Genomic DNA, 55,024 nt, shown 5'->3' on the forward strand with positions numbered 1-55,024 from the left:
TCCGATGTTTACGCGGCTTTCACCGGAGGGATACGATGTAATTTGGACCGGGCAACATGATTGCCATGGGACGCAAGCTAACTGAGACTCCTGCGCGGGAAACTTTCAGGCGAAACTCCATTGCATTAACTACAACTAGACAAGTATCGCTGTTGCTGTTCAACCTTGCGTTATGTCTGACCGGTTGATTCTCCTGAGTGATGATGGCGCGCAGCTCGATGCTAACGTTGAGATGCATGAGCGAGGACTCATCCTGCACAGTCGCAGCGGCACGAGCCGCAACCGCGACTACCGCGCGGCACTCGAAATGCTTCTATCCCGTTTGGACCACGCTCAGATCGCCTACCGAATCTACCTCGACAGCAGGCCGGTTCAGGGGGTCAGTCTTTCCGAGCGCGAGCTTTCTTTTGATCGTGTGTCGCCGGTCGAAGCGAGGTTTCGCGAACTTGTGCGGGCGATGAATAAGGACAGCCCCAGCAATGGCGCTCTGCGGCGGCTTTTGATTGAAACCCCTGGTACGGGACTTGCGCGGCTCCGCGAAGTCGTCGAAGGCAAAAGCAACATAGTCCGCCTTTCCGCCAGCGAACTGCGGAAGGTGAAACCATCCCATATACATAAGGCGGTCCGAAAGCTTCTTGACGGCGGTGATGCCCCTAACTTTGCTCCATCGCGGGATTATGATGCTTTAACCGATACGGGCATTCCCCTAGCGCCCAAAAAGGTCTTCGGTCTGGCCCTTGAGGAAGCGCTTGGAATAGAGGCTTATCCTGCCCACTTTAGCGCGGGATGGGGTCAAATCTGCTTCGAGCTGCTCGAAGAAGCTGGCCTCTGGATCACGCCGAAAAAGGGGGGCGTTGCCCGTCCCAAGCCTGACCCCAAGAAGTTAGAATTGGAGCTGGCTGATTTTGCGCCGACCGAAGAGGAGCGCAGTTGGATAGAGGGTAACCCGAGAATCGTCTCCCACCTAAAGCGTGAAAGAGCCTCCGGTCTAGCAAAAGAAAAGCGGGAAGCTTTCATTGCAGAACATAAGCGGCTTTTCTGTGAGGATTGTAAGCTCGACCCTGTTGAGCGATATGGCCCTGAAGCGGGGGCCGCGTGCATTGAGGTTCACCACCACGGAACTCACGTGGCGAACATGCAGCCTGGACACAAAACCAGCATGGAAGACCTCAAGTGCTTGTGCGCAAATTGCCACCGCGTCCTGCACCGCAAGCTTACTCTTGGCCTCTCGATCTTGTTTTGATCACTTTATGATTTTAGAAAGTATCGGCTTAGGCGGGCGTCGCTTGTGTCATTGCCATTGTTCCACTTCAATTTGGCAATAACCATAAACAAACGAATCATCCCAGCCAGCGTTACAATAGAACTTGCACCCCATTTCGCTCCTCTTACGCTGAGGATTGTTCCACGCGCCCATAAAGCGAACGGAGCCGGTGTTGCGAACTTCAGTTTGCTTAGCTCGCCCAGTTCCCGAGATAGCTTTCTTCCCTGCCGGCAATGGCTTGGGATACCATACATCATGACGCTCATACCGATCGCAGTTCGCTGAACCGTAAATCCGACAGTACTCTTTGCCGCCGGAAATATGGCAGCGTGGATTGCGAATTGTGACGCCGGAAGGTTGAATCAAATCCGCTGCGAGCAGCATATTCATCGGTATAAAAAATATTGCAGCCAAAACTACTCTATTCATGACCCCAACTCCATGAATTAGAAGAAGCTAAATAATGGGCGCGTGGTTGTTTTTAGTCAACGGTATTCTTGCTCAGCGTGCATAGTCACAGGTCGCACAAATAGCGTCCGGCGCGATGCGCGAGCCACCGACTCCAATTAACCTTTGCGCAAGAATTCAGACGGCAGTCTTACGGCCTCGACACACTGGCGCGCTTGTTCAAGCAGCGGCCCCCCGGAGTAGACGCCGAAGGTCATTCCTTGACGCTTGTGCCCGACCACGACGGCGATAGTGCTTTCAGGCTGTCCTGCCTGCTCGGCCTTGGTGATGAACCAGCGGCGGAAGCTATGGAAATTTACAAGACCCCTGCGCTTGCCTTCGCGCCTGTCCTCGACGCCGACACTGCGGCGGTAATCAGTGAACTCATTGGAAGTCTTGAAGGACCGCTCACGGAGCGACGTGGATTTCTTCACGCCAGGCCATTCGGGGAAGATATCATCGTTAGGCAGCTTCCCCTTTTTCCTTCGCTCGATGATCTCGACCAGGTCGGGGTGGATGGGGCAGAGGCGTGGCCCAGGCTCTTTCTTTTGGGGCTTAAATATGAACACCCCATCATCTCGGCAGCCCTTCACCTTGAGGCACACAATGGCGTCCAAGCGGGCACCGGAAAGGGCAGCAATCCTCATAAGGTCGTCCATCTCGGGCTTGGTGGGTCCGCTGAGCAAAACCCTGACTTCGTCGTCAGTAAACGGACGCTCCTTCTGGTCGGTCGTCTGCTGAGGCTCACGCAAGCGGCGTCCCTTCCAGACATTGGAATCGACCTCATGCCGGTTCTCTAACCATGTCCAATAGACCGAAAGGCGGCTAACGTATTTGTTGAGGGTGACAGGGGTGAGGTTGGCAGTGAGGTCCGGAAGCTCATCGCAAAACCGCACGGCCTCCTTCTTGGTCATCGATTGAAGATAAGGCGGCACACCGGCCTTTTCGCACCAATCCTTCAAGAGTTTTATGGCTCGCTTATCGTCTGCCAACGTGCGAGCCTTGACGTGTGACATCCCTAGAAACTTTTGGTGATGAAGATCGATTGGTGTCTTGTCCCCGCGCGCTAACTGAGAAAAATCCGTAGCGAGGCGCAAGCGATCGGGGTCGAAAACTTCACTGCCGTCCTCGTCAACGGCGATCGGTCGACCTGCAAGGGACTCCGCCTGCCAATCGATCTCCTCATCTATCTCGTCTCGCTGCGTCGGATCGAAAGCACGCTTACGCTGGTCGGCAAATCGAACGGCCTGCTGCATTGCCCGCTCACGGCTTACTGATCGGGCGGCCTCCAACGAGAGTGATGGGTTTTCCGCATGTGCGATAGTGGCTTTGAGGTCGGCTATGACATCCCATTTGAGCCGGTTCGCTTCTTTGAGGCTGTCCGTCCCGAGTGATTTCTTCAGTTTGGTGCCAAGTTCCGCACGCAGCTTTTTCGGCACGTTCACTACAACGCGCCATTGGTTGCCGTGAAGTTCCAAAAACATGCGATCAGATGAGAGGGCCAAGAATGCCTCCGAGTACCCAAGAAAGTACCCATATCTAGTACCACAGGCATCTGAATTTCAATAAGGATTTGACATAGAATAGAAATTTCTTAGGCGGGGTTGTCTCCCGCTTAGCTCCACCACGCTTCGCCCTTATGGGCTTCGCGCGGCGCAGCCGCGGGAAACCATTAGGCCGAAACATTGATGTGGTATGTTTATATTCTCCGCAGCGTTGATTTTCCCGATCAGGAATATACCGGGTCTACCGCAGATCTGAAACAGCGCTTTGCCGCTCATAATGCCGGAAAATCTACCCACACTGCCAAATTCGCACCGTGGAATTTGCTCTGGTACTGCGCCTTTCCCGACAAATACAAAGCCCTTGAATTCGAAACCTATCTGAAATCGCATTCCGGCAGGGCGTTTGCCAGCAAGAGGTTGGTCCAGTCGAATCTCGATCCAAATCGCCGCGTCAAGCGAAAGACCGATTCCGAATAAGCGCCAGTACGTGCGAAAGCCGAATAGCTGGAGCAGGTGAGATGCTTGGCGTATTCACAAAGAAAAAGCTTTAGGCGCCCTAGTGAACTCCGGTAGGCTCGCTCCCTCGAGCCGCATCCACACCACCACCATCACTCTTTCAGCGCTTCACCACCCCGCACCGACACCCCGGCGGCCTCCATCCCCGCAAAGAACCGCTCCTGGTCCTCCACCCGCGCCAGCCGCTTGATCACTTCGCGTCTGACGTTCGGGATCAATGCGGGTGCCTTGCTGTTGATCCAATCGAGCTGCTCCTCAGCCTCCTGCGTTTTCCCGCGGGCGCCGAGGATGGAGAGCAGGACCAGGCGATGCATCGGGTTGTAATTGAGGTCGGACATGCGCGACCATAGTTCCGCGGCCTGCGTATCGCCGCGCATGAAGGCGCAGAGCGCCATTCCGACCTCGTAATAGCCGCGAGGGCCGGCATTCTTGCCGACGGCCTCCGAAATCAGCGTGCAGCCTTTATCCCACTCCCCCGACATCGACAGGCGCAGGCCGTATTCGCCTGCCACCTCGGTATCGTTCGGATTGCTGGCATAGGCGGCAGCGCCGGCGACGAGCGCGCCGGCCGGGTCATCGCCGAAAAAGTCGGCGAGCATCAGCGCCTGGAGCGCGCGCGCATTCTTCGGGTCGAGCCGCACGGCGCGTTCGGCGAGTTCCTTTGCAACGCCGAGTGTTGCGGACGTCGATTTCATCTGAAGCTGGTACGAAAAGCGGAACTCGTCGAGATGGATCAGCGAAAGGAGGGCGACGATATTCGAATCGGCCGGCGTTTTTTCCACGGCCTGCTGCAGGCAGGATTTCGCCACCGCCTGAGCCTGCACGGTCATTTCGCTGCGGTAGCTGTAGTAGGACAGAATGCACGAGAAAGCATCGGCCTTGCCGGCAATCGTGGCGGTATCGCTCTGGAATATCACGCCGAACGGGCGCGCGACCGCCGTCGCGATATCGCCGGCGAGGCTTGCTTGCGTTTTCGGCGTGCCCTGCACCGTCATGTCGGCATCATAATTGCTGGCCCAGATCACCGCCGCATCCGACCGCCGCACGAGCCTTGCCGTCGAGTGCAGCTTGCTGCCCTCGAGCCTCACGCTTCCCTGGAGAGCGTAGAGCGCTTCCGGCGAAGCTTCGCCGTTCTTATTCCGCGGCATGGCGGTCACGACGACAATGTCGTCGAAGCGGACCAGCTTTTCGATGATTTCATCGGTCATGACGCGGGAGATGTCGGATGCAAGCTTTCCCTCGGAGCCGCTTTCGAAGCGCTCGACGATGATGGTGGGGCGATGATCGGCTGCCGATGCCGTCTCGCGTTCCGGGCCCGGCGATCTCATCTGCTGAAATACGGTGGCCGCCGCGGCGATGATAATCACCGCGCCCGCTGCCAGCAGCCGATATCGCGGCCGCGGCAAGCGCTGGTTCATTGTGTCCCGGCCGACTGTATCCTCGACCACATCGGCCTGTTCGGCGTCATTCCCTGGCAATCCCGGCCCTGGCAATCCCGACCGATCGGACTGATCGAGCGGCAGCATGTCCATGGGCTCGGCGCCCCTGACCGCTTCGAAGACCGGCGCGTAGCCGCCCTTGGGAATTGTGATGACGATCCGGTCGGCGCTGCCGTCTGTCAGGTAGTAATGTTCGAGTTCCCGTCGCAGCCGGCCTGCTTCGATACGGACGCACGGATCCTGCTGGGCATCGAAGTTCGCATCCCTACCGAAAACGGCCTGTGCGATGGTGAAGGCTTTCAGGTAGTCGCGCCGGCCTGCAAGCGTTTCCGTGACGACGAATTCGAGAAACTTTCTTGCCCGTTCGGGAAGACGAAACTCCCGGCTCGAAAGAATGCGCTCGAGTTGCCGCTGCACCTCTTCCTGCGAAGGGCCCCGCCTATCAACGCCTGCATTCTGCATCGGCTTCCCCCCGGATTCCGATTGCGGACAACTCGTAGCATGCTGCCCCAACAATAGTCCCGACCCGGCATCACGGCAATGCCGCCCAGCGGAGTAGCCTGCTTGATGCCGAACGAATTCAATGAATAACCAATGACCGGCATAAGACACAATTTGCCGAATGCCACCGTAGGATACCGTATTCTACCGGTGAGGACATGTATTTTACTGCCTTCGTCTCTTAGCTCGCTCTATCATTACCTTGTATTATGGAGGAAGCTGCGATGACGTCACCCGAGACCTCTACTCCCCATGCCATGACCAGCGCGGAGGAGCTGCGCAAACGTGCTCTGGAGCTTCAACTCCTGGAGATGGAGCGCAGCGAAAAGATCAAGGCGCGCGAAGCGAAGAAACATGCGGATTTCGTCGAGGACTTTTTCCGCAAGCAGATCGGTGAAACGGAACGCACCGTCATCAAGCGGCTGGTCATGAAGGCGGCCGCGGACGGCAAATATGAGGCGCTGATCTACAGCTTTCCATCGAGTTTCTGCACGGATAGCGGCCGGGCCATCAATAACGGTCTGCCCGGATGGCAGAAGACGCTGCAGGGAAAGGCAAAGGAACTTCTTGAACTCTTCGAGGAGGTTGCCAAACCGCAGGGTTATGGGCTGAAGGCTATGATCATCAACTTCCCGGAAGGCATGCCGGGGGACGTCGGCTTCTTCCTCACCTGGGAGCCGCCTGTCGATTGACCGGCAGAAGCGGGAACGAAGGAATATCACCGTGAAAGCGACCGAGATCGAGCGCAAGTTCCTCGTGCGCAACGATAGCTGGCGCGATTGCGCCGGCATGTCACACGTGTTGCAGCAAGCTTACCTGTCACATGATGAAAACTCCGTACGTGTCCGTTTGATCGACGGCCGTTCCGCCTGCCTGACGATCAAATTCCGCACGGCGGGGCTAGCCAAAGACGAATATGAATACGAGATTCCCGTCGAGGAGGCGCGAGACCTGCTTCTTCATGCGGCCGGTCATATCATTGAAAAGACTCGCTACCGCGTCCTCCATGACGGAAGAACCTGGGATGTCGACGTCTTTGCCGGAGCCTATGAGGGATTGACCCTCGCAGAGATCGAAATGGCAAGCGAAGATGATCGGCCCGACCTGCCCCAATGGCTCGGACGTGAGGTCACGGGCAACAAACGCTACTCCAATCGCGCCATGGCCGCTGCCCTGTGCGAGCCGCATCAGGCGCGAATGGCCGGAGCAATGCCAGGAAAAGTCTGAACGGCTTTCCATCTGGAACGGTCCGGCGCTTTCGCAAGATCCCGAACCGTTCGAATAACCTATTCGTTCACGATGGTCCAATTGGCGTCCGGGTTGAAGTCCTTGATCGCGGCGGCGCGCTGTTCCGTCTGCGGTCCGAGATCGCGCTGGTAGATCACGCTCATGCCGTTGACCATAAAAGTCTGCACGCCGGTGACCCGATATGTGACCGGCCAGGCGATGAGCGCAAAGCCGCCGGTCATGTAGCCGTTGACGATATAGCTTTGCTTGCCGCCCAGCACATTGTCGCCCTGGGCGGTCAGGATGCGATAGCGATATCCGAAATAACCCTCGCCGCGCTTGGCGGCGCCGAAGGCGGCCGTTTCGACCAGGCCGCTTGCCGGGCTTTCTTCGGGATAGACATTGGGATCCCAGTAGAGGCCGTCCAGCTTGCCCGGGCTGCTGATCAATCTTTTTGCGAACTCGTAAATGCCGTCGCCATCGCGGTCGGCGGAGGCATAGTCATACTGCGCCGCCACATATTCATGCATGGTGTCGATCGTCGCCAGCTCGTTTTCGCCGATGCGGCGATTGACGATCTCCTCGAGGCCGCGTTGCGTATCGAAGGACCATTTGCCGTCCTTGTTCTCCGTCAGCGGAAACGGCAGCGGCCAGAGCCGATCGCCGATCAGCACGATCTTCGCCCCTTCGGCGTCCTTCAAGCTCATCCGCCGCCCGGCGCCCTCCCGGATCAGGCCATAAGCGATCATGGCTTCGTTGCTGGCGCGCAGCCTGTCTGCATTCAGGCCAAGTACATCGGCGAGATCCCCGATATTATCGGAGCCGAGCACCGATTTCAGTCGATCGAGCGCCGCATCCGGGCTGTCGAACTGCGGTGAAGGCGTTGCCGCCTTGTATTCGGCGAGATCCGTCTGTCGTCCTTGTGAGAGCGCCGGCGTTGCTTGCGCCGCGCAAAGCGCTGTGGCGAGCATGAGCGGGATTACGATCGATTGAGGTCTCATGACGTAACTCCATGGGTCGTAATGGGTGTCATCGCCGTCCCCTGCCGCCACCGCCGCCGCGGCCGCCGCCGCCGCGCGACGGCATCGGGCGCGAGTGATGAACGGGACGCGCCGACTGGCGGTGAGCGCCCATGCTTTGCGCCCCCCGTTTCGAGGCGACGACCTGCTGGCGGCCGGATTGGACATTGCCGAGTGCGCTCGGCTGGCGTCCGCGATTGTCGGGCCTGGCGGCCATCTGCGGTTTGTTGGCCCGGTTGACCGATTTCTGCGTGGGTTTGGACGGGCGATTGGCGGATTTTTGCGGACGGTTTTCCGGGCGGGACACGTTCTGGCGATTGGCGGCCGTAGGCTTCGCCTGCGGTTTGGCCTTCAGCCCCTGCACCGTTCCTTTTCTGATATCCTCCGCGCGCGCCGCGGTACCGCGATTGCCCGGTCTCTGTGCCGCCTTCATGTCCGAGGCCTTGTTGCGCAGCTGGTTGCGATTGTCGGCCTGAAGCCCCGACTTGATCGTCGACCGGTCCAGCTTGGCAAGCTGATCCTTGCCGATGCTGAGCTTGCTGCGGTCGACATTGGCCCAGTCGACATCATTCCATTTCATTTTTCCGTTGAAGTTGCGGTCGTTCAGGCAATTGTTGCAATCGATGTCGATATCGCCGTCCCAGCGGCCGCCCCACACGCCCCAATCGTCCCAATTGACGATGGCCGCCCAGGTGAGCCCGGTGACCGCAGCGGCAAAGAACCCCGCGCCCGGATAGTAGTAGTTGTCGTAGTAATCCGGATAATAGGAGATCGGCGCCGCCGCATAGTCCGGCTCATAAAGCATTTCCGGCGGATATTGCGGGATGTAGATCTTCTCGGGATCAGTCGGCCGGATGATGACGTTGTCGTTTTCGGTGACAACGGTCACCTTGTCATCCGTCTTGATGATGTTTTTTGCCACCGCCTCGTCGCGAAGCTGCTGAATGGCGATCAGGACGTCCTTCTGCTGATTGGCAAGCGCATCGGCGAGCGACTGGGTCCAATCGAGATCCTCGCTCATCATCTTGATAATGTCGGGGTAGTTGAGCAGCGAAACGACGCTGCCGTCCCAATCGCTTTTAGGCTTGAGATCGGCGTTCTTCTTTTTCGCGTCAAGAAAGCGCTGCGCTTCGATGATCTGCAGGGGAAAGAGCGATGCTGCCGAAATCGCAGCCACCAGCTCGTCCGGATAGAGCGCGATCCGCGCCACCAGCACCTCGAGTTCATCTTCCGAAAGAAGGGTCGCCGCAGCTTGTTCTGTGCCCGTTTGGGCAGGCGCGGCAGCCGGGGCGGGAGCCTGCGCTCGCGTGGGAAAGGCCGGCTGCAGCGCGATGATCGCCAGAACCGACAATCCACCCAGCAGTTTGCGGGAAATTGCTTTCATCGCACGTCGACCTCCCCTGAATCAGTTGCATGACGAATGTGTTCACGGAGACTTGGGACCGGCGGCAGGCGACCGCCGGAGCATCACGATTTTCGATTGCGATATCGCCTCCCGCATCTCTTTCAACAGCGCCTCGACCAGGCCTGCATATTCCAGCCGCCGCGCCTCCCTCACCGGGAGAGGCAGCTGCTCGACACGCGCCAAAGCCTCCGCTGCGGCAGCGAGATCCTCACACATGCTGCGAAAGGCGTCGCTGACGTAGAAAAGTCGCTGCACCAGCCTCGCCTGGTCGGAAAAATAAGCCTCGGCCGTCTCAAGGGCGGACAAATATGTCGATGTGCCTTCTCCCGACGCCATTTCCGCCCCCGCCGCCGAACTGCGCTAAGCAGATGAGAGAAATTATATATCAGGCGAACCGGCTGCAGACGTAAAATACGCGATCTTACGATGCGACTCGCTGATCTCGCATTTCCACTTGCCGCACAGGCAATTTGATCCGTCGGATCATCCGCGAAGGTCTCGATAGAGATTACGCGATGCTACGGGCCTTTGCGCCGAAACGGGCCTACTATTCCGTCCTCGCTTGCGATCAATGGCTCGGCTGGACCAAGCCGGAAGGGGAGGGGTCGTGTTTCTCGACTATTTTGCCTTGGGTGTGCTGGTGTTCGTCGTCGTCACGCTCTTCTATGCGGTGATTGCCATTCACGACATTCCGCATCTGATGGCCAAGGCGCGCAATCACCCCCATCAGGACGCCATCCATGTTGCCGGATGGGTCAGCCTTTTCACGCTTCATGCGATCTGGCCGTTCCTGTTCATCTGGGCAACGATCTACCGCGAAGACCGCGGCTGGGGCATCCGGCAGGACGGAAAGCTGTCGGCGGAAGCCGAAGCGAATGCGGAAATTGCCCGTCTCCATGCCCGGATCGCCGAGCTCGAGGCGCAAACCTCGGAGCCGCAGAGGGAGAACGCCTGATGGACCTGCTTCTCATCCTGACCTATGCCGCGATCTGCTGGACGATCTTCAAGATATTCAGGATTCCGGTGAACCAGTGGACGCTCGCGACGGCCGTCCTCGGCGGCATATTCCTGATCTCCGCCCTCCTGCTTCTGATGAGCTACAATCATCCCTATTCGAGCGATGGGCGCATCTATTTCACCTCGGCTCCCGTCATTCCCGTCGTCGGAGGCCAGGTCGTCGAGGTTCCGGTGACGCCGAACGTGCCGTTGAAGAAGGGCGACATCCTCTTTCGCATAGATCCTCGCCCATACCAGTTTACGGTCGATCAGAAGAAAGCCGCGCTCGCCGAAGCCGAGCAGACCGTGCTGCAATTGAAAGCGGCGGTAGACGCTGCCAATTCGGCGGTCACGGGCGCCGAAGCCTCCAGGGACAGGTCCTTGCAGGCCTTCGAAAAATTCCAGCAGTCGAACGAAAATGCGAAGTCGAGCGGCCGGGGCGCGGTCTTCTCCGAACTCGAGGTCGAAAACCGGCGCGGCATCTACCTGACCTCCGAGGCTGCGGTCGATACGGCCCGCGCGCAAGCGGTGCAGGCAAAGCTTGCCTATGAATCCGAAATCAATGGAACGAACCCGACGGTTGCCAGGTTGCAGGCGGAATTGAAGAATGCGGAATATGAGCTCGACCAGACGGTCGTGCGGGCGCCGACCGACGGCTATGTCACGCAGGTCTTCCTTCGTCCCGGCATGATGGCCAATCCGCTTCCGCTGCGGCCGGTCATGGTCTTCATCGACAGCCAGGACCGCATGCTGGCGGCTGCCTTCATCCAGAACTCGTTGCAGCGCGTCCGTGTCGGCGATGAGGCGGAGGTCTCCTTCAAAGCCGTGCCCGGCAAGATATTCAAGGCGCGGGTGCAGGAGGTCATCGATGTGATGGCCCAGGGCCAGTTGCAGCCGAGCGGTGCGCTGATCGACCCGCAATCGCCCGAGCGCCTGGCGGCCGGGCAAACGCTGGCTCGTATCGAGCTGCTCGAAAATACCGACGAATATCAGCTGCCGGGCGGGGTGGTCGCGGACGTCGCTGTCTACACGCACCATTGGCACCACGTCGCCATTCTCCGCAAGGTCCTGCTGCGCATGAGCAGCTGGATGAACTACGTGTTCCTCGAGCACTGAAAACGGGTGCCGCTCCTGGAGCCGTCGCCGATGCGATTTGGGCGAGGACGGGCACAAGGGCGCCGGGGCAAGGGATAGGGAGCCAGCCGTGATAGGAAGTCTTCCGATGTTGCGGGGCCTTGCCGGCTTCAACAAGGACTGGCTCCGCAGTGACATTCCAGCCGGGCTGTCGATCGCCGCCGTCGGCTTGCCGAGCGCCATCGCCTATCCCGCCATCGCCGGCCTGCCGCCGGAAATGGGCATCTATGCCAGCATCGTCGCGCCGATCGCTTATGCGATCTTCGGTCCCTCCCGGCTTCTGGTCGTCGGCCCCGATGCTGCGACCATGACCGTGCTGGCGGCCGCCATGGGCGCCATCATCGCAGCCGAACCCGCTGGGGCGGATCCCAATAGGGTCGCCATCGCCTCGGCCCTTGCCCTCGGCGTCGGCATCCTCTGCATCGCGGCAAAATTGCTGAGGCTCGGCGTTCTCGCGAGCTTCCTGTCCCGTCCCATCCTCGTCGGATTTTTTGCCGGCGTGTCGCTGTCGATCCTTGTCGGGCAAATCGGCCGATTCACGGGGGTGAAGATCGAATCGGACGGATTGATCCCGCCGCTCGCCGAGATGCTCGCCAAGAGCGGCCTGATCCACTGGCCTTCGCTCATCCTCGGCCTCGCCATGTTCATGCTGCTATGGATTGTCCGGGCCTTTCGTTTCAGAATTCCAGGCCCTGTTCTGGTGGTCGTCCTCTCGGTCGTTCTTTCCGCGGTCTTTGACTTCGAGGGCCGGGGCATCGCCGTCGTCGGCGACATTCCAAGCGGACTGCCGAGCTTGTCCCTGCCCGCATTGCATCAGATGCCTCTCGACAAGATCGTGCTCGGTTCGGCCGCGATCTTCCTCGTCAGCTTCGGCGCCGGCATCGTCGCGGCCAGAAGCTTCGGGTCGCGGACCGGCGAGGAAGTGGATGCCAATCAGGAACTGGTCGGGCTTGGCGCCGCCAATATCGCGCCCGGCCTATTCGGTTCGTTTCCCGTCAGCGTCTCGGATTCGCGAACCGCGATAAACCTGGCGACGGGGGGTGTTTCGCAACTCGCCGGCCTGGTTTCGGCCGCGACCCTGATTGCTGCACTCGTCTTCCTTCAAAGCGCGTTGCGGATCCTTCCGATCCCGGCACTTGCCGCAATCCTCGCAACGGCGGCGATCAGCCTCATCGACGTTCATGAACTGAAGAAGATCTGGCGCATCAGCCGCATGGAATTCATTTTCGCGCTGATCGCCATGTGGGGCGCGATCAGCTTCGGTGTTCTCAACGGCGTCGTCGTCGCGGTTGCTGCAACCCTTGTCTATCTCTTGCGTCGGACGATGTTCCCCCGCGACGGCCTTCTCGGGCGCATCGAAGGGCGGCCCGGTTTCTTCGAACTTGCGCGCTTTCCGGAGGCTCGCCCCATCGAGGGTGCGGCCGTCTTCGCGATCCAGGGCAGCATTCTGTTTTACAACGCCGACTATGTGCGCATGCGGTTGACCTCGGTCGCAAAGGAGCTTCCCGCCGACACCAGATGCCTCGTGCTCGATGCCGGCGCCGTCACCCATATCGACAGCACCGGCTCCGCCGCGCTCGACGTCGTGGCCAAGGTTCTCACCGAGCGGAATATCGTCTTCGCGGTGGCCGACCTCGGCGAGGAAAGCCGCGGCATTCTCGAGCGTGCGGGCGTCGTCAAGGAGATCGGCCCCGAGAATTTTTTCAACGGCAGAGAAGAGGCGCTGAGAGCGCTGACCGGAAATGCCGGCGAGAGCGGCAATGCCGCTTCGGCGGGCCATGCGTTCTAGGCAAACCGGAGGGAGAAAGATGGACGAGAACTACGAGCCGAGACAAACGGACGGAGAGGCCCGCGTCGGCAGGGACAAGAAGAAAAAGAAATGGGATTACGACAAGGAAATCGGCCGGCTGCAGGTGGAACTGGCCCATCTGCAGGCCTGGGTCAAAAAGGCGGGCGCGAGGGTCGTCATCATCTTCGAGGGACGAGATGCCGCCGGCAAAGGCGGCATGATCAAGCGTATAACCGAAAAGGTCAGCCCGCGCGTCTTTCGCGTCGTGGCGCTGCCGGCGCCCACCGATCGCGAGAAGTCCCAGATCTACATGCAGCGTTATATCGCGCATCTGCCGGCGGCCGGTGAAATCGTCATCTTCGACCGCAGCTGGTATAACCGCGCCGGCGTCGACCGCGTCATGGGATTCAGCAGCGAAAAGAAAGCGCAGCGCTTCCTCGAACTGGCCCCCCGCTTCGAGGCCGCGATCGTCGAAAGCGGCGTCATTCTGCTGAAATATTTCCTGACCGTCACCGAGGAGGAGCAGGAACGTCGTTTCCGCCGCCGGATCGACGACCCGGTGCGGCAGTGGAAGCTCAGCCCGATGGATGTCGAATCCTATCAGCGCTGGTGGGACTATACGCGCGCCTATGACGAGATGCTGCGGATGACCGACAGCAATCATGCGCCGTGGTGGATCGTGCCTTCGGATGACAAGAAACGCGCCCGGATCAACTGCATCTCGCACATCCTGCAGTCCATCCCTTACGAACGCGTGAAGTTCGAAGCGCCGGATCTCGGGAAACGCCAGAAGCGGCCGGCTGACTTCATGGAAGACCGCAGCGTCCGTCACGTTGTGCCGGATGCGACGTCGTAAGGCGACCTCAGCTGAAGCAATTCCCAGGCAAAGCGGGAAGCGGTTTTGCCGGAAATTGCATCAGGACAAAAGGTTGGAGCGGTTCTGCGTTTGCGTGAAAAGCTGAACCGCTCTCGAACGAGGCGGACGGGATGCAGCCATGGAGAATACAGGCGATCGGGCGGCGCAAGCAGCGGGGCCGGGGCAGATTTCGATAGAGGCAAGGATAAGCGATCTCGTCCGATTGGGCATTATCGGGCTTTTCGCCTATTGGACCTTGGTTCTCATCGCCCCCTTTGCACTGATCGTCATCTGGTCGGCCATCCTTGCGATCGCGCTTTTCCCGCTGTTCGAGGCGCTCTCTCGGGTGATTGGAAACAGGCCCGTCATCGCCGCCATCATCATCGTCGTCTTTTGCCTTGTCCTGATCATTGCGCCGCTCGCCCTCGTTGCGGTCAATTTTGCCGATGCCGCGCAGATGTTGATCGGCAAATTGTGGACGGAAAACTTTACGCTGCCCTCGGCGCCGGCCGCCATTCGGGAATGGCCTGTCGTCGGCGAACGTCTTCATGACATCTGGAATCAGCTTGCCGGCGATCTGGCTGCCACCGTCGTCAAGTTTCAGGCGCCCATTCGTGAAGTTGCGGCCGTTATCGTCGCAAAGCTCGCCTCGATCGGCGGCGGCGTGTTGAGCTTTGTCGCTTCGATCATTCTTTCCGGCATATTTCTGACGAGGGCGGCACCGCTGGCTGGGGCAATACAGGTGCTGGCGAGCCGGATCGCCGGTGAAAAGGGCGTCGGCTTTGCCCGGTTGGCCGGAGCCACGGTGCGCAACGTATCCCGGGGCGTCATCGGCGTTGCCTTCCTGCAGACGCTCCTCTGCGGCTTATGCTTTGCCGTCTTCGGCGTCCCGGCGCGTGGGGCACTGACGTTCGTGATCTTCATGCTCTGCCTGATGCAGCTCGGGCCTGGCCTCGTGCTTCTTCCCGTCATCATCTGGTCGTGGTTTTCGTGGTCGCCCTCCATTGCCTTTGCCTTCACCGTCGTTGCGGTGCCGATCATGGTCATCGACAACATATTGAAGCCCATCCTGATGGCGAGAGGTCTCTCGACGCCGATGCCGGTCATCCTGATCGGCGTCATCGGCGGCACTCTTTCCCACGGGCTTCTGGGCCTGTTTCTGGGGCCGGTCGTGCTCAGCGTTTTCTATGAGCTCCTGAGGGCCTGGGCATGGCCGCAAGTGATCTCGACCGAGCCGGAAGGCAGCACAGCCGGTTTCGATGTCCAGACGGAACGCATCGGACCCGCTGATTAAATGCTTGTCGCAGCCCGCGCCGGCCGGGGCTTAGCGGCTCTTGCAATAGACGACAACCTCCTGCTCTATCTCGCGGCAGAGCTGTTCATACTCGCTGATCAGCTCTTCCGCCATCGGGCTCTGTTTTCGAAACCGGTCCAGCGCATCGACGGCAAGATCATAGGCTTCAAACATTTCCCCGAGAGCCTCACTGGTCACGCCAGCCAGAAGATGCCGGATATCGGGGAGTCTCAACATCAGTTTTCTGCGACCGCGCTCCTGGCTCATCGATCAGCTCCGTATTCAAGACATGCCCGCAATGGATACGAAGTGATGAAAGCGCCGGATCGTTCCCTGGATCACAAATAAATGTACCGATTCGGCAGCGAGGCGCCGGGAGGTGCTGCGCTTGAGACAGGAAAACTCGCATCGCAGAACTGGCTTACGTCAACCAACGCTCGATAATGCGAAGCGGCTCTTGCAACTCCAAGCTCCTGGGCTATGATGCTTTAGAAAGTGCTTACATAATTGCGTGATCTTGTCGTAGGGGCGAGCATGAGAAACGCAACGCAGGCCAATGCGTTCAGCAGTCTTGGGCCGACGGCTGAGGAAATCTGCCGACAAGTCGAGCGAATTCTCGCAAGTGAGGAATTTCACGCGCCGAAGCGCGGTCGAAATTTCCTAGAATTCGTCGTCAGCGAGACGCTCGCCGGTCGGTCGAGCTTCCTGAAGGCGTTCACCATAGCCAATGTGGTGTTCGGCCGGGAAGCTTCGTTCGACCCGCAGAATGATCCGGTCGTCCGGATCGAGGCCGGTCGCATTCGAAAGGCGCTGGAACGTTATTATCTCGTCGCGGGCCAGGCGGACGAGGTCATTATCACGGTGCCCAAAGGCGGGTACGTGCCGCATTTCGAATATCTGAGGGACGAACCGGCGTCGCCGCCGGCCGAGCGGGACCATTCACGGACCGAGGAACCGGCCGATCCAAATCATCCGCTTCAGCAAGAGCATTCTCCGGCTCCGCCGGCCGCTCGCCGCCTTGGAGCCGGTCTCCCGACCGCCCTCGTTCTTCTCCTGCTTGCTCTTGCATCTGCGATTTTCATTCTGCGGGGTGTACCGACCGGCTCACAACCATCAGCCCTGCCGACCGTTGCTGTCGAGCCGTTTGCGGAAAACAGCTCGGTTGCTTCGGGTTCGGATATCGCCCGTGGCCTGAGAGACGATGTCATCGGCCAGCTTGCCCAGCTCGATGACATTGTCGTGGTGACCGATCCGATAACCGGTGGTCGCGCCGCTGCTGCCGGCTACGTGCTTCAGGGCAACGTCCAGATGGACGGGACGAGGCTGCGCTCCGTTGTGCGGCTCGTGCGTCAGGCGAACGGAGCCGTCATTTGGGCCGATAATTTCGATGCCGATCTTCGTGTTCAGAACAAGCTTGCAATTCAGGCAAGTATCGCCCGGCAGATCGCCGATGCGATAGCACAGCCGCAAGGCGTCATCTTTCAGGCCGAAACAGATGTCGTCGCCGAGCCGGTACGGAAGGCGGATCAGGCTGCTTTTGCCTGCCGTCCCGCCTATGCCAGCTATATCAGGGCGATGACCGCGCAAAGCCACAGCGCGGTGCGCGAGTGCCTGCAACAGGCAACCCGACGGGCTCCCGACGATGCTGCGTCCTGGGCGCTCTTGTCACTGATTTACCTTGATGAAGTGCGATTCCGCTACAAGCTCGGCACGCCGGCTTCGGCCGAATCTCTCGAACTGGCAAACGCTTCGGCGGAACGGGCGGCATCGCTCGCCCCTGACGATCCCAAGGTGCAGCGCGCCGTCATGCTGGCGAACTTCTTCAGAGGAGATATCGACAAGGCGCTGGCGGCAGGGACCGCGGCCTATGCCGTAGATCCCAACGACGTGGAAGTCGCGGGCGAATATGGCTTGCGACTGGCGATGTCCGGAAAATGGCAATCGGGTTGCGAGCTGGTAGCCATCGCGATTGACAAGAATGCCGGTCTCAGAGGCCATTACGAGGGCGGGATGGCGATGTGCGCATTGATGAGGGGCGATATCGAAGCGGCGGAACAATGGGCGCGAATATCCGATCCCGACGGCAACCCCATGCGTCACCTTGCATTGCTGTCCATTCTCGGAGCCGCAGGCAAGATGGACGAGGCCAGGCTGGAGCGCGATTGGCTGCAAAGCCACGCGCCGGCATTGATGACGAACATCCGCCAGGAGATTTCCCTGCGCCTGCAACGGCCGGAGGATCAGGAGAAGTTCTTCGACGGGCTGCGCGCTGCCGGGGTGACCGTCGCCTCGCCTCCGGAACGGTGACGAACGCTTCGGAACGGACGGTTCCGTTATGGAAACGGACCTGTGGCGCTGAGCTTGCGGCTGCGTGAAATCTCCATGGCGATTTGAGCCGCAATCTCATCCTCGACATCGAGAATGGTTTGAATGCGCAGGTCGCGATCATATTGATTGGCCCAGACGACCGCGCCGTCGGCGCCGTTTATCAGGCGGACCTGCAGATGCAGGACGGTGCCGTCGATGAGAGCGCTTCCCTGCAGATTGAACAGCGAACCGAGCGTCGCCACGCCGGATCGGCCGGGCGCAAGAACGACGAGGCTGTCCACCTTCATCAGCTTGGCGATCAGCTGATCGGCCAGTCCCTTGGCAAAATCCGCTCCTCGGTCAGTGCCGCCGAGCGCCGCGAAGGGTTCGACGATAATCGTCGCCTTGCTTTTCGCCGGCGAGGCGGCGGATGCCGGCGGCGCTTGCGGCGTCGAAAAATAGGATGCGAGCGGACGGATGAGGACGAGTGCCGCAGCCGCGCCGATCAGAGCGGCAACGGCGACCGGCAGCAGAAGATCGCGATGAGGCCTCCGCCGCGGATTCTCGCGGCTTGGCGCCGCTGTCGTTTCGCCTGTGTTCGAGGCGGCTTCACCGCCCGAAAAGTGCGGGGCATAACCGCCTTTGGGAATGGTGATGTTTATCGGGTCGTTGCTTCCAGATACAAGATAATACCGTTCGAGTGCGCGACGGATACGCCCGGCTTCGATACGGACGACAGGATCGTTCTGCCCGTCGAAGGAGGCGTCGCGCCCGAAGACAGCCTGTGCGATCGCAAAGGCCTTGAGCTGTTCGCCGTGCCCTTCCAACGTCTGTTCCACGATATAGTGCAGGAAGCGGCGGCCGCGTTCGGAGGCAAGGAATTCCGAGCTTGCCAATATGCGATCAAGCTGCGCGCGAATGCTCGCGGGGTCCTGACGCGCCTGGCCGTCCTCTTCCTCTACCGGTGCCATCTCGACCTCCCGCGATACCGCCGTATCGGCGGCTGCATTCTTCCCTGCAGCCGCGCGCCGACCAGATCACTTTGCCGGCGTCGCAGCGCTCGCCTGCTGCGCGCGGATCGCTTGAGTGGCCGCCGCCGCGCCGCCGCCCTTGTCGTCGCCTCCGACTTGCACGGTCGGCTGCGCGAACGAGATCCCGTTTGCCAGAAACACCTCGCGGATCTTGGCGTAGGCCTTGCGGCGGATATAGGTCTGCATGCCGGGAACCGTTGTCATGGCGAAGCTTAACACGATGCCGTAGTCGGCGAACTGCTCGACGCCCTTCATCTTCAGCGGTTCGATGAAATGTTGGCCGAGTTCAGGATCTTCCATCAGTTCGGCTCCGACCTTCTTGGTCAGTTTGCGCGCTTTTTCGATGTCGGTATCGAAGCCGACGGTGATCCTGAACTTGTCGATCACCCAATCCCGGCTCAGGTTCTCGACGGCACCCAGTTCGCTGAAGGGCACCGTGAACACCGGTCCGCGATGATGGCGCAGGCGGACCGAGCGCAGGCTGAAGCTCTCCACCGTTCCCTTGTAGTCCTTGGCCTGGATGTACTCGCCCACGCGGAAGGCGTCGTCGAGCATGTAGAAGACGCCGTTGATGACGTCCTTGACCAAAGTCTGCGAGCCGAACCCGATGGCCACGCCGAAGATTCCCGCTCCCGCGATCAGCGGACCGATCTGCACGCCGAGTTGCGCCAGCACGATCAATCCGGCCATGACTGCGACGGCGACGGCCAGCGCGTTGCGGAAGATCGGGAGAAGCGTGCGGAACCGCGCACGCCGGGCCGCGTCGGCCGGCGCGAGCGATGTGGTTGTGGTCGATACCCGGAGCGTTCGGTCGATCCAGCCCCGTGCTACCTGCCAAAGAAGGTCTGCGACCACGAGGATCAGAACGCTCTTCAGGCCGCCGTAAAACAGAGCGACGGCCGTCGGGTCGCGCTGGCCCAACGTATCGGGATTGAGGCGCCAGACGAGCGCAAGCCATCCGACGGCGAGCGCGATAACCGCGGCGCGCGCGCCGCGGGCGATCAGGATTCCGCGCAGGCTGCCGGGATCGCTGGTGAAGGAGAGTGCGATGCGGCCGACGGCTCTGAGGATTCCCGGCAATACGAGTGCATAGATGCCGATCCAGAACAGGCCCTTCATGCCGACACACCAGACGAGCCACAGGATGACGAGGAAGCCCGTAATCGCCACTTTCCAGGTGCGGCTTCCCGCCCAGATCGACCACACGGCCTCGATGGCAAGCAGCAGTCCAATCACCGAGAAACAGTAATTGATTGCCTCGCTGACGGGGGCAGGAACGCCGAGCGGTTCGCCGATGGCCGCCGTGGCGACCGCAAAACAGATCACCCCGAAGAGGATCATCAGCCTTCTGCGCAGCGGGGAGTCGACTGCCGCTGCCGACAGCAGCACCGCCGCCAGTCGAAATAGGATGAACGCAGAGAGATAGGCAAGCAGCGTCAGCCGCGCGAGAGGCGGCCATTCGATCGCGAAAAACACGATGCTCATGGCGCCCGCGAATATGCCGACCGGGATAAGCCGGCCAACCAGCGTATCGCGGCGAACGGCAAACCTGCGATAGATAGCCTCGGCAACGAGGCCAAAGGCGATGAGGCCGGCGAAGATGACGAAAACCGGTGCATAGCCTCTGCTGATGGCGTCCTGCCTTGCCCTTGTCGCCGCCGCCGCCACTTCCGTCGGTATGGCAGGTATCGCCGCGACGATCTCGTTCACGCGCGCCCGCGCGCCGGCTTCCCATTTGGCCAAGGTCGAATTGGCCGATGGTGAGGGCGGTGTCGCAGGCTCGCTCCCCTGCTTGCGGCTATCAAGCCAGGCCTTGACGTCGGGATCCTGCAGAAGGCGCACGAGTTCGTCGATTTTCTTGCTCGGATCGGCCGCAGGCGTCTGCGCGAAGGCATTCAACGCGAAGAGCAAGGCGGCGGTAAAGGAAAGAAGCCATCTCAACCCGGAACTCCTCACTGCGTCAGCGTTTGTTGCTTCAGGTCGCCGTCGAGCGTCTGGTCGGCGGAACGAGGCGGTCTTTTCTTCGTCACAGGCTGCTCGATGATCGCAACCGGTGCTGCGACCGCGGTGGCGGCGACGGTGCCGATATTCGTCATCGTTCCGCCGACGACGGCCGTAATGCCCTGGCCCAAAGTGACCTTGGAATCCGTCAAGGTCTGGCCGGTCATGAGGCGTTCGCCGATGAGCTGGACGATCTCGGGACTTTCGGCAAATTTGCCGTGATTGAGCCTGTCGTGCGTTTTCACCTTCGTCAGGTCGATGGCGGTGATGCCGGCTTTTTCCAGCCTCGAGCGGTAGGGCTCTTCCGCCGGATTGATGGCGCCGAGACGGGAAACGCGGCCGGTGATGAAGCTGGAAACCGCGAGAGCCTTGTCATCCTGGGACACGAAGATCGTGAATTTGGGACGCGGATCGCCCATCTCCACATATTGCTTGGCGAAGACCTGGATGTCGATGTCGGGCGAGGCGAGGATGACGTTGCGGATCTTCGAATTGACGTGGCCGTCGCGTATCCCCATCTGCCGCAGGGATTCCATGGCAAGCCAGGTCCCCATCGAGTGGGCCATGATGGTGATGTCCTTGACGTCAGGATCGGCGGCCAGTGTGCGCAGCGCCTGTTCCAGCGCCGTGCGGGAATAATTCGTGCTTTCCTTGTCGTATTGGTAGGCGGTGATCTCAGCTCTCGACGGCCAGGTGAACAGGATCGGCGTCGCCTGCATCTTGCTGTCGTGCACGATCTGCGCCAGCCGGAAAACCGAATCCTCATAGGTGTTGTTGAAGCCGTGAATGAAGACCAGCGCATGTCCGCCCTTCACATGCTGCCGGAACCAGACGCGCCCCTGTGCGACGGTGTCGATCTGCTGAACATTGGTCACGGCAAAATCCGTGGCGGGATCGGGTGGAAGGCGTTTCGGCCACTGCACGGTGCCGGTTTCGCGTTTTGCCGGGATCGAAATCGAGATCTGGGTCAGATGCGGCTTGGAACTGCGTTCGCCGTTGAAGAGCGTCGCCGGATCCCCGGACGGCGATCGCGTGGTCGCAACCAGCATGTCGACCTTGGATGTCTGCGCCGTCGACAATGACGTTGAAACCGGCGTCATCACGCCTTCCGGATGTCCGCAACTCGTCAGAATCAAGAGAAGAAAAAGAGCCGCATTATGCTTTGCCATTCACGCATCCAGCAATCGCTCGGGGAGGAGGCTTTCTGGGCTTGAATACTAGCAGGCGGCACAGGCCGGCGCCTGTAGCATCACGTAATATCTGTTCGCTTTCAAGGCGATCGACAGGAGCGTGCGATCGCTCCTGAGATGGCGCGAGCCTGGAGCCTACGCGGTCGCACCGAAGCCGATGGCGGCGCGCAAGCGCGTATCCCTGGGGCTTTCTCCGAAAGCGCTGCGGTAGATCGCGGAAAACCTGCCGGGATGAAAAAAGCCCCAGGTCATGCAGATGTCTCGGAGGGTTTGCTGGTTCAATGGATCCCGCAGTTGGTCGTGAACGGCTTTCAGCCTGATCGTGCGCAGATAGGCGCCGGGTGACGTTCCCCGGAAGGTCTTGAAGCCGGTTTGCAGCGCGCGCAGCGAAATCCCGACTTCATCGGCCACCATCGACATGGTGAAAGGCTCGGCGATGTTGGCATGCATGTAGTCGATCGCGCGCCGGACATGCCACGGCGCAACCGCCGAGACTTTCTTTTTTTCGAAATGACCGGAAAGGCGATGCTGGGCGAAGCGGATCACCAGGTCGGCCAGCGCTTCGCTCATTGTCGACAAGGCGAGCGGGGAGGAGAGGAGCGGACCGCCGTCGCGCATGCCCTGGATGACCGTCTGCGTCAGATTGCCGATCAGCCGGCCCGCCGGGGTTGAAAGGTCCACGACGGGCTCCAGGTCGAGCGACTCGAGGGTCGGCGTTTCCAGGAGCGAAAAGAGCGTTCGTCTCACCACCTTCCAATCCAGGAAAAGCACGTCCGAGCGGTGGGGGCCGTGGACCACCCGATCGTCGGCCTCATGATTGTTTGCCATCAGAATCTGGCCTGGTCCGCCGTCCACGGTCCTATTCCCGATCGTCAGTTGGAAGGACCCTTTATGGGGAATGAAAAGCGCAAGATGTTGCGGGCTCTCGTCGAGCGTCCGGATTTTCCAGGAGGTCGGGTAAACCGAGTGAAGCGCCGTCAGCGGGCCACCCCGCCTCATGTCCGCCGCCCAGTTGAAGGCTCGGTCGTTGCCGAGCGGCTTTGCGCCAAAGACGCCGTAGCCGGTTGTGAAGGCACGCACCATCGACTCGAAGTCGTCACCTTCAAGAGTGGGCACAAAGCCGTAATCATGCTCGCGCCGCGAATTATTAGATCTTAGCCATACCATGCAGCTCGGCTCTTTCCGTTTTCCACACCCTGCCGGTCGAAACGCCCTCTTCTATCTCGGGCGGCATGGCTATATCCTTCCTTCCAACGCTCAGAATCAGTCTCCCTTTCTCTTCCCAAAATACTGTCGTCCCGGCTGGCTCGGCCAATCTCGACGCGGCAGGCAGGACCTCGGTTTGGCAGAAGCAAATCATCCCCGACGAGTTTCACACCCCCAGTGTAAATCAAAATGATCGGAAAATGAAGTACGTCCCTCTAAACCATGTTGCGCCGCATTTTCTGCGCGACTCTCAACCATTGCGGGTGGCCTCCCGCAATGAGCGGGATCTCTTGCGGCTGATCTGGAAATCTCCCGGCATCGAACGCTCTGATCTGACCGAGCCGCTCGATCTCACCCAGCAATCCTTGCACAGGATTGTCGGACGGCTTCACGACCGGGGAATGATCGCCTTTTCGCCTTCGGAAAATCGGCGCTCCGGCCCGCCGAGTCCGGAGCTCACGCTCTGCAGGGATTGGTGCCTGACGCTCGGCATTTCCGTGAATGTCGGTTCGATCGGCCTCTGTCTCATGGGGTTCGGAGAACCATTGGAAAACATGGAAATTCTCCAGTCAGGATCTTCGCTGGCCGAAGAGATGGATAGGATCGAAGCGGCGGTCGAAGAGCTTCTCGCCCGCCGCGGCGCCAAGCGGCGCGACGTATTCGGCGTCGGTCTGGCGGTCACCGGCCACCGCATGCTGGAAACGGCCTTCAATTGCCCGCTGCCGCTCGCGCATTGGTCATTGATCGATCTGGCGCCCCTGCTCGGAGAGCAGCTCGGCCTGCCGGTCTGGGCCGATAATGTCGCCAGAACCGCAGCTTTGGCGGAAGCGATTTTCGGTGTCGGCCGCGATGTCGCGGATTTCGCCTATATTGCCCATCTTCACGGCTATGGCGGCGGTCTCGTATCCGGCGGCATGCCGTTTCGCGGCAGTTTCGGCAATGCCGGCGAATATTCCGTTCTCTTCGCGCGCCAGGATTACGACGACCGCCCTGCGCTCAGCCTCCTGCTTCAAGAACTCCATGCCAGGGGCTATCAGAACTTGACGCTGAAGGATCTGAAAAACGAAAATCTGGTGGAGTGGGACGGCGTTGCCGAATGGGTCGATCGCGTCGCGCCTGCGCACAACCGCGCCATCAACGCCATTTGCGCGGTGTTCGACCCGGCCCTGATCGTCCTCGGCGGCGAGCTTCCGCATTCGCTGGCAAGAATGCTGATCGAACGGACCGAATTCAACAACCTGCCTCGCCATGGCGCATTGCGCGATGTCCCGAGGCTTGCTGTGGCCGAGGTCATCGATGCCCCCGGTGCGATCGGCGCAGCCTTGATCCCGCTCGTCGAAACCGTCTTGTGACGACGCGCTGCGCCTCCGCTTCAGCGTTCAGCGGTTATCGCTCCTTCCGCGACAAGAACCTCATGAGCGGCCTTGAAGGCCTCCAGCCCCGCCGGAATGCCTGAATAGACGGTGGCGTGCAGGAGAATCTCCTTTATCTCCTCGACGCTGACGCCATTTTGCAGCGCGCCCTTGACGTGCAGCTTCAATTCGGAAGGCTTCGAGAGCGCCGTCAGCATCGCGAGATTGAGCATCGAGCGCGCCTTTCGGTCCAATCCCTCCCGCGTCCAGGTGGAGCCCCAGCACCACTCCGTCGTCAGCCGCTGGAAAGCCATCATGAAGTCGTCGGCCTTCTCCAGGCTTCTATCGACATATTCGGCGCCGAGCACGGCGCGGCGCATTTCCAAACCTTTTTCGAACAGCTCGTTTTCGGCCACGTTATTCTCCTGATTGAGAGGTTTTTCCGATGGGCAGGTTCGGCCGGGCGACGGGATAGTCAAGGAAAAACACGTCTGATCGGACAGGCATCGGCTCGCAGACCGCTCGATACGGCGCTTTGGCCGAGGCTAAAAACCTCGGCCAGGCTTCATGGCCGGATCGAACGCAACAACGAGCGGAGGTCAGCGGCCGTAAGTGACTTCGACAGACGCTTTGCCGAGCGTATTGGCCCTGACATAGAAGCCAACCATGGCGCCAGGGGCCGTGTCGGGCAGGGGCAGCTTGTCCACCGACAGCGCGTAGACGGTGAACTGGTAGTGGTGCGGCGCATCGCCGGCCGGCGGGCAGGCGCCGCCATATCCCGAAGTGCCAAAGTCGGTGCGGCCTTCGACGGCGCCTTCGGGGAGCTTCTTCTCACTGCTTGCGCCGGTGGCGATCTTCGAGACATTTGCCGGAATGTTGAACACCGACCAGTGCCACCAGCCGGAACCCGTCGGCGCATCCGGATCGTAGGCCATGATGGCGAAGCTCTTGGTGCCTTCGGGAGCGCCGGACCAGGCGAGTTCCGGCGAAATGTTCTTGCCTGAGCAGCCGAAGCTGTTGAAGACCTGCGCCTCGGCCATGGCCTTGCCGGCGGTCAGATCGGTGGAGGTGAGCTTCATTTCGGCCTGTGCGGCCGTGGCGCCGATGAGGGACGTGGCGAGAAGTGCTGTTATGAAACGCATTTTGCTTTCCTGCGGTTGATGATGCCGCAGAGCTATCGTCACCGCGAAAGCGCGTCTGCCCCGCTATGCTCAACTTCTGTCCCGATCCGCTCAAACGGCTCGGATCCGTTGCGCACGTGGCGCGGGCTGACGCCGAACCGCTCCTTGAAGCGCGCCGCGAACTGGGACGGCGAGTCGTAACCGACTTCGAGTGCGACCTGCGCCATGGAAAGGGCGGTCGTCTGAACAAGGGCGAGGGCCCTGTTCATGCGGGTATCGCTCAGGATTTCGCTGAAGCCGCTATTCTCGGCCGCCAGCCTGCGCCTGAGCGTCGCTTCGCTCATGTTGAACGCATGCGCCGCATGCCGCAGCGTCCAGCCGAAGGCCGGATCGGTTTCGATCATCTGCCGCAGCCGGTCTTCGAGCCGGGAACTCCGGCTTTGGCCCAGCACCGCCCCTGATAGCGCAAACCAGGTGACGAGTTCCATCAGGCGTGCCTTGGCGATGGCGAAGGGAAGCCTGGCCAGATTGCCGGGCTGGCAGCAATAGTCGAACAAGGCGGCCGCTTCCGCCGGCATGCCGGAAGAACGCGCGGGAAGAGGCATCGACGGGACGGCAATCGAGCCCATGCGGGCATAGGCATCCTCGAACAATTGTCGAGGAACGGGAAGGGCGACGGTCTGATAGGGCTGCGGCGCCTTAGGGATGTTTTCCATCATCAGCGGCTGATAATCGGGCAGCAGGCCGTAGGCGCCGGCCTCGAACCGCAAAGCCTCGTCATGGACGGCGACGATCTTCGTTCCCGACAGCACCTGCATCAGCAGGGGGCTCGTGTTGACGAGCCGATAGAAACAGGCCCGCCCGCCCTGTCGGATCAAGGCTCCGGTTGGAATGGGAAAATCCTCGTGTTCCATGCATTCCCCAGCGATACGATGATGGCTCATGCGCTCCGTCTGCCAGATCGCGAGACCGAAGCCAAGACAGCGAACACTAGAAGGGCGATTCCGGCAATAAGCCGGAGCGCGTAGAATTTTCCCGCCTGTCCCCGCGGTCTTTGCCAATTCCTCAATGAGAGGATTTATCCTTGTTGCGGGAATCTCAGCGATTCGGCCTCAGGACCCGCAGCCAATGACCAGAGCAAGACGCCGCCGCATCATCCGCACCCGACGAACCGTGACCGGGGTCGTGCTCGTCGGCGCGATCTCCTTTCTTGCCGGCATGACCGATGCGACCGGCCTTCTGCTGACCGGCGATTTCGTGTCCTTCATGACGGGCAACACGACGCGCGCCGCACTCGCCCTGAGCGACGGCAATCTCAATCACGCCGCTGTGCTGGTTTCGGCCATCCTCGTCTTCGTGCTCGGCAATGCGGCCGGAATCGTCATCTCGCACGTCTCTCAGCGCCGTATTTTCGTGATGCTCGGCAGCGTCAGCCTCGTTTTGGCGATCGCGTCGATGCTGACCATGCGGGACATGCTGATGATGCGCTTCTACATGATCGTCTTCGCCATGGGCATGGTGAACGCGGCCGTCGAGCATATCGAGGGCCTGCCGATCGGCCTGACCTATGTGACCGGCGCCCTGTCGCGGTTCGGCCGTGGCATCGGCCGGTGGATCATCGGCGATCGTCGCCTCGACTGGACGATCCAGATCGTGCCCTGGGGCGGAATGGTCCTCGGTGCGATCGCCGGCGCCGTCCTGACGCGGCTGGTGGGCGCGCATGCCCTGTGGCTGGTCTCCCTCTTCGCCATGGGATTGGCATTTGCCGCCATGCTCATCCCCCGGCCGCTGCAGCGGCGCTTCAACCAGAAGATCGCGGCGCATCGCTCGGCCATTGCCTCGGGGAAATAGAACCGTCGCATTCCTGTCACCGGCGAATCGGATAGGAAGGATTGCCGTCCCATCCTCGAGGAGTAGGTCTTGTTCGTCGTCTCGAAGCTTGTCTGGGTTTTTGGTCAGCCGCTGTCGCTGGCATTCTTTCTCGTCTTCTTCGCCCTCGTCGCCGGCCTTTTGCGCTGGCGCATGCTGAGCGTCCTCAGCGCGACTGGCTCCGCCCTCATCCTTTTCGTCACGCTCTACACCACGACCGGCAATCTTCTGATGCAGGATCTCGAGCAGCGCTTCGCCAAGCCGGCCGATCCGGATAGCCTGCAATGCATGATCGTGCTCGGCGGCGCCTTCGAAAACGAGGTCAACACGGCGCGCCATGGCATAGAATTCAACGCCGGCGCCGACCGCTTCGTCGAAGCCCTGCGGCTCGCGCAGAAATTTCCGCAGTCGCGCATCCTGATCTCAGGCGGCGACGGCTCGCTCTCGGGCATCTATGAAGGCGATGCGGCAGCCGCCGAGCGCTTCTTCCCGCTCTTCGGTGTCGGCAAGGATCGCCTGATCGAGGAGCGGCGATCGCGCACAACCTTCGAAAACGCCGTCAACACCAAGGAATTCCTGGCGAGCCAGGGGCTTGTCCATTGTCTGCTGATCACCTCGGGGTTCCATATGCCGCGCTCCGTCGGCATTTTTCGCAAGCTTGAAATCGACGTCGTGCCCTGGCCGACCGATTACCGCACCGATGGCGAGGTAAAGCTCGGCTTCGATTTCACCCAGCCGAACCTCAATGCCCAGAACATGGCGACGGCGATCCGCGAATGGTACGGCCTGATCGGCTATTATCTCGCCGGCCGGACGTCGGAACTCTATCCGCGCTGAGCTATTTCTTCGAGATGGTGACGAACTTCGTGCCGCGCACCCGCGCCGTCACGATGCAGGGATCGCCCTCGGTGCGGTCGCAGAAACGCGGATGCATCTTCATTGCCAGCACCATGTTGCCGAAGCGCTGGACGAAGTCGTAGCCGTAGATCTGCGCCGTCGCGATCATGAAATAGCCGCCTTCGGCGACCTGCAGGTAGAAATTATAGGTGCAGCCGTCGTCGTTGCATTGCGGCCCCTTCTGCCCGTCGCAGGTCAGCAGGCCCTCGTTGACCACCGCGTCGATCAGCCCGTCATTGTTGATGTCCTGCCGGATAACGAAGCCGTCGGCGAATTCGGCCGCCTTGCACTGCTCCTGGAAGTGTTTCTTCTCGTAGATCTCCGGATCGGAGATCAGCGATTGCTGGCCGAAGGCGGCAACGGGCACGGCAAGCAGCAGGACGATATTGAGAAGGGCGAGCACCAGCGGTTTCACGGCTTTCCTCTTTTGGATAAAGGCTCCATCGCCTGGCTTTATGGCCGCCCCGCCTTGCGCCGCCCTTGCCGCCGTGGTTCTTTCGGTGGATTTCTGCCGGTTCCGGGGTTCGCATGTCCTTGCTCGTCTATCTCGATTATGCCGGCATTGCGCTTTTTGCCGCCACCGGCGCGCTCGCCGCCTCGCGCAAGCAGCTGGACCTGATCGGCTTTCTGTTTTTCGCCATGGTGACGGGAACCGGTGGCGGCACCGTGCGCGATATCGTGCTCGGCCGCGTGCCGGTCTTCTGGGTGCTGAACCCCGCCTATATCCTCGTCTGCTGCGTCATGGGCGTCCTCGTTTTCTTCACCGCCCATCTTCTGGAATCGCGCTATCGCCTGCTGATCTGGCTGGATGCGATCGGTCTTGCCGCCTATTGCGTGCTCGGCGCGGCCAAGGGCCTTGCCGCAACCGGTTCGCCGACCATCGCGATCGTCACCGGCACGCTGACGGCGACCTTCGGCGGCATCCTGCGCGATCTGATGGCAAACGAGCCTTCCGTTCTGTTGCGGCCGGAAATCTACGTGACGGCCGCTCTCGTCGGCGCGAGCGTCTTCACGCTCGCCAATGCGCTGGAGATGCAGCTCTATCTGGCGTCCGCCTGCGGCGTCGTGGCGGCCTTTGCCGTGCGCGGCGGCGCCCTCTGGTTCGGCTGGACCTTCCCGACCTACAAGCACAAGCCCGGCCGGCATCCCGACGATGTCATGTGAGGCGGCTTTGGGTCAGCCTTGCTTCGCCCGCAGGCGGATCACCACGTCGACATGGGCGATCTCCATGCCTTCGGGCGGCTCCGGCAGATTGCCGATCGTCAGGTTGCTGACGGGAATATCGAGCACCTCGTTCTCGCCTTCGACGAAGAAATGGTGATGGTCGGAAACATTGGTGTCGAAATAGGTCTTGGCGCTCTCGACGGCGAGAACACGAATGAGGCCGGCTTCCGTGAACTGGTGCAGCGTATTGTAGACGGTCGCCAGCGAAACCGGCACGCCGGCGGCGACCGCCTCCTCGTGGAGTTCCTCGACGGTCAGATGCCGGTCGCCCTTGGCAAACAGGAGGTCGCCGAGCGCGACGCGCTGGCGGGTGGGGCGCAGGCCAGCGCCGCGCAGCCTTACCTCTATGGCGATCGGGGACGCACCCGTCATCAAGACCAACTCCGGTTATTCCTGCATAAAGCAATCATGTTTCTTCAAGCGGTATAACTTTTGCATCGCGGCCTTTCAATAGTTCAATGGGGACAGGAGCCTGATAAAGGCGGCAAAAACGGGCTTCTGACGCAAATAGGTCTGGTCGCGGCCCTAGCCTTCCTGTATGCGACCACCAAATAAAGGCGAGAGCCTGGTCCGGAGCCATGAATGAAGCTGCCTTGCTCATGCTTCATTTTCTGAAGAACTTGGACTACACGTTCACATCCATCGGCTTCACGCGGGGGGAAAAAGAAACTTTATGACCACCAGACAGTCCAGCTTCTCGTACGAAGAACTCATCGCCTGCGCACATGGCGACCTGTTCGGCCCCGGCAATGCGCAGCTTCCGCTGCCGCCCATGCTGATGGTTCACCGCATCACGGAAATTTCCGAAACGGGCGGAGCCTTCGACAAGGGTTATCTGCGCGCCGCATACGACGTACGCCCCGACGACTGGTATTTTCCCTGCCATTTCGAAGGCAACCCGATCATGCCGGGCTGCCTCGGCCTCGACGGCATGTGGCAGCTGACTGGCTTCTTCCTGGGCTGGCTCGGTGAGGAAGGCCGCGGCATGGCGCTTTCAACAGGCGAAGTGAAATTCAAGGGCATGGTGCGCCCGCACACGAAGCTGATCGAATACGGCATCGACTTCAAGCGCGTCATGCGCGGCCGGCTGGTGCTCGGCACCGCCGACGGCTGGCTGAAGGCGGACGGTGAAACCATTTATCAGGCGACCGACCTTCGTGTCGGTCTGTCGAAAGAAAAGACGGCCTGAACCGCATTTCGAGCGGCTGACGAAAACAACAAAGGTTTGATCAGATGAGACGGGTAGTTGTTACGGGTCTGGGTATCGTGTCCTCGATCGGAAACGACGCGGCCGAGGTCACCGAATCCTTGCGGCAGGCAAAGTCGGGTATTTCCTTCTCCAGCGATTTCGCGGAACACGGCTTCAAGTGCCAGGTTTGGGGCAGCCCCAAGCTCGGCGCCGCGGAGCTGGCTGAACTGGTGGATCGCCGCGCCATGCGCTTCCTGTCGCAGGGCGGCGCCTGGAACCATGTGGCCATGAAGCAGGCCCTTGCCGATTCCGGCCTGGAAGAGAAGGACTACGCGCAGAACGAGCGCGTCGGCATCATCATGGGTTCCGGCGGTCCCTCCACCCGCACGCTCATCGAGGCCGCCGATATCACCACGAAGAACAACAGCCCGAAGCGCATCGGCCCCTTTGCCGTGCCGAAGGCGATGTCCTCCACCGCATCCGCGACGCTGGCAACCTGGTTCAAGCTCCACGGCGTCAACTATTCGATCTCGTCGGCCTGCTCGACTTCGGCGCATTGCATCGGCAACGCGGCCGAGATGATCCAGTGGGGCAAGCAGGACATGGTATTCGCCGGCGGCCATGAGGATCTCGACTGGACCATGTCCAATCTCTTCGACGCCATGGGCGCCATGTCCTCCAAATACAACGACACGCCGGACACCGCCTCGCGCGCCTATGACGCCAACCGCGACGGTTTCGTCATCGCGGGCGGCGCCGGCGTGCTGGTGCTCGAGGAGCTGGAGCGCGCCAAGGCCCGCGGCGCCAAGATCTATGCTGAAATCGTCGGCTACGGCGCAACCTCTGATGGCTACGACATGGTCGCTCCCTCGGGCGAGGGCGCTGTCCGCTGCATGCGCCAGGCGCTTGCGACCGTGAAGGGCGACGTCGACTACATCAACACCCACGGCACGTCGACGCCGGTCGGCGACAGCAAGGAAATCGGCGCCATCCGCGAGGTCTTCGGATCCAAGATCCCGCATATCCAGTCGACCAAGTCGCTGACGGGCCATTCGCTCGGCGCCGCCGGTGTGCAGGAATCGATCTATTCCCTGCTGATGATGCAGCAAGGCTTCATCGGCGAAAGCGCCCATATCACCGAACTCGATCCCGAATTCGAAGGCGTGCCGATCGTGCGCAAGCGTATCGACGATGCGAAGATCGATATCGCTCTTTCCAATTCCTTCGGCTTCGGCGGGACGAACGCCACGCTCGTCTTCCAGCGCTATAACGGATAATAATATGACTGGAATCATGCAGGGTAAGCGCGGCCTCATCATGGGCGTCGCAAACAACCATTCGATTGCCTGGGGGATTTCAAAAGCGCTCGCCGCACAGGGTGCGGAACTCGCCTTCACCTATCAGGGCGATGCGCTCGGCAAGCGCGTCAGGCCGCTTGCTTCCGAGGTCAATTCGGATTTCGTGCTGCCTTGCGATGTCGAGGATATCGCTTCCGTCGATGCTGTGGTCGACTCGATCGGCGAGCGCTGGGGCAAGCTCGATTTCATCGTCCATGCCATCGGCTTCTCCGACAAGAACGAGCTGAAGGGTCTCTACGCCGATACGACGCGCGAGAATTTCAGCCGCACCATGGTCATTTCCTGTTTCTCCTTCACGGAGATCGCCAGGCGCTGCGCTCCGCTGATGGAAGACGGCGGCGCGATGCTGACGCTGACCTACAACGGCTCGACGCGCGTCATCCCGAACTACAACGTCATGGGCGTCGCCAAGGCAGCGCTCGAGGCTTCGGTGCGCTATCTCGCCGCCGATTACGGCCCGCGCGGCATCCGCGTCAACGGCATTTCAGCCGGCCCGATCCGTACGCTTGCCGGCGCCGGCATTTCGGATGCGCGCGCAATCCTCTCCTGGAACCAGCGCAATGCGCCGCTGCGCAAGACGGTGACGATCGACCAGGTCGGCAACTCGGCGCTCTACCTGCTTTCGGACCTTTCCGCCGGCGTCACCGGCGAGATCCATTTCGTCGATGCCGGCTTCAACATCACCTCGATGCCGACGCTGGAAACGCTGCGCAAGGCGGACGTCGAGTAAGCGCATCCCGATCGAAAACAAAAAGGCCGTGCGCAGATGATGCGCACGGCCTTTTTGTTTGGCCGATCGGCCGGCACCGAGCCGGCTGAACAGTCTTATTTTTTCGCCCACAGCACCTTGAAGCGGGCGTTGCGGCAGGTTTCGCCGCTCTCCCTGAAATTCGCCGCCAGAACCGGCTCGTAAGGCAGGCCGCGATTGGCGACGAGCATCAGGCGGCCGCCGCCGCGAAGGGCGGATGCGGCGGCCTTGATCATCGCTTGGCCGAGCGACGGCTCGGCCGCATGGCCCTCATGGAAGGGCGGGTTCATGATGACGAGATCGTATTTGTCCTTGACCGGTTCGCCCGCCAGATCGTGCCAGAAGAAGCGCACAGGCGCGTTCGGGCAGTTCTCCGCCAGATTGTCCTTGGCGGCTTCCAGGCTCGCGTGGTTGGCCTCGTATAGGTCGAGGCGCGCAAGTCCGCGCGATCTCTGAGCCATCTCGACGGAGAGATAGCCCCATCCCGCGCCGAAATCCGCGACGTCGCCGGTGAAGTCCTGCGGCAGGCGCGAGGCAAGCAGTTCCGATCCGGCGTCGATCCGGTCGTGCGAGAACATGCCGGCACTCGCATGGAAGCGGTCGTCGACCCGCACCGGCGCTTTCGCCAGCTTGGAGACGATCTCTCCCGTCTCCGCCGGCCGGCCGAACCAGAAGGCGACGCCGTGGTACTTCGGCATGTGGTCGATGGCGAGGCCGAAGCCTTCCATGCGCTTGCGCAGCGGCTGGATGCCGTCTTCCTTGGCGCCGGCAACGACGATCAGGCCGCCGGCCCGCGTGCGGCTGATCGCGGCGGCGAGGTTCGCCTCGTTCTCGCCCTTGTGCTTCGTGCAGAGCACCAGAGCGGCATCATAATCCTCGCCGTCGATCTCAGGCGTGGCTTCGATCCGCTGCGCCAGCAGCTGCCGATAGAGCGGACGGAAGCCCTGGACGGCGCTGAGCGAGGCGGCAAAGCCTTCGGGCAGCTGAAAGCCTGCCTCGGCGCCGAGGAAGAGCACGCGCTCGCCCTCGCCGGGCGCCTGGACTGTGCCGCTGGCAAAGGGATGGAACAGGGTCTTCAGCGTCTCGCGGCTCATGGATCTCGTCTCGATTTCGGATGCAAAAAGGGCGCGGAAGATTCCCGCGCCCGGAGCTAAGTCTGCGCATAAACTTTGCGAAAATCGGTTTCGATTTTCCAGCCTATGCGCGGGAAGGGCGGCTTACTCGGCCGCTTCTTCCTTCTTCTTCTCGTTCGGGATCTCCTGGCCGGTGGCCTGGTCGACGACCTTCATCGACAGGCGAACCTTGCCGCGCTCGTCGAAGCCGAGCAGCTTGACCCAGACCTTGTCGCCTTCCTTGACGACGTCGGTCGTCTTGGCGACGCGCTCGGAAGCGAGCTGCGAGATGTGGACGAGGCCGTCGCGGGCACCGAAGAAGTTGACGAAGGCGCCGAAGTCGGCGGTCTTGACAACGGTGCCTTCGTAGATCTGGCCGATTTCAGGCTCGGCGACGATCGAGTGGATCCACTTGCGAGCCGCTTCGATCTCCTTGCCGGAAGAGGAGGCGATCTTGACGGTGCCGTCGTCCTCGATGTTGATCTTCGCACCCGTCTTCTCGACGATTTCGCGGATGACCTTGCCGCCGGAGCCGATGACTTCGCGGATCTTGTCGACCGGAATATTCATCACTTCGATGCGCGGGGCGAATTCGCCGAGCTGGCCGCGGCTTTCGGTGATGGCCTTGCCCATTTCGCCGAGGATGTGGGCGCGACCGCCCTTGGCCTGACCCAAAGCGACCTTCATGATCTCTTCGGTGATGCCGGCGATCTTGATGTCCATCTGCAGCGAGGTGATGCCGTCGGCGGTACCTGCAACCTTGAAGTCCATGTCGCCAAGATGATCTTCGTCACCGAGGATGTCGGAGAGGACGGCGAAGCGCTCGCCTTCCAGGATCAGGCCCATGGCGATACCCGCAACCGGCTTGGCGAGCGGAACGCCCGCATCCATCAGGGCGAGCGAGGTGCCGCAGACGGTCGCCATCGAGGACGAGCCGTTCGACTCGGTGATCTCGGAGACGACGCGCAGCGTGTAGGGGAACTGCTCGGCCGACGGCAGCATCGGACGGATGGCACGCCATGCGAGCTTGCCGTGGCCGATTTCGCGGCGGCCCGGGGAGCCCATGCGGCCGGTCTCGCCGACGGAGTAGGGCGGGAAGTTGTAGTGGAGCAGGAAGCGCTCCTTGTACATGCCCGTCAGGCTGTCGACATACTGCTCGTCTTCGCCGGTGCCGAGGGTGGCAACCACGATCGCCTGCGTTTCACCGCGGGTGAACAGCGCCGAACCATGGGTGCGCGGCAGAAGCCCGACTTCCGAAACGATCGGACGAACGGTTTCGAGGTCGCGGCCGTCGATGCGGCTCTTGGTGTCGAGAATGTTCCAGCGGACGATCTTGGCCTGCAGATGCTTGAAGATCGCGCCGACTTCCTCGGCCGTGTACCGGGCTTCGCCTTCCTCGGGGAGGAAGTGAGCCTTCACCTTTGCCTTGACGACGTCGACGGCGGCGTAACGGTCGGCCTTCTGGGTGATCTTGTAGGCTTCACGCAATTCGGTTTCGGCAAGGCCGAGCATTTCGCTTTCGAGCGCGGAATAGTCCTCCGGTTGGAAGTCGCGCGGCTCCTTAGCAGCGACTTCGGCGAGCTTGATGATCGCGTCGAGAACCGGTTGGAAACCCCTATGGCCGAACATGACGGCGCCGAGCATGACGTCCTCGGGCAGTTCCTTGGCTTCGGATTCCACCATCAGAACGGCGTCGTGGGTGCCGGCGACGACGAGGTCGAGGCTCGACTCGTCCATCTCGTCGAGATGCGGGTTGAGAACATATTCGCCGTTGATGTAGCCGACGCGCGCACCGCCGACCGGGCCCATGAAGGGGACGCCGGAGAGTGTCAGCGCTGCCGAGGTCGCGACCATCGACAGGATGTCAGGGTTGTTTTCAAGGTCGTGCTGGATGACGGTGACGACGACCTGCGTGTCGTTCTTGTAGCCTTCCGGGAAGAGCGGGCGGATCGGCCGGTCGATCAGGCGGGAAACGAGCGTCTCGTTTTCGCTCGGGCGTCCCTCGCGCTTGAAATAGCCGCCGGGGATCTTGCCGGCGGCATAGGTCTTTTCCTGGTAGTTGACGGTGAGCGGAAAGAAGTCCTGGCCGGGCTTCGGCGCCTTGGCCGAAACGACGGTCGCGAGGACGACGGTCTCACCGTAGGTGGCGAGAACTGCGCCGTCGGCCTGACGGGCGATCTTGCCGGTTTCGAGCTTCAGCGGGCGGCCGGCCCACTCGATTTCCACTGTATGTGTATCGAACATGTCTTGTCCTTCAATGCGGGAGCACGCGCCGTCGCCGATATCAGGGCGCAGCGCACAGTCGACCGCAATCAATGTGACGTATCACGGGCAAGACAACGGGAGGCTTTTCATTTCAGATTTCCGGGGGGAACCTCGGTTCCCGGGAAATCTCAGCGTCCCAGAAAACGCGCGCTCTCTGAGAAACTGGGCCAAAGCCGCTAGGAACTTTGGCCGAAAGCATCCGGCAATCCTGCCCCATGACAGGTCAGCGGTTGGTTTGGCAGAACCGGCCCATCCGGGTCTGCCGGTCGTTCCACCGCGTGAGATAGGGCGCGGCTGGAACATTTCATCGGGAACATCGTCCCGAAACAAAAATCCGGCGGACGCTCGGAAGCGCCCGCCGGACAATCTTAGCGGCGGATACCCAGGCTGGTGATCAGCTTGGAGTAACGGCCTTCATCCTTCTTCTTGAGGTAGTCAAGAAGCGAGCGGCGGCTCGAAACCATCGTCAGCAGGCCACGGCGGGAATGGTTATCCTTCTTGTGGTCCTTGAAGTGTTCGGTCAGGTTGTTGATGCGTTCGGTCAGGATCGCGACCTGAACTTCCGGCGAACCGGTGTCGCCTTCGGCGGTTGCGTATTCCTTGATCAGCGCAGCCTTGCGCTCAGCAGTGATCGACATCGGATGATCCTTTCTATGAGAGGAGATGAAGTCGCCAAAAGCCGGGATGCCGTCCAGCTTTGGCCGTGAATGCGAGCAGGCGTACCTGACGCTGGCGCTGCCTATAAACCAAATAAGCACCGATGGAAAGGGGGATACCCGCAGCGGCCTTCAGCGACCGGCCATGGCGTCCCGGATCATCGCATCGTAGCCCTTGGGATCCTGCAGCATGGCGAAATGGCTGGCGTCTTCAAGGATGACCAGCTTGGCACCCGGAATGTCTTTTGCCATCATCTCCGTATGCTCGAGCTTGACGGCCTCGTCATGATCGCCGATGGCAAGCGTGACCGGCACCGCGATCTTCCCAAGTTCCGCTGCCGTCCAGTGGGGCTGCGTCGCCCACATCTGCGAAATCTGGTTGACGAAGGCCTCGTATTCGTTGGGCGTCGGCGACAGCTTCCGGTATTGCTCGCCAGCTACGTTGATATAGTCGTTGAAAGTCTTGTTGCTCATGACGTCAGGCTTGACGCCATCTGTCGTCACATTGGCCGCCTGGGCAATGACGCGGGTCAGCTTTTCCGGGTGTTTCATCGCCATGTCGATGCCGATGATGCCGCCGTCCGACCATCCCACAAGCGTCACCTTGTCGATCTTCAGATAGTCGAGAAGGGCCACATAATCCGAGGTCATCAGATCATAGCCGAAAGGCTGCTGGCTGCGCGTCGAGCGGCCGTGACCGCGGCTGTCGGCGACGATGACTAGGTGGTCCCTCGCGAACTCGGCGATCTGGTTGCCCCAGACATCGGTATTTCCAAGACCGCCATGGATGAAGAGGAGCGGCTCGCCCTCGCCATATTCGGCGTAATACATCTTGATGTCGTTCACATCGGCCATGCCGCTCGTCTTCGGCGCCGGCATCGCGGGAAAGGCCGGAAGCTCGGCCCAGCGCTCGGCGGATCGGGCGCCGGCAACGGTCAGGAACAGCGAAAAGAACGTCAGAATTCCAGCTGCGATTGCGCGCATGATTTTCCCCTCGGGCCGGCATGGCCCGAAAGGAACATATCGCATCGCCGCGGCATGACAATCGTCAGCTGTGCAGACTTAGGCGAAAACTCGCTTTGGGCGAAATTCGCCCTGGCCGATCTCGCCGATCGCGATCAGTCTGCCGCGGGCCGTCGCGTAGGCTTCGCTTTCGGCAATCGGCGCATCGCGGCCGCGCACGAGGATCGGATTGCCCATCTTCAGCCGATGAGCCTGGTCGTCGTTGATGACGAGATGGGGAAGCGCCGAAAGTGCCTCGCATGTGTCGATCAGCAGCGCGTCGAGGGCGGCGAGCCGTTCGTCCATGTCCTCGATTGCTTCGAGCGCCACGAGGTCTGCGAGCGGCACCATGGCGCTTTCCGCGAAGGGTGCCACGAAAGTGCGCCTGAGCCCCGATATATGGCCGTAGCAGCCGAGCTCCCGGCCGAAATCGCGGGCGAGTGCGCGCACATACGTGCCCTTGCCGCATTCCACTTCGAAATGTGCCGTATTGGCATCGGGACAGGCAAGCAGCGTCAGGCGGAAGATTTCGACTTCGCGTGACGGAATTTCGACGGCTTCGCCCTCGCGCGCCAGGTCATAGGCGCGTTCGCCTGCTATCTTGATGGCCGAAAACTGCGGCGGCACCTGGCTGATGGTGCCGATATAGCCAGGCAGGATATCGCGGATCTGCTGTTCGCTGGGCCGCTTGTCCGAGCTTTGCGTGACCTCGCCTTCGAGATCGTCCGTGGCGCGCTCCTCGCCCCAGCTTACCGTGAATTCATAGATCTTGCGGCCGTCCATTACATAGGGGACGGTCTTCGTCGCATCGCCGAGTGCGATCGGCAGCATGCCGGAGGCGAGCGGATCGAGCGTGCCGGCATGGCCGGCTTTCTGGGCCTTGTAGAGCCACTTGATCTTGGAAACGGCTTCCGTCGAGCCGAAATCCACCGGCTTGTCGAGGATCAGCCAGCCGGAAATCGGCCGGCCCTTGGGTTTGCGTGGTTTGGACATCAGTCTCTTCTATTATTTTTCGTCGTTGTCGCCGTCGAGGTCGCGGCTCACCTCGGGCGAACGCAAGAGCTCGTCGATCTTCTTGTAATTATCGAAGCTGGTATCGTCGCGGAAGCGCACCTCCGGCATGTATTTCATCTGCCGAAGCTGCGGCCCGAGCCGGCCGCGGATGAACTTCGCGTGGCGGTTCAATGCCTCAATGACGATGCTGTGGTCGGAAACGCCGAGCGGCGTCACATAGGCCGTGGCGATCTTCAGGTCGGGCGACATGCGCACTTCCGAAATCGAAATCACGGTCGCCTCGATGACGTCGTCGCGCACTTCGCCGCGCTGCAGCACCTGGGTGATCGCGGCGCGGACCTGTTCGCCAACGCGCAGCATGCGCTGCGAAGGCGCGGAAGAAGTTGGTCTGGTCATTGTTATCTCTATTTGCCGATGCGGCTGGGAATCGAACCCGTCAAAGGAGAGCGTCCATGACTCTTTTGGCCGAAAAGGTCAAGCGCGGCAGGCGCAAAAGCCATCCGCCAGGTAGCGGATGGCTTTTTGCAAAGCTGCTGTGACGCCGTGGATCAGAGCGTGCGCGTGATATGTTCGACGCGGAAGCACTCGATGACGTCGCCGACGCGCATGTCCTCGTAGTTTTCGAAGGCCATGCCGCATTCCTGGCCCATCGGCACTTCGGAGACTTCGTCCTTGAAGCGCTTGAGCGTCTTGAGCTTGCCTTCGTGAACGACGACGTCGTTGCGGATGAGGCGGACGCCCGCTCCACGCTCGACCTTGCCTTCGACGACGCGGCAACCGGCGACCTTGCCGACCTTGGTGATGTTGAACACTTCCAGGATCTCGGCATTGCCGATGAAGGTTTCGCGGCGTTCCGGAGACAGGAGGCCGGACATCGCTGCCTTCACGTCATCCACGAGGTCGTAGATGATGTTGTAGTAGCGGATATCGAGGCCCTGGCGCTCGGCGAACTGGCGTGCCTGCGCATTGGCGCGAACGTTGAAGCCGATGATGGCCGCGTTCGAGGCTTCGGCGAGCGAAATATCCGTCTCGGTGATGCCGCCCGCGCCCGAATGGACGATGCGGGCACGAACCTCGTCGGTGCCGAGCTTTTCCAGCGCGCCGGCAATGGCTTCGATCGAGCCCTGCACGTCGCCCTTGATGACGAGCGGGAACTCCTTGATGCCGGTGCTCTGCATCTGCGTCATCATCTGTTCCAGCGAGCCGCGCTGTCCCGACTGGCGGGCAGCCGCCTTGTCGCGGGCAAGGCGCTGACGGTATTCCGAGATTTCGCGGGCGCGGCTTTCGCTTTCGACGACGGCGAACTTGTCGCCGGCCTGCGGCGTTCCGGAAAGACCGAGAACCTCGACCGGCGTCGCGGGACCTGCTTCCTTCACATGGTCGCCCTTGTCGGTAACGAGGGCGCGCACGCGGCCCCAGACGTCGCCGGCGACGATGATCTGGCCGGGACGCAGCGTGCCCTTCTGGACGAGCACGGTCGCGACCGAGCCGCGGCCGCGGTCGAGCTGGGCTTCGATGACCGTGCCCTCTGCCGTCCGGTTCGGATTGGCCTTCAGGTCGAGGATTTCCGCCTGCAGCAGGATCGCCTCGAGCAGCTTGTCGATGTTCTTGCCTGTCTTGGCAGAAACCTCGACGTCGAGCACTTCACCGCCCATGGATTCCACGAAGACTTCGTGCTGCAGCAGCTGGTTGCGAACCTTCTGCGCATCCGCCTCGTGCTTGTCGATCTTGTTGATCGCCACGATGATCGGAACGCCGGCCGCCTTGGCGTGGTTGATCGATTCGATCGTCTGCGGCATCACGCTGTCGTCGGCCGCGACCACGAGGATCGCAATGTCGGTCGCCTGGGCGCCGCGGGCGCGCATCGCCGTGAAGGCTGCGTGGCCGGGGGTGTCGATGAAGGTGATCTTCTGACCGTTCTGCTCCACCTGATAGGCGCCGATATGCTGCGTAATGCCACCGGCTTCGCCGGCGACCACGTTGGCATGGCGGATGGCGTCGAGCAGCGAGGTCTTGCCGTGATCGACGTGGCCCATGATGGTGACGACGGGCGGGCGCGAAACCAGTTCGCCCTCTTCGTCGGACACATTGAAGATGCCGAGTTCGACGTCGGATTCAGACACGCGCTTGACCGTATGGCCGAATTCGCCGGCGATGAGTTCGGCAAGGTCGGCGTCGATGACGTCGCCCGGCTTCATCATCTGGCCTTCCTTCATCAGGTACTTGATGACGTCGACGGCGCGTTCGGACATGCGCTGCGACAGTTCCTGAATGGTGATGGTCTCAGGCAGAACCACTTCGCGGGAGATCTTCTCGCGGGTTTCCTGCATCTGGCTGCGGCGGAACTTCTCCTGCCGGCGGCGCATCGCCGAAAGCGAACGGCTGCGGCCGGCGTCCTCACCGTCGACGTCGGCGGTGGTGATCGTCAGCTTGCCGCGGCGGCGCTCTTCGTCCGTTTTCGGACGCGTCGTAACCGGCTTTGCGGGTTCCGGACGGACGACACGGCCACGAGCCGGGCCGCCGCGTGCGGCGCCGCGATCATCGTCGCCGTCGTCATTGCGACGGCCGCGGACGCCTGCCGGCGCCGCGGCGCCGGGGGCCGGACGGGCGGCGGCAGGTGCTGCGCCGTCGGGCCGGCGGGCAGTTGGGGCCGATGATGCCGGCCGCGGCGTGCTCGCAGGGGCTTCAGCCGCAACGGGAGCCGGCGCCGCCGGTTCGGCGACGGCAGGAGCCTCAGCCTGCCGGGCGGCCTCTTCGGCGGCCCTGCGGGCGGCTTCCTCGGCCTCGGCCGCCTTGCGGATAGCCTCTTCGGCGGCGCGGCGCTTTTCTTCCTCGGCGCGGCGGATCGCATCCTGGGCGTCACGCGCCTGGGATTCGGCGAGCGCCCGGCGACGGGCGTCCATCTCTTCCGGCGACAGGTGGTTCAGCACGACAGGGCGCGGACGATCGTTCGAGCGCGGCTGCTGATAGGACTGCTGCGGACGCTGGCTGGTCTGGCTGCTGCCCGGCTGGTGGACCCGCGGCGCCGGCGTCGGCTGCTGCGGACGTGCCTGCGCCGGCGCGGGTGCCGGTTCGGCGGCGCGGACCGGGGCCACGGGGGCGGCGGGCGTAATCGGCTTTTCGTCTTCCGGGCGCATCGGACGCCGCTTGCGGGTCTCGACGACGACCGCCTTGGTGCGACCGCGACCCATATCCTGGCGAACGGTACCCTGGCTCATCCCCGATGGTTTCAGGGTAAGCGTCTTCTTGCCCGTTACGCTGAGTGTCTTGTCGTCATTACTATCGGTCATTCGTTCCCGTTCCTTCGGACAGGGAGCGATGACTAGATCAGACCCTGTCGTTCAAATACTGTCGATCAATGAGAATAGGACCGGCCGATGCCGGTGACCTTCTCATTGCTTTTGCCGGCCAGCGCCGCCCGCTGCCCGGGACTGACCGCCAATACGGTACTGTTCGAGCATCTTTGCGCGCTTCACTACACCCTCACCCGCCTGCCCTGCAAGCACTGCGGCATGGATAAAAGCATTCTGGCCCATCAGGCCTTCCATTTCGCTCTCCGAGAAGAGACGGAAGGAAGGTATCTCCTCCTCGGTCTCCATTCCGAGGTGCCAGGCCTTGCGGGCCTGGTCGATCTTCCGGACGCCGTCGTCCGCTGCATCAGTCGCATGGAACACCGCAAGGGCTGCTCCGCTTCTCACCGCGGCATCCACTTTCGAGGAGCCGCTGACGAACTGGCCGGCTTTGCGCGCCATGTTCATCATCTGCATCAATTGCGCCGCCAGCAGCCGGTCGACGTTCGCGCCGAGATCGTCTGCTGCCTTCGCATCGCTCTTTAGCGCGCGGGCGAAGAGCTTCTTCGCCACGGCTTTGTCGACCAGCGACCGGTCGGCTTTCACCCAGCATCCGCGTCCCGGAAGCTCGCGCTTCAGGTCGGCGACGACGGTTCCGTCGGGAGCCGCGACGAAGCGGATCAGCTCATCCGGCGATCCGCTTTCACGCGTCACGATGCACATGCGTCCGTTCACGTCATAACCTGCAAGATCGTCCTCCTCAGGGAGAGCGTCCGGCTCATGCGCGGTCATCATGCTTCCTGTTCGGCTTCGGTGACCTCTTCTTCGGTCCCTTTCGCCAGGTCCTCTTCGGTGATCCAGCCGGCTGCAAGGCGGGCCTGGATGATCATCTGTTCGGCTTCGACGCGCGAGACGTCGAACTTCGAGAACAGGCCTTCGAATTTCTTCGTTTCGCCGTTCTTGCGCTCCGTCCAGCCGACGAGATCATCGGCGGCGCAACCCGCGAAGTCCTCGATCGTCTTGATGCCGTCTTCGCCGAGCGCCACCATCATCTGGGCGGTCATGCCGTCGATCCCGCGCAGCTCGTCCTGAACGCCGAGCGCCTTGCGCTTCTCGTCCATCTCGGCTTCGAGCTTTTCGAGAAATTCGCGGGCGCGGGTCTGGATTTCCTGAGCCGTATCCTCGTCGAAACCGTCGATCGAGGAGATTTCGTCGAGATCGACATAAGCGAGTTCCTCGACGGCGGCAAAGCCTTCCGAGGCCAGAACCTGGCCGACCATTTCGTCGACGTCGAGCGAGTCCATGAAGAGGTTGGTGCGCTCGTTGAATTCCTTCTGACGGCGTTCCGATTCCTCGGCTTCCGTCATGATGTCGATGTCCCAGCCGGTCAGCTGCGAGGCGAGGCGGACGTTCTGGCCACGGCGGCCGATCGCAAGCGACAGCTGCTCGTCGGGAACGACGACTTCGATGCGCTCGGCATCCTCGTCGAGAACGACCTTGGCGACTTCGGCCGGCTGCAGGGCGTTGACGACGAAGGTCGCGGGATCCTGGCTCCAGGGAATGATGTCGATCTTCTCGCCCTGAAGCTCGCCGACGACGGCCTGGACGCGCGAACCGCGCATACCGACGCAGGCGCCGACCGGATCGATCGATGAGTCGTTCGAGATCACGGCGATCTTGGCGCGCGAGCCCGGATCGCGGGCGACCGACTTCACCTGGATGATGCCGTCGTAGATTTCGGGCACTTCCATGGTGAAGAGCTTCACCATGAACTGCGGATGCGTGCGCGACAGGAAGATCTGCGGACCGCGCTGCTCGCGGCGGACGTCGTAGACATAGGCGCGGACGCGATCACCATAGCGCACGTTCTCGCGCGGGATCATTTCGTCACGGCGGATGATGCCTTCGCCGCGGCCGAGATCGACGATGACATTGCCATATTCGACGCGCTTGACGGTACCGTTGACGATTTCGCCGACGCGATCCTTGAATTCGTCGAACTGGCGGTCGCGCTCGGCTTCACGCACCTTCTGCACGATCACCTGCTTGGCGGACTGTGCGGCGATGCGGCCAAAATCCATCGGCGGCAGCGGATCGGCGATGAAATCGCCGAGTGCGGCGTCGGGATTGCGGTCGCGGGCGAGTTCCAGCGGGATCTGAGTCGAATAATCCTCGGCCTTGTCGACGACTTCGAGCAGGCGCTGCAGCCGGATTTCGCCGGTCTTCGGATTGATGTCGGCCCGGATGTTGGATTCGGTGCCGTAACGCGAGCGTGCCGCCTTCTGAATGGCATCGGCCATTGCGGCAAGCACGATCTCGCGGTCGATGACCTTTTCGCGCGCCACTGCATCTGCGATCTGCAGAAGTTCGAGCCGGTTCGCACTGACTGCCATTGTCTTGTTTCTCCGTCTTTACTCCCGGGTTCCCGTCCCTGGAGCGGTCTGTTGATCGGTTATTCCTGCTCGTCCGCTTCGTTCTGATTGGCGGCCTGCGCTTTCGCCAGCTTGTCGGCGCGCAGCGCATCGCGGATCAGATCGTCGGTCAGAATGAGTTTCGCATCGCTGAGCGCCGTGAAAGGAATGGTGACGTTCAGCTCTTCTCCGTAGGCAACCTGGTCACGCTCGAGCGTGAAACCATCTGCGTCGGCTTCGACGATCTTGCCGCGGAAGCGCTTGCGGTTGCCGATCATGATCGACGTCTCGCATTTCACCAGGTGACCTTGCCAGCGAACGAAATCGGATTTCCGCACCATCGGACGGTCGATGCCGGGCGAAGACACTTCGAGATGATACTCTTTATCGATCGGATCTTCCACATCGAGCACCGGAGAAATCGCCATCGAGACTTCTTCGCAGTCCTCGACCGTCATCGTGCCGTCGTTGCGTTCGGCCATGACCTGCATCGTCGCGCCGTTCTGGTTCAGCATGCGCACGCGGACCAGCCGGAAGCCTATCCCGATCAGAACGGGTTCGATGATATCGGCAAGACGCTGGTCAAGCCCGGTTTCGGTAATCAGCCGCGGCTCAAGTTCGTTGTCTGCGTTCGTCATGTCCGACAAGCGGTGCGCTCCTCGCAATTTCTGCTGTTCAGGCGATCGAGCTAATAAAAAAGAGCGGGTCCTTGCGGCCCACTCTTCATCAAGCGATCAAGAATTTGAGAGGGATATAGTCGGGTTTTTACGAAATTGCAAGGTCTGCGGCCGATTCCACCAATTTGCCTCCGGCAAGGTGAACGCGCCTATGGCCAGCGCCGGTCTTGCGCATATATTGCCGGTTCGGGGGCACTGGCAAAAGCGGGAGAAATCGTGGCGTATACTTCGTCGACATTGGCGCCTTTGCGGCACGATACCTATCGCGCCATATGGTTTGCGAGCCTTTCCTCCAATTTCGGCGGCCTGATCCAGGCGGTGGGTGCCGCCTGGATGATGACGACGATCACCGCTTCGGAGGATATGGTCGCGCTGGTGCAGACCTCCACCGCGCTGCCGATCATGCTGTTTTCGCTGATATCGGGCGCGCTCGCCGACAACTACGACCGCCGCCGCGTCATGCTGACGGCGCAGTGCATGATGCTCGCAGTCTCGGGCCTGCTGACGGCCTGTGCGCTTCTCGGCTGGATCACGCCTTGGCTGCTGCTCTTCTTCACCTTCCTGATCGGCTGCGGCACGGCGCTCAACAATCCCTCCTGGCAGGCCTCGGTCGGCGATATGGTGCCGCGCGCCGATCTTCCGGGCGCCGTCACGCTGAACAGCATGGGCTTCAATATCACCCGCAGCGTCGGCCCGGCGATCGGCGGCGCCATCGTGGCGGCGGCCGGTGCCGCCGCGGCCTTTGCGGTGAACACGCTGAGTTACCTGCCATTGATCTACGCGCTGTCGCGCTGGCGGCCGAGCACGCCGGTCTCCACCCTGCCTCGGGAGGCGCTCGGCAGCGCCATCTTCGCCGGCCTGCGTTATGTCTCCATGTCGCCCAATCTCGAAAAGGTTCTGGTCCGGGGTCTCATCTTCGGCATCGGCGCGAGTTCGATCCTGGCGCTGCTGCCGATCGTCGCCCTCGATCTCGTCGCCGGCGGCCCGCTGACCTACGGCTTCATGCTCGGCGCCTTCGGCGTCGGCGCGATCGGCGGCGCGGTGCTGAATGCGAGGCTTCGCCAGATGCTGTCGAGCGAGATCATCATCCGGCTGGCCTTTACCGGTTTTGCGCTGAGCGCCGTCATCGCCGCCTTCAGCCCGAGCGCCGTCCTGACGTCCGCCGGCCTGCTCATCTCCGGCGCCTGCTGGGTCTCCGCGCTTTCGCTCTTCAACACCATCGTGCAGCTTTCGACGCCGCGCTGGGTGGTGGGCCGCGCGTTGTCGCTCTATCAGACCGTCACCTTCGGCGGTATTGCCGGCGGCAGCTGGCTCTGGGGTGTGGCCGCCGACCGCTACGGCGTCGCTAATGCGCTGCTGATGTCATCGGTTGTCATGCTGCTCGGCATTGCGATCGGCCTGCGTTTTTCGATGCCCGCCTTCGCCTCGCTCAACCTCGATCCGCTGAACCGCTTCACCGCGCCGGCCTTGAGTCTCGACATCACGCCGCGCAGCGGCCCGATCGTCATCCAGGTCGATTACGAGATCGCCGACGACGACCTTGCGGAATTCATGGCGCTGATGGGAGAGCGGCGGCGCATCCGCATCCGCGATGGCGCCCGGCACTGGGCGCTGATGCGCGATCTGGAAAATCCCGGACTCTGGACCGAGAGCTACCATACGCCGACCTGGGTCGAATACATCAGACACAACCAGCGGCGCACGCAGGCCGATGCCGAAAACATCGACAGGCTACACGCGCTCCATCGCGGCGAAGGCCCGCCCCATGTTCATCGCATGATCGAGCGTCAGGCCATTCCGCCCGGCGACGACGTCTTCCATAAGGCGCCGGTCGACCTGCATCATTGAGAACAGCCATGTATGATTTCAGGCTCGCCCGCCAATCCGATCTTGCCGCCATCGTCCGGCTTCTGGCCGACGACGATCTCGGCAGCGCCAGGGAGGCCGTCTCGGATCCGATCGATGCGCGCTATGTCTCGGCTTTCGCTGCGATCGAGGCGGATGCGAACCAGATGCTCGCCGTGGCAAGCGATGCGGATGCTCAGATTGTCGGCTGCCTGCAACTGAGTTTCATTCCCGGCCTTTCGCGAGCGGGCATGTGGCGCGGGCAGATCGAGAGCGTGCGTATCGCGCGGGACCTTCGCGGCTCCGGCCTCGGCTCTCAGTTCATCGAATGGGCGATCGCCCGATGCGCCGAGCGCGGCTGCGGCCTCGTGCAGCTGACATCGGACAAGACGCGGGCGGATTCGATCCGCTTCTACGAGAAGCTCGGCTTCGTCGCGAGCCATGAAGGGCTGAAGCGCAGTCTCTGAAGCCGCTACTTCAGCTTGCCTTTCATCGTAGCCTCGGGAAAGCAGGTCGGCGTCATGCCGTTTTTCGCCTGCCACTGGCCGATCGAGCGCCGCGTCTTGTAGCCCGGCAGGCCGTCGGAACCGCCGACGTCATAGCCCTGCCGTTCCAGCGCCTTCTGCATGGCGGCGACATCCGAGCGCAGCATCTTGCCGACATCGCCCCATCGGCCCTGGAAGGCGCCGGCATTGGAGCCGATCCGGTCGGCGAGATTGCCGATATAGAGCGCGTAGAGATCGGAGTTGTTGTATTCCTTGATGATGTAGAAATTCGGCGTGACGATGAACTCTGGCCCGTCGCGGCCGGCCGGCACCAGCATCATGCCCTCGGCCTTCATCTCGTTTGCGGGAAAGTCCTTGCCGGAGATGCGCTCGATGCCGAGCGAGGCCCAATTCGAAAGCGGCTTCGCGAGGTCTGGACCCTCTTGCGCGCAGGAGACCGCCTCCGGGATCGATACCTCGAAGCCCCAGTCACGATCGCGCTGCCAGCCTTTCTTGACCAGGTAATTGGCGATCGAGGCAAGCGTATCCGGCACCGAGGTCCAGATATTGCGGTGACCGTCGCCGTCGAAATCGACCGCATATTTCAGATAGCTCGTCGGCATGAATTGCGGCTGGCCGAGCGCACCGGCCCACGAACTCTTGAAATCGGCGGGCGTCACGTCGCCGCCGTCGAGAATATGCAGGGCGGCCACCAGCTCATTGCGGAACATTTCCTTGCGGGTCGACATGAAGGCCTTGGTCGCCAGCACCTCGACCGCCGAATTCGGGATCTTCGCCGCGCCGAAGCCCGTCTCCCGGCCCCAGATGGCAAGCACGATCGACCCCGGCACGCCATAGGTCTTCTCGATCCGCTTCAGCGTCGAACCATATTGCCCGGCAAAACCGCGCCCCGTTGCGGCAAGCTTTTTCAGCCGGTCCTCGTTGAAATAGGGACCGGGCGAGGAAAACTCAGCCTGCGTCTGTTTCTGCTCCTTCGGCGGCGGGAAGCCGGGCGGCGCGAGATCCGGCAGGTTCCAGTTCAGCGTGATGCCCGAAAAAGCCGCCTTGAAGGTTTTCTCGGAAATGCCGCCCGCCTTGGCTTCCGGCCAGAGGTCCTTTTGCACCCAGCTTTCGAACTGCGCTTCGACATCGGCTTTCGATGGGGCTGCGTGGGCAGAGAGGGGGAGGAGAGAGGCCGTTATGGCGAATGCGAGTATCCGCAGTCGTCGTGGGGTGCGGTGCGACATATGCAAGCCTCTCATATCACCGTCCGCGCCCGCAGCGCCGCCGCCAGCGTGCCCTCGTCGAGATAATCGAGCTCGCCGCCGACAGGCACGCCGTGCGCCAGCCGCGTGATCTTCACCTCCAGCCCCTGCAACTGATCGGTGATGTAATGCGCCGTCGTCTGCCCCTCGACGGTGGCATTGACCGCGATGATCAATTCCCGGATGCCGCCTTCGCCGATCCGGTCGACCAGCCCGCGAATGTTGAGATCATCGGGCCCGATCCCGTCGAGCGGCGACAGCGTGCCGCCGAGCACGTGGTAGGCGGCGTTCATCGCGCCCGCCCGCTCCAGCGCCCAGAGGTCGGAGACGTCCTCGACGACGATGATCACGGATTGATCGCGCTGCACGTCGGTGCAGACGGTGCAGGGATCGACGGTATCGACATTGCCGCAGCGCGAGCAGATCTTCACCTTGTCATAGGCCTCGCCCATCGCATTCGACAGCGGGCCGAGAAGCTGGTCTTTCTTCTTGATCAGATGCAGCGCCGCCCGGCGGGCCGAGCGCGGCCCGAGGCCCGGCACCTTCGCCAGAAGCTGGATGAGTTTTTCGATTTCGGGGCCGGTGACTCGTTTTGCCATGCGCCGTTCTTAACTGATATGGAACGAAAACGGAATCGCGGAAGGATCGGCCGTCCCATGAAAATCCTGGCGCTGTGCAGAGGCAATGCGGAACGGCTGCCCGGCAAGAGCTACAAGACCGGCATCTTCAAACACGCCGTCAATGGCGCCGTCATGATCGATGCCGAGGGGCTGGTCGGCGATGCGATCTGCAACCGCAAGCACCATGGCGGCATCGATCAGGCCGTCTATATCGAGGGCTCGCTGACGCTCGACTGGTGGGCGAGGGAGCTCGGCCGGCCTTATGAGCCCGGCACCTTCGGCGAGAACCTGGTGATCTCGGATCTCGACAATCGCGACGTTGCCGTCGGCGACCGCTTCTTATCAGGCGACCTCGTTCTCGAAGTCACGGCATGCCGCATGCCCTGCGCCACCTTCGCCGCCAGGATGGCCGATCCGAAATTCGTCAAACGCTATACGGTAGCCGCCCGCCCCGGCATCTATTGCCGGGTCATCCAGGGCGGCGTGGCCGAGGCCGGAATGCCGGTGCAGCACCAGTCATTTGCCGGCGAGAAAATCACCATGCCGGAGCTGATGGAAACTTTTGGGCGACGGCTTTCAGAGGCGGACCGGGCTCGATATCTCGCCGCCCCTATTCACTATAAGCTGCGGGCGATGCTGGACGCGCAGCCTTAAGCTCAATTTCACCTGTCCATCGCGAACGCAATTGTCACAGCGTCGGCGCAGCAGAGGTGAAAATAAAAATCGAATTGCCTGCTATCAGAACGGCAGCTTGAAGCCGGGCGGAATCGGCAGGCCGGCGGTCAGCGCCTTGGTCTTTTCGGCGGCGAGGGCTTCGGCTTTGTCCTTGGCGTCCTTGTGGGCGGCGACGATCAGGTCTTCGAGGATTTCGACGTCGTCTTCCTTGAAGAGCGACGGGTCGATTTTCAGGCTCTTCAACTCGCCCTTGCCGGAGATGATGACGGTGACGAGGCCGCCGCCTGCCTTGCCTTCGGCGGTGAGCTCGGCGATCTCCGCCTGCATCTGCTCCATCTTGGCCTGCATTTCCTTGACTTTGCCCATCATGCCCATGATGTCGCGCATCGTCTCGCTCCTTCTTGAAACGCTAGAATTCTATGTCGTCGCCCGGCAGGATGTCGCCTTCCTCGGATTCGGCGGCGGCCGGCGGTGTCGCCTCGTCCGCCTCTTCCTCCGGCGTCGGTGCCCGCACGCGCACGTCGATGATTTTCGCGCCCGGGAAATGCGCCAGGATCGCCGCGACGTCGGGATCCTGTCGCGCGTCGATGACGTGCTGTTCCCGCGTCCTGGCCTCTGCTTCCACCATCGTCGGCCCGCCTTCCTCGCGGCTGGTGCTGACGATCCAGTGGATTCCAGTCCATTCCTTGAGTTTGACGGCGAGCTCGTTGAGCAGCGTGTTCGGGGCGCCTTCGGTGAGGTTCACATCAAGCCGGCCGGGCTCGAGACGAACCGGCCGCACGAAGTTGCGCACCAGCGCCTTCAATTTGACATCGCGCTTTTCGCCGGCGAGGTCGACGATATCGCCAATGGAATTGATGCGCACGAGCGGCTTCGGAGCCTCTGCGGGCTTCGCCTCGGTGCGGCCGATGGTCTGCGGCTCCGGATTGGGCACGGCCCGCAGCATGGCGGTCGGCCCCGAGGGCTGCGGCCGCGGTGTCGGCTCGGCCGCGCGCGCCGCCACACTGCTCTGATAGGGAACACGCGTTCCGCTGCCGCCACCATTGCCGGAAGGCGGGGAGGAGGGGCGCGAACCGCCATTGTCGCCGGAAAATTCGGCAAGCCGGCGCGCCGCATCCTCGGGCGCCGGCAGATGGGCCGCATGCGCCAGCCGGATCAGCACCATTTCGGCTGCCCCTGCCGTGCGCGACGAGCCTTCCGTTTCGGGAATGCCCTTCAGCAGCATCTGCCAGATGCGCGACAGCGTCGTGACCGCTACGCCCTTGGCGAATTCCGCGGCCTTGGTGCGCTCGATTTCGCTGAGCGAGGGGTCGTTCGCCGCATCCGGCACATATTTCAGCCGCGTCACCAGATGGGTGAAATCGGCAAGATCGGTGAGCACCACGACGGGATTGGCGCCGGCCTCGTACTGGCCCTGGAATTCGCCGAGTGCTGCGGCGACGTCGCCTTTGACGATATGCTGGAACAGATCGACGATCCGGGCGCGGTCGGCAAGGCCGAGCATGCCGCGCACCGCTTCCGCCTGCACCACGCCGGCGCCATGGGCAATCGCCTGGTCGAGCAGCGACAGGCCGTCGCGGGCCGAGCCTTCGGCCGCGCGCGCGATCATCGCCAGCGCGTCCGCTTCCGCCTCGATGCCTTCCTTGGCCGCGATCGTGGTGAACAGCCCGACGAGATCCGACGCGCTGATGCGACGCAGGTCGAAGCGCTGGCAGCGCGACAGCACGGTGATCGGCACCTTGCGGATTTCGGTGGTGGCGAAGATGAACTTCACATGTTCCGGCGGTTCTTCAAGCGTCTTCAGCAGGCCGTTGAAGGCCTGCGTCGAAAGCATGTGCACTTCGTCGATGATATAGACTTTATAGCGCGCCGAAACCGGCCGGTAGCGCACCTGCTCGATGATCTCTCTGATATCGTCGATACCGGTATGCGAGGCGGCGTCCATTTCGATCACGTCGACATGGCGGCCTTCCATGATCGCCTGGCAATGTTCGCCGGGCACGCGCAGATCGATCGTCGGCTTGTCGATATCAGCTGTCTTGTAATTCAGCGCCCGCGCCAGGATGCGCGCCGTCGTCGTCTTGCCGACGCCGCGCACGCCGGTCAGCATGTAGGCCTGCGCGATGCGGCCGGTCTCGAAGGCGTTGGTGAGCGTGCGGACCATCGGCTCCTGGCCGACCATCAGGTCCGTGAAATCCTTGGGGCGGTATTTTCGTGCCAGCACCCGGTATCCGGTGCCCGTCGAGGCGGCATCTTGTGACTGTCGCTCGGTCTCGCTCATCGCCCTGCTTGCGCCCGAAGCTCGGGCTTCTTGGAAGAGAAGGTGGGAGGCTGGCACGATGACCCGTGCCGGGCTCGTTAGGGCTGCTTCCTTCCGGACCTGACCCGGTTGGCGAGTGGCTCGTCCACCACCAACCTCCCGAGTGCACATATCGGCAATATCGTCATCAAAAGCAAGCCAACATGATAAAAAACTGCTAGTCCTTGGAAAAGATAGGAGGAATGCCCTTGAACGGTTTCGAGCTCGACCCCCGGCTGGAAAAAGACAGCATCAGCATCATGGTCACAGGCCTCTGTGATCTGAGATTGTCGAGGGATGCCAGGTGGCCCTGGCTCGTTCTCGTGCCGCGCCGCGCCGGCATCACCGAAATTTTCGAGTTGACGCCGCTCGACCAGGTGCTGCTCGCCTTCGAGACGGACATGGTCGCCAAGGCTCTGAAGGAGATCACCGGTGCTGCAAAAATCAATGTCGGGGCTCTTGGCAATATCGTCCGCCAGCTTCATGTTCATGTCATTGCCCGCTTCGAAGGTGATGCCAACTGGCCGGGTCCTGTCTGGGGCTTCGGGCGCGCTGAGCCCTACGAGGATGGGAAGAGAGACGAATTCATAGCGAAGCTGCGGGAAGCCCTTTCATCATGAGTCATTCGCTTTTCGATTCGGACGTGCCGCATCCGGAACCCAGCAACCTCACCGCCTTTGCCGCCAACGACCTCAATCGTGATTCAGAGCATCGCGATGAGAAGTCGGTCGAAAGGGCGCTGGCGAGGGAAGGGACGCATATCTTCGCCTTCGCCAGGGACAAGCTGGTGCTGAAGCATGACGGGCAGGTGCTCGATCCGCTCTTTGCCCGCTACGAGCTGCAGGAACTGCGGCCGGATTGGGACGAGACGGTGCTTCTCGGCTACCGCAAAACAGGTGAGCCGCGGCTCGCGGTTCCCGTCGGCATCGATGTCGAGGATCTCGCCAGCCAGTACAAGCCCGCCGACGGCCGCACGCTGTTTCGCGAGATGCTGATCGACGAGGTGCTGCTCGGCGAATTCGCCCAGGCCGCCAGCCTCATCCGCTGGAACGGCGACAACCGCTTCTGCGGCCGCTGCGGTTCGGCGATGGAGATCCATATCGGCGGCTACAAGCGCGTCTGCACCGCCTGCGAGCATATGATCTTTCCCCGCACCGATCCGGTCGTCATCATGCTGACGATCGACGAGAGCCGCGATCTCTGCCTGCTCGGCCGCAGCCCGCATTTCGCGCCCGGCATGTATTCCTGTCTCGCAGGCTTCGTCGAACCCGGCGAGACCATCGAGAACGCCGTGCGCCGCGAAACGCTGGAAGAATCCGGCATCCGCACCGGCCGTATCCGCTACCACGCCTCGCAGCCCTGGCCGATGCCGCATTCGCTGATGATCGGCTGTTATGCCGAGGCGAAATCCACAGAGATCAAGCGCGATGAGACGGAATTGGAGGATTGCCGCTGGTTCACCCGCGAGGAAACGCTCGAGATGCTCGAGCGTCCAGGCGCCAATGGCAAGGCCTCGCCGCCGAAAGGGGCGATCGCCCACCGCCTGATGCGCGACTGGGTGGAGTGGAAGCGCTAGTGCCATGCCCGTCGCCCGTTCGGAACGGCTCCTGACGCTGCTCCAGACGCTTCGGCGTTATCGCAGGCCGGTGACCGGAACGGTGCTTGCCCAGGAGACCGGCGTCAGCCTGCGCACGCTCTATCGCGATATCGCCAGCCTGCAGGCCCAGGGTGCGATGATCGAAGGCGAGGCCGGCATCGGCTATGTGCTGAAGCCCGGCTTCATGCTGCCGCCGATGATGTTTTCCGAGGAAGAGCTGGAGGCACTGGTGCTCGGCTCGCGCTGGGTGGCCCGCGCCGCCGAGCCGCGCCTTGCCGGCGCCGGCGCCGATGCTCTGGCCAAGATCGCCGCCGTTCTGCCGGCCGATATGCGCGAAATGATCGATTCGGCCGCTCTCTTCGTCGGCCCCAAACGCCGGGATGAGGATAGCGCGGATGTCTCGGCCATCCGCCGGGCGATCCGTCTGGAGCGCATTCTCGAACTGCATTACGGCGACGAGCAGGGCCGGATCTCCAGGCGACGCGTCTGGCCTTTCGCGCTCGGCTATTTCGAGCATGTGCGCGTTCTCATGGCATGGTGCGAGCTGCGCCAGGATTTCCGCCATTTCCGCACCGATCGCATCATCGACATGGCGCTGCACGAGGTGCGTTATCCGCGCCGCCGTACCGCACTTCTCAAGGAGTGGCGCGAGACGCAGGACGTGCCGATCGAGCGGTGAATGCTGCTGCCATAAACTGTCAGCAGCTGGCGTTATGATCAGTCTCAATCCATCAGGGAAGGAGTACCGATCATGGCAACGTCTTCACTCATCCGCCAAGCCAGCGACCGTTTTGCAGTTGACGCCTTTGCCGATGTCATTTCGGCCGAAACTTTCGCCGATGTCGGGCAGTCCGAGCACTCCGGTATTCGGCGTCTAATCATGAACATCTTTCGGATTCGCAGCGCAAATCACACCATCCTCGATC

At 61.7% G+C, this 55,024-nt stretch carries 54 protein-coding genes and 1 other RNA gene (1 of these 55 cut by a window edge); 24 read left to right on the forward strand and 31 right to left on the reverse strand.

What is annotated here, in order from left to right; genetic code table 11:
* Positions 1–172 precede the first annotated feature (172 nt).
* The gene (locus CO670_RS09095) at positions 173–1,243 is read left to right on the forward strand and encodes a hypothetical protein (RefSeq protein WP_097589944.1); all 1,071 of its coding nucleotides are present in this window, start codon (positions 173–175) and stop codon (positions 1,241–1,243) included.
* A gap of 48 nt (positions 1,244–1,291) precedes the next feature.
* Here the strand turns inward: CO670_RS09095 and CO670_RS32480 are convergent, their stop codons facing one another.
* Both CO670_RS32480 and CO670_RS09100 read right to left on the reverse strand, forming a co-directional pair.
* A complete protein-coding gene (locus CO670_RS32480) occupies positions 1,292–1,693 on the reverse strand; it encodes a hypothetical protein (RefSeq protein ID WP_141502254.1) in 402 nt (133 codons plus the stop codon).
* 137 nt (positions 1,694–1,830) lie between these two features.
* Positions 1,831–3,216, reverse strand: coding sequence for a DUF6538 domain-containing protein (locus CO670_RS09100; protein WP_245425778.1), 1,386 nt, complete (start codon positions 3,214–3,216; stop codon positions 1,831–1,833).
* Between the two features lie 183 nt (positions 3,217–3,399).
* Between CO670_RS09100 and CO670_RS09105 the strand changes: the two genes are divergently transcribed.
* The gene (locus tag CO670_RS09105; RefSeq protein WP_097589946.1) at positions 3,400–3,693 is read left to right on the forward strand and encodes a GIY-YIG nuclease family protein; all 294 of its coding nucleotides are present in this window, start codon (positions 3,400–3,402) and stop codon (positions 3,691–3,693) included.
* Positions 3,694–3,824: 131 nt separating this feature from the next.
* Here the strand turns inward: CO670_RS09105 and CO670_RS09110 are convergent, their stop codons facing one another.
* Complete coding sequence (locus tag CO670_RS09110) at positions 3,825–5,633, reverse strand: hypothetical protein (RefSeq protein WP_097589947.1); 1,809 nt, start codon at positions 5,631–5,633, stop codon at positions 3,825–3,827.
* A gap of 263 nt (positions 5,634–5,896) precedes the next feature.
* Between CO670_RS09110 and CO670_RS09115 the strand changes: the two genes are divergently transcribed.
* Positions 5,897–6,364: a hypothetical protein gene (locus CO670_RS09115; RefSeq protein WP_097589948.1), complete on the forward strand. Its 468-nt coding sequence runs from the start codon at positions 5,897–5,899 to the stop codon at positions 6,362–6,364.
* Positions 6,365–6,395: 31 nt separating this feature from the next.
* Entirely contained in the window at positions 6,396–6,899 is a 504-nt protein-coding gene (locus tag CO670_RS09120) for a CYTH domain-containing protein (RefSeq protein ID WP_097589949.1), read from the forward strand.
* 59 nt (positions 6,900–6,958) lie between these two features.
* Here CO670_RS09120 and CO670_RS09125 read toward each other — a convergent pair whose 3' ends face one another.
* The 3 genes from CO670_RS09125 to CO670_RS09135 are packed head-to-tail and all read right to left on the reverse strand — an operon-like array spanning position 6,959 to position 9,659.
* A complete protein-coding gene (locus tag CO670_RS09125; protein ID WP_097589950.1) occupies positions 6,959–7,900 on the reverse strand; it encodes a DUF2950 family protein in 942 nt (313 codons plus the stop codon).
* Between the two features lie 28 nt (positions 7,901–7,928).
* Positions 7,929–9,302, reverse strand: a complete 1,374-nt coding sequence (locus CO670_RS09130) for a DUF3300 domain-containing protein (protein ID WP_097589951.1) — start codon at positions 9,300–9,302, stop codon at positions 7,929–7,931.
* Between the two features lie 42 nt (positions 9,303–9,344).
* Complete coding sequence (locus CO670_RS09135) at positions 9,345–9,659, reverse strand: hypothetical protein (RefSeq protein WP_097589952.1); 315 nt, start codon at positions 9,657–9,659, stop codon at positions 9,345–9,347.
* Between the two features lie 271 nt (positions 9,660–9,930).
* Here CO670_RS09135 and CO670_RS09140 point away from each other — a divergent pair, with 271 nt between their 5' ends.
* The 5 genes from CO670_RS09140 to CO670_RS09160 all read left to right on the forward strand — a co-directional run bounded on the left by CO670_RS09140 (position 9,931) and on the right by CO670_RS09160 (position 15,392).
* Complete coding sequence (locus CO670_RS09140) at positions 9,931–10,278, forward strand: DUF3302 domain-containing protein (protein WP_088676377.1); 348 nt, start codon at positions 9,931–9,933, stop codon at positions 10,276–10,278.
* Positions 10,278–11,435, forward strand: coding sequence for an HlyD family secretion protein (locus tag CO670_RS09145; protein WP_097589953.1), 1,158 nt, complete (start codon positions 10,278–10,280; stop codon positions 11,433–11,435). The genes CO670_RS09140 and CO670_RS09145 overlap by 1 nt, the downstream gene beginning before the upstream one ends.
* An 88-nt stretch (positions 11,436–11,523) precedes the next feature.
* Complete coding sequence (locus tag CO670_RS09150) at positions 11,524–13,242, forward strand: SulP family inorganic anion transporter (RefSeq protein WP_097589954.1); 1,719 nt, start codon at positions 11,524–11,526, stop codon at positions 13,240–13,242.
* Positions 13,243–13,261: 19 nt separating this feature from the next.
* Positions 13,262–14,098, forward strand: a complete 837-nt coding sequence (ppk2, locus tag CO670_RS09155; RefSeq protein WP_097589955.1) for a polyphosphate kinase 2 — start codon at positions 13,262–13,264, stop codon at positions 14,096–14,098.
* Between the two features lie 139 nt (positions 14,099–14,237).
* Positions 14,238–15,392 carry an AI-2E family transporter gene (locus tag CO670_RS09160; RefSeq protein WP_097589956.1) on the forward strand — a complete coding sequence of 385 codons (1,155 nt, stop codon included), beginning with the start codon at positions 14,238–14,240 and terminating at the stop codon, positions 15,390–15,392.
* Between the two features lie 30 nt (positions 15,393–15,422).
* On the opposite strand, the gene CO670_RS09165 is transcribed toward CO670_RS09160, so the two are convergent.
* Positions 15,423–15,659, reverse strand: coding sequence for a hypothetical protein (locus tag CO670_RS09165; protein ID WP_097589957.1), 237 nt, complete (start codon positions 15,657–15,659; stop codon positions 15,423–15,425).
* Between the two features lie 267 nt (positions 15,660–15,926).
* Between CO670_RS09165 and CO670_RS09170 the strand changes: the two genes are divergently transcribed.
* Positions 15,927–17,699 (forward strand): hypothetical protein, encoded by a 1,773-nt coding sequence (locus tag CO670_RS09170; protein WP_176538903.1) that lies wholly within the window; start codon positions 15,927–15,929, stop codon positions 17,697–17,699.
* A gap of 26 nt (positions 17,700–17,725) precedes the next feature.
* Here CO670_RS09170 and CO670_RS09175 read toward each other — a convergent pair whose 3' ends face one another.
* From CO670_RS09175 to CO670_RS09190, 4 genes are all read right to left on the reverse strand, one after another.
* On the reverse strand, positions 17,726–18,670 hold the full coding sequence (locus tag CO670_RS09175) for a hypothetical protein (protein ID WP_097589959.1): 945 nt from the start codon (positions 18,668–18,670) through the stop codon (positions 17,726–17,728).
* Positions 18,671–18,736: 66 nt separating this feature from the next.
* Positions 18,737–20,671: a mechanosensitive ion channel family protein gene (locus tag CO670_RS09180; protein ID WP_097589960.1), complete on the reverse strand. Its 1,935-nt coding sequence runs from the start codon at positions 20,669–20,671 to the stop codon at positions 18,737–18,739.
* Between the two features lie 11 nt (positions 20,672–20,682).
* Positions 20,683–21,900, reverse strand: a complete 1,218-nt coding sequence (locus CO670_RS09185; RefSeq protein WP_097589961.1) for an alpha/beta hydrolase — start codon at positions 21,898–21,900, stop codon at positions 20,683–20,685.
* Between the two features lie 156 nt (positions 21,901–22,056).
* Positions 22,057–23,088, reverse strand: a complete 1,032-nt coding sequence (locus CO670_RS09190) for an AraC family transcriptional regulator (protein ID WP_097589962.1) — start codon at positions 23,086–23,088, stop codon at positions 22,057–22,059.
* A gap of 239 nt (positions 23,089–23,327) precedes the next feature.
* Between CO670_RS09190 and CO670_RS09200 the strand changes: the two genes are divergently transcribed.
* Positions 23,328–24,479 (forward strand): ROK family transcriptional regulator, encoded by a 1,152-nt coding sequence (locus CO670_RS09200; RefSeq protein WP_097589964.1) that lies wholly within the window; start codon positions 23,328–23,330, stop codon positions 24,477–24,479.
* 20 nt (positions 24,480–24,499) lie between these two features.
* Here CO670_RS09200 and CO670_RS09205 read toward each other — a convergent pair whose 3' ends face one another.
* From CO670_RS09205 to CO670_RS09215, 3 genes are all read right to left on the reverse strand, one after another.
* Positions 24,500–24,859: a carboxymuconolactone decarboxylase family protein gene (locus CO670_RS09205; protein WP_097590148.1), complete on the reverse strand. Its 360-nt coding sequence runs from the start codon at positions 24,857–24,859 to the stop codon at positions 24,500–24,502.
* A gap of 219 nt (positions 24,860–25,078) precedes the next feature.
* Positions 25,079–25,621: a YbhB/YbcL family Raf kinase inhibitor-like protein gene (locus CO670_RS09210; protein ID WP_097589965.1), complete on the reverse strand. Its 543-nt coding sequence runs from the start codon at positions 25,619–25,621 to the stop codon at positions 25,079–25,081.
* Positions 25,622–25,659: 38 nt separating this feature from the next.
* A complete protein-coding gene (locus tag CO670_RS09215; protein ID WP_097589966.1) occupies positions 25,660–26,514 on the reverse strand; it encodes a helix-turn-helix transcriptional regulator in 855 nt (284 codons plus the stop codon).
* Positions 26,515–26,728: 214 nt separating this feature from the next.
* Between CO670_RS09215 and CO670_RS09220 the strand changes: the two genes are divergently transcribed.
* The gene (locus tag CO670_RS09220) at positions 26,729–27,451 is read left to right on the forward strand and encodes a YoaK family protein (protein ID WP_097589967.1); all 723 of its coding nucleotides are present in this window, start codon (positions 26,729–26,731) and stop codon (positions 27,449–27,451) included.
* A 69-nt stretch (positions 27,452–27,520) separates the two neighbouring features.
* Entirely contained in the window at positions 27,521–28,306 is a 786-nt protein-coding gene (locus CO670_RS09225; RefSeq protein WP_097589968.1) for a YdcF family protein, read from the forward strand.
* Between the two features lies 1 nt (position 28,307).
* On the opposite strand, the gene CO670_RS09230 is transcribed toward CO670_RS09225, so the two are convergent.
* Positions 28,308–28,781 (reverse strand): hypothetical protein, encoded by a 474-nt coding sequence (locus tag CO670_RS09230; RefSeq protein ID WP_097589969.1) that lies wholly within the window; start codon positions 28,779–28,781, stop codon positions 28,308–28,310.
* Between the two features lie 113 nt (positions 28,782–28,894).
* On the opposite strand from CO670_RS09230, the gene CO670_RS09235 reads away from it, so the two are divergent.
* On the forward strand, positions 28,895–29,530 hold the full coding sequence (locus tag CO670_RS09235; protein WP_088676394.1) for a trimeric intracellular cation channel family protein: 636 nt from the start codon (positions 28,895–28,897) through the stop codon (positions 29,528–29,530).
* A gap of 12 nt (positions 29,531–29,542) precedes the next feature.
* Here the strand turns inward: CO670_RS09235 and irrA are convergent, their stop codons facing one another.
* Positions 29,543–29,962 (reverse strand): iron response transcriptional regulator IrrA, encoded by a 420-nt coding sequence (gene irrA / locus CO670_RS09240; protein WP_088686700.1) that lies wholly within the window; start codon positions 29,960–29,962, stop codon positions 29,543–29,545.
* A gap of 301 nt (positions 29,963–30,263) precedes the next feature.
* On the opposite strand from irrA, the gene fabA reads away from it, so the two are divergent.
* Genes fabA through fabI form a run of 3 tightly spaced genes read left to right on the forward strand, consistent with a single transcriptional unit; the run spans position 30,264 to position 32,867 of the window.
* Positions 30,264–30,779: a 3-hydroxyacyl-[acyl-carrier-protein] dehydratase FabA gene (gene fabA, locus CO670_RS09245; protein WP_097589970.1), complete on the forward strand. Its 516-nt coding sequence runs from the start codon at positions 30,264–30,266 to the stop codon at positions 30,777–30,779.
* 44 nt (positions 30,780–30,823) lie between these two features.
* Entirely contained in the window at positions 30,824–32,056 is a 1,233-nt protein-coding gene (gene fabB / locus CO670_RS09250) for a beta-ketoacyl-ACP synthase I (RefSeq protein WP_097589971.1), read from the forward strand.
* A gap of 4 nt (positions 32,057–32,060) precedes the next feature.
* Positions 32,061–32,867 (forward strand): enoyl-ACP reductase FabI, encoded by an 807-nt coding sequence (gene fabI, locus CO670_RS09255; protein ID WP_097589972.1) that lies wholly within the window; start codon positions 32,061–32,063, stop codon positions 32,865–32,867.
* Between the two features lie 95 nt (positions 32,868–32,962).
* Here the strand turns inward: fabI and CO670_RS09260 are convergent, their stop codons facing one another.
* From CO670_RS09260 to rimP, 10 genes are all read right to left on the reverse strand, one after another.
* Positions 32,963–33,979: a class I SAM-dependent methyltransferase gene (locus tag CO670_RS09260; RefSeq protein WP_097589973.1), complete on the reverse strand. Its 1,017-nt coding sequence runs from the start codon at positions 33,977–33,979 to the stop codon at positions 32,963–32,965.
* A 123-nt stretch (positions 33,980–34,102) separates the two neighbouring features.
* On the reverse strand, positions 34,103–36,241 hold the full coding sequence (gene pnp / locus CO670_RS09265; protein ID WP_097589974.1) for a polyribonucleotide nucleotidyltransferase: 2,139 nt from the start codon (positions 36,239–36,241) through the stop codon (positions 34,103–34,105).
* A gap of 389 nt (positions 36,242–36,630) precedes the next feature.
* Positions 36,631–36,900, reverse strand: coding sequence for a 30S ribosomal protein S15 (rpsO, locus tag CO670_RS09270; RefSeq protein WP_064693303.1), 270 nt, complete (start codon positions 36,898–36,900; stop codon positions 36,631–36,633).
* A gap of 150 nt (positions 36,901–37,050) precedes the next feature.
* The gene (locus CO670_RS09275) at positions 37,051–37,902 is read right to left on the reverse strand and encodes an alpha/beta hydrolase (RefSeq protein WP_097589975.1); all 852 of its coding nucleotides are present in this window, start codon (positions 37,900–37,902) and stop codon (positions 37,051–37,053) included.
* 78 nt (positions 37,903–37,980) lie between these two features.
* Positions 37,981–38,913, reverse strand: coding sequence for a tRNA pseudouridine(55) synthase TruB (gene truB, locus CO670_RS09280; RefSeq protein WP_097589976.1), 933 nt, complete (start codon positions 38,911–38,913; stop codon positions 37,981–37,983).
* A gap of 12 nt (positions 38,914–38,925) precedes the next feature.
* Complete coding sequence (rbfA, locus tag CO670_RS09285) at positions 38,926–39,330, reverse strand: 30S ribosome-binding factor RbfA (protein WP_088676402.1); 405 nt, start codon at positions 39,328–39,330, stop codon at positions 38,926–38,928.
* A 152-nt stretch (positions 39,331–39,482) separates the two neighbouring features.
* The gene (gene infB, locus CO670_RS09290; protein WP_097589977.1) at positions 39,483–42,224 is read right to left on the reverse strand and encodes a translation initiation factor IF-2; all 2,742 of its coding nucleotides are present in this window, start codon (positions 42,222–42,224) and stop codon (positions 39,483–39,485) included.
* A 102-nt stretch (positions 42,225–42,326) separates the two neighbouring features.
* Positions 42,327–43,019, reverse strand: a complete 693-nt coding sequence (locus CO670_RS09295) for an RNA-binding protein (RefSeq protein WP_176538904.1) — start codon at positions 43,017–43,019, stop codon at positions 42,327–42,329.
* The gene (gene nusA / locus CO670_RS09300; protein WP_097589978.1) at positions 43,016–44,617 is read right to left on the reverse strand and encodes a transcription termination factor NusA; all 1,602 of its coding nucleotides are present in this window, start codon (positions 44,615–44,617) and stop codon (positions 43,016–43,018) included. The genes CO670_RS09295 and nusA overlap by 4 nt, the downstream gene beginning before the upstream one ends.
* Before the next feature lie 59 nt (positions 44,618–44,676).
* The gene (gene rimP, locus CO670_RS09305) at positions 44,677–45,282 is read right to left on the reverse strand and encodes a ribosome maturation factor RimP (RefSeq protein ID WP_097589979.1); all 606 of its coding nucleotides are present in this window, start codon (positions 45,280–45,282) and stop codon (positions 44,677–44,679) included.
* 246 nt (positions 45,283–45,528) lie between these two features.
* On the opposite strand from rimP, the gene CO670_RS09310 reads away from it, so the two are divergent.
* Entirely contained in the window at positions 45,529–47,160 is a 1,632-nt protein-coding gene (locus CO670_RS09310; protein WP_097589980.1) for an MFS transporter, read from the forward strand.
* 8 nt (positions 47,161–47,168) lie between these two features.
* Positions 47,169–47,624: a GNAT family N-acetyltransferase gene (locus tag CO670_RS09315; RefSeq protein WP_097589981.1), complete on the forward strand. Its 456-nt coding sequence runs from the start codon at positions 47,169–47,171 to the stop codon at positions 47,622–47,624.
* A gap of 5 nt (positions 47,625–47,629) precedes the next feature.
* Here the strand turns inward: CO670_RS09315 and CO670_RS09320 are convergent, their stop codons facing one another.
* Together CO670_RS09320 and recR are read right to left on the reverse strand one after the other, a co-directional pair.
* The gene (locus CO670_RS09320; RefSeq protein ID WP_097589982.1) at positions 47,630–48,889 is read right to left on the reverse strand and encodes a lytic murein transglycosylase; all 1,260 of its coding nucleotides are present in this window, start codon (positions 48,887–48,889) and stop codon (positions 47,630–47,632) included.
* An 11-nt stretch (positions 48,890–48,900) separates the two neighbouring features.
* A complete protein-coding gene (recR, locus tag CO670_RS09325) occupies positions 48,901–49,506 on the reverse strand; it encodes a recombination mediator RecR (RefSeq protein ID WP_097589983.1) in 606 nt (201 codons plus the stop codon).
* Positions 49,507–49,563: 57 nt separating this feature from the next.
* Between recR and CO670_RS09330 the strand changes: the two genes are divergently transcribed.
* Complete coding sequence (locus CO670_RS09330) at positions 49,564–50,181, forward strand: MOSC domain-containing protein (RefSeq protein WP_176538905.1); 618 nt, start codon at positions 49,564–49,566, stop codon at positions 50,179–50,181.
* A gap of 84 nt (positions 50,182–50,265) precedes the next feature.
* Here the strand turns inward: CO670_RS09330 and CO670_RS09335 are convergent, their stop codons facing one another.
* From CO670_RS09335 to ffs, 3 genes are all read right to left on the reverse strand, one after another.
* A complete protein-coding gene (locus tag CO670_RS09335; protein ID WP_003571208.1) occupies positions 50,266–50,589 on the reverse strand; it encodes a YbaB/EbfC family nucleoid-associated protein in 324 nt (107 codons plus the stop codon).
* Between the two features lie 22 nt (positions 50,590–50,611).
* Positions 50,612–52,483 carry a DNA polymerase III subunit gamma/tau gene (locus CO670_RS09340; RefSeq protein ID WP_097589985.1) on the reverse strand — a complete coding sequence of 624 codons (1,872 nt, stop codon included), beginning with the start codon at positions 52,481–52,483 and terminating at the stop codon, positions 50,612–50,614.
* Positions 52,484–52,525: 42 nt separating this feature from the next.
* Positions 52,526–52,622: signal recognition particle sRNA small type (ffs, locus tag CO670_RS09345), an RNA gene on the reverse strand.
* 88 nt (positions 52,623–52,710) lie between these two features.
* On the opposite strand from ffs, the gene CO670_RS09350 reads away from it, so the two are divergent.
* From CO670_RS09350 to CO670_RS09365, 4 genes are all read left to right on the forward strand, one after another.
* The gene (locus tag CO670_RS09350; protein WP_097590150.1) at positions 52,711–53,121 is read left to right on the forward strand and encodes an HIT family protein; all 411 of its coding nucleotides are present in this window, start codon (positions 52,711–52,713) and stop codon (positions 53,119–53,121) included.
* On the forward strand, positions 53,118–54,077 hold the full coding sequence (nudC, locus tag CO670_RS09355) for an NAD(+) diphosphatase (RefSeq protein ID WP_097589986.1): 960 nt from the start codon (positions 53,118–53,120) through the stop codon (positions 54,075–54,077). The genes CO670_RS09350 and nudC overlap by 4 nt, the downstream gene beginning before the upstream one ends.
* A 4-nt stretch (positions 54,078–54,081) precedes the next feature.
* A complete protein-coding gene (locus CO670_RS09360) occupies positions 54,082–54,777 on the forward strand; it encodes a YafY family protein (protein WP_097589987.1) in 696 nt (231 codons plus the stop codon).
* A 72-nt stretch (positions 54,778–54,849) separates the two neighbouring features.
* On the forward strand, positions 54,850–55,024 hold the 5' portion of the coding sequence (locus CO670_RS09365; protein WP_097589988.1) for a hypothetical protein. 86 nt of this gene lie beyond the right edge of the window; 175 of the gene's 261 nt are visible here — the first part of the coding sequence; its start codon is at positions 54,850–54,852; its stop codon lies beyond the right edge, outside the window.

It is taken from the genome of Rhizobium sp. J15 (assembly GCF_002531825.1).
Taxonomy (GTDB): Bacteria; Pseudomonadota; Alphaproteobacteria; order Rhizobiales; family Rhizobiaceae; genus Rhizobium.

What these genes read in the sequence shown, in the direction of transcription:
- CO670_RS09095 (WP_097589944.1), top strand. Translation starts at nt 173, where the DNA reads ATGTCTGACCGGTTGATTCTCCTGAGTGATGATGGCGCGCAGCTCGAT.
- CO670_RS32480 (WP_141502254.1), bottom strand. Translation starts at nt 1,693, where the DNA reads ATGAATAGAGTAGTTTTGGCTGCAATATTTTTTATACCGATGAATATG.
- CO670_RS09105 (WP_097589946.1), top strand. Translation starts at nt 3,400, where the DNA reads ATGTGGTATGTTTATATTCTCCGCAGCGTTGATTTTCCCGATCAGGAA.
- CO670_RS09110 (WP_097589947.1), bottom strand. Translation starts at nt 5,633, where the DNA reads ATGCAGAATGCAGGCGTTGATAGGCGGGGCCCTTCGCAGGAAGAGGTG.
- CO670_RS09115 (WP_097589948.1), top strand. Translation starts at nt 5,897, where the DNA reads ATGACGTCACCCGAGACCTCTACTCCCCATGCCATGACCAGCGCGGAG.
- CO670_RS09125 (WP_097589950.1), bottom strand. Translation starts at nt 7,900, where the DNA reads ATGAGACCTCAATCGATCGTAATCCCGCTCATGCTCGCCACAGCGCTT.
- CO670_RS09130 (WP_097589951.1), bottom strand. Translation starts at nt 9,302, where the DNA reads ATGAAAGCAATTTCCCGCAAACTGCTGGGTGGATTGTCGGTTCTGGCG.
- CO670_RS09135 (WP_097589952.1), bottom strand. Translation starts at nt 9,659, where the DNA reads ATGGCGTCGGGAGAAGGCACATCGACATATTTGTCCGCCCTTGAGACG.
- CO670_RS09145 (WP_097589953.1), top strand. Translation starts at nt 10,278, where the DNA reads ATGGACCTGCTTCTCATCCTGACCTATGCCGCGATCTGCTGGACGATC.
- ppk2 (WP_097589955.1), top strand. Translation starts at nt 13,262, where the DNA reads ATGGACGAGAACTACGAGCCGAGACAAACGGACGGAGAGGCCCGCGTC.
- CO670_RS09160 (WP_097589956.1), top strand. Translation starts at nt 14,238, where the DNA reads ATGGAGAATACAGGCGATCGGGCGGCGCAAGCAGCGGGGCCGGGGCAG.
- CO670_RS09165 (WP_097589957.1), bottom strand. Translation starts at nt 15,659, where the DNA reads ATGAGCCAGGAGCGCGGTCGCAGAAAACTGATGTTGAGACTCCCCGAT.
- CO670_RS09170 (WP_176538903.1), top strand. Translation starts at nt 15,927, where the DNA reads ATGAGAAACGCAACGCAGGCCAATGCGTTCAGCAGTCTTGGGCCGACG.
- CO670_RS09175 (WP_097589959.1), bottom strand. Translation starts at nt 18,670, where the DNA reads ATGGCACCGGTAGAGGAAGAGGACGGCCAGGCGCGTCAGGACCCCGCG.
- CO670_RS09185 (WP_097589961.1), bottom strand. Translation starts at nt 21,900, where the DNA reads ATGGCAAAGCATAATGCGGCTCTTTTTCTTCTCTTGATTCTGACGAGT.
- CO670_RS09190 (WP_097589962.1), bottom strand. Translation starts at nt 23,088, where the DNA reads ATGGTATGGCTAAGATCTAATAATTCGCGGCGCGAGCATGATTACGGC.
- CO670_RS09200 (WP_097589964.1), top strand. Translation starts at nt 23,328, where the DNA reads ATGAAGTACGTCCCTCTAAACCATGTTGCGCCGCATTTTCTGCGCGAC.
- CO670_RS09205 (WP_097590148.1), bottom strand. Translation starts at nt 24,859, where the DNA reads ATGCGCCGCGCCGTGCTCGGCGCCGAATATGTCGATAGAAGCCTGGAG.
- CO670_RS09210 (WP_097589965.1), bottom strand. Translation starts at nt 25,621, where the DNA reads ATGCGTTTCATAACAGCACTTCTCGCCACGTCCCTCATCGGCGCCACG.
- CO670_RS09215 (WP_097589966.1), bottom strand. Translation starts at nt 26,514, where the DNA reads ATGGAACACGAGGATTTTCCCATTCCAACCGGAGCCTTGATCCGACAG.
- CO670_RS09220 (WP_097589967.1), top strand. Translation starts at nt 26,729, where the DNA reads ATGACCAGAGCAAGACGCCGCCGCATCATCCGCACCCGACGAACCGTG.
- CO670_RS09235 (WP_088676394.1), top strand. Translation starts at nt 28,895, where the DNA reads ATGTCCTTGCTCGTCTATCTCGATTATGCCGGCATTGCGCTTTTTGCC.
- irrA (WP_088686700.1), bottom strand. Translation starts at nt 29,962, where the DNA reads ATGACGGGTGCGTCCCCGATCGCCATAGAGGTAAGGCTGCGCGGCGCT.
- fabA (WP_097589970.1), top strand. Translation starts at nt 30,264, where the DNA reads ATGACCACCAGACAGTCCAGCTTCTCGTACGAAGAACTCATCGCCTGC.
- fabB (WP_097589971.1), top strand. Translation starts at nt 30,824, where the DNA reads ATGAGACGGGTAGTTGTTACGGGTCTGGGTATCGTGTCCTCGATCGGA.
- fabI (WP_097589972.1), top strand. Translation starts at nt 32,061, where the DNA reads ATGACTGGAATCATGCAGGGTAAGCGCGGCCTCATCATGGGCGTCGCA.
- CO670_RS09260 (WP_097589973.1), bottom strand. Translation starts at nt 33,979, where the DNA reads ATGAGCCGCGAGACGCTGAAGACCCTGTTCCATCCCTTTGCCAGCGGC.
- pnp (WP_097589974.1), bottom strand. Translation starts at nt 36,241, where the DNA reads ATGTTCGATACACATACAGTGGAAATCGAGTGGGCCGGCCGCCCGCTG.
- rpsO (WP_064693303.1), bottom strand. Translation starts at nt 36,900, where the DNA reads ATGTCGATCACTGCTGAGCGCAAGGCTGCGCTGATCAAGGAATACGCA.
- CO670_RS09275 (WP_097589975.1), bottom strand. Translation starts at nt 37,902, where the DNA reads ATGCGCGCAATCGCAGCTGGAATTCTGACGTTCTTTTCGCTGTTCCTG.
- truB (WP_097589976.1), bottom strand. Translation starts at nt 38,913, where the DNA reads ATGTCCAAACCACGCAAACCCAAGGGCCGGCCGATTTCCGGCTGGCTG.
- rbfA (WP_088676402.1), bottom strand. Translation starts at nt 39,330, where the DNA reads ATGACCAGACCAACTTCTTCCGCGCCTTCGCAGCGCATGCTGCGCGTT.
- infB (WP_097589977.1), bottom strand. Translation starts at nt 42,224, where the DNA reads ATGACCGATAGTAATGACGACAAGACACTCAGCGTAACGGGCAAGAAG.
- CO670_RS09295 (WP_176538904.1), bottom strand. Translation starts at nt 43,019, where the DNA reads ATGATGACCGCGCATGAGCCGGACGCTCTCCCTGAGGAGGACGATCTT.
- nusA (WP_097589978.1), bottom strand. Translation starts at nt 44,617, where the DNA reads ATGGCAGTCAGTGCGAACCGGCTCGAACTTCTGCAGATCGCAGATGCA.
- CO670_RS09315 (WP_097589981.1), top strand. Translation starts at nt 47,169, where the DNA reads ATGTATGATTTCAGGCTCGCCCGCCAATCCGATCTTGCCGCCATCGTC.
- CO670_RS09320 (WP_097589982.1), bottom strand. Translation starts at nt 48,889, where the DNA reads ATGTCGCACCGCACCCCACGACGACTGCGGATACTCGCATTCGCCATA.
- recR (WP_097589983.1), bottom strand. Translation starts at nt 49,506, where the DNA reads ATGGCAAAACGAGTCACCGGCCCCGAAATCGAAAAACTCATCCAGCTT.
- CO670_RS09330 (WP_176538905.1), top strand. Translation starts at nt 49,564, where the DNA reads ATGAAAATCCTGGCGCTGTGCAGAGGCAATGCGGAACGGCTGCCCGGC.
- CO670_RS09335 (WP_003571208.1), bottom strand. Translation starts at nt 50,589, where the DNA reads ATGCGCGACATCATGGGCATGATGGGCAAAGTCAAGGAAATGCAGGCC.
- CO670_RS09340 (WP_097589985.1), bottom strand. Translation starts at nt 52,483, where the DNA reads ATGAGCGAGACCGAGCGACAGTCACAAGATGCCGCCTCGACGGGCACC.
- nudC (WP_097589986.1), top strand. Translation starts at nt 53,118, where the DNA reads ATGAGTCATTCGCTTTTCGATTCGGACGTGCCGCATCCGGAACCCAGC.
- CO670_RS09360 (WP_097589987.1), top strand. Translation starts at nt 54,082, where the DNA reads ATGCCCGTCGCCCGTTCGGAACGGCTCCTGACGCTGCTCCAGACGCTT.